The 40,524-nt window shown below is 59.9% G+C and carries 34 protein-coding genes, 3 tRNA genes and 2 pseudogenes; 18 read left to right on the top strand and 21 right to left on the bottom strand.

Features of this window, described 5'->3' with window-relative positions:
* Window positions 1-448 precede the first annotated feature (448 nt).
* Window positions 449-1,543 (bottom strand): mechanosensitive ion channel family protein, encoded by a 1,095-nt coding sequence (locus LJE91_18445; protein MCG6870630.1) that lies wholly within the window; start codon window positions 1,541-1,543, stop codon window positions 449-451.
* Window positions 1,544-2,202: 659 nt separating this feature from the next.
* Between LJE91_18445 and LJE91_18440 the strand changes: the two genes are divergently transcribed.
* The gene (locus LJE91_18440) at window positions 2,203-2,715 is read left to right on the top strand and encodes a type 1 glutamine amidotransferase (protein MCG6870629.1); all 513 of its coding nucleotides are present in this window, start codon (window positions 2,203-2,205) and stop codon (window positions 2,713-2,715) included.
* 3 nt (window positions 2,716-2,718) lie between these two features.
* Here LJE91_18440 and LJE91_18435 read toward each other — a convergent pair whose 3' ends face one another.
* Window positions 2,719-3,066, bottom strand: coding sequence for a divalent metal cation transporter (locus LJE91_18435; protein MCG6870628.1), 348 nt, complete (start codon window positions 3,064-3,066; stop codon window positions 2,719-2,721).
* 54 nt (window positions 3,067-3,120) lie between these two features.
* Entirely contained in the window at window positions 3,121-3,276 is a 156-nt protein-coding gene (locus LJE91_18430) for a hypothetical protein (GenBank protein MCG6870627.1), read from the bottom strand.
* 578 nt (window positions 3,277-3,854) lie between these two features.
* On the opposite strand from LJE91_18430, the pseudogene LJE91_18425 reads away from it, so the two are divergent.
* Window positions 3,855-3,998 (top strand): annotated as a pseudogene (locus LJE91_18425) (IS1595 family transposase).
* Between the two features lie 202 nt (window positions 3,999-4,200).
* On the opposite strand, the gene LJE91_18420 reads toward LJE91_18425, so the two are convergent.
* Window positions 4,201-5,601 (bottom strand): hypothetical protein, encoded by a 1,401-nt coding sequence (locus LJE91_18420; GenBank protein MCG6870626.1) that lies wholly within the window; start codon window positions 5,599-5,601, stop codon window positions 4,201-4,203.
* A gap of 992 nt (window positions 5,602-6,593) precedes the next feature.
* Here LJE91_18420 and LJE91_18415 point away from each other — a divergent pair.
* Together LJE91_18415 and LJE91_18410 are read left to right on the top strand one after the other, a co-directional pair.
* Window positions 6,594-6,680, top strand: a tRNA-Leu gene (locus LJE91_18415).
* An 84-nt stretch (window positions 6,681-6,764) separates the two neighbouring features.
* A pseudogene (locus tag LJE91_18410) lies at window positions 6,765-7,064 on the top strand (isochorismatase family protein).
* A 41-nt stretch (window positions 7,065-7,105) separates the two neighbouring features.
* Here the strand turns inward: LJE91_18410 and LJE91_18405 are convergent.
* Window positions 7,106-8,020 (bottom strand): aldo/keto reductase, encoded by a 915-nt coding sequence (locus LJE91_18405; GenBank protein MCG6870625.1) that lies wholly within the window; start codon window positions 8,018-8,020, stop codon window positions 7,106-7,108.
* Window positions 8,021-8,616: 596 nt separating this feature from the next.
* On the opposite strand from LJE91_18405, the gene LJE91_18400 reads away from it, so the two are divergent.
* The gene (locus LJE91_18400; GenBank protein MCG6870624.1) at window positions 8,617-10,152 is read left to right on the top strand and encodes a lipase maturation factor family protein; all 1,536 of its coding nucleotides are present in this window, start codon (window positions 8,617-8,619) and stop codon (window positions 10,150-10,152) included.
* Window positions 10,153-10,213: 61 nt separating this feature from the next.
* Here the strand turns inward: LJE91_18400 and LJE91_18395 are convergent, their stop codons facing one another.
* The 5 genes from LJE91_18395 to LJE91_18375 all read right to left on the bottom strand — a co-directional run bounded on the left by LJE91_18395 (window position 10,214) and on the right by LJE91_18375 (window position 16,408).
* Entirely contained in the window at window positions 10,214-11,443 is a 1,230-nt protein-coding gene (locus LJE91_18395; GenBank protein MCG6870623.1) for a TraB/GumN family protein, read from the bottom strand.
* A 217-nt stretch (window positions 11,444-11,660) separates the two neighbouring features.
* Window positions 11,661-12,017: a nucleotide pyrophosphohydrolase gene (locus LJE91_18390; GenBank protein MCG6870622.1), complete on the bottom strand. Its 357-nt coding sequence runs from the start codon at window positions 12,015-12,017 to the stop codon at window positions 11,661-11,663.
* Window positions 12,010-13,419 carry a YihY family inner membrane protein gene (locus LJE91_18385; protein ID MCG6870621.1) on the bottom strand — a complete coding sequence of 470 codons (1,410 nt, stop codon included), beginning with the start codon at window positions 13,417-13,419 and terminating at the stop codon, window positions 12,010-12,012. The genes LJE91_18390 and LJE91_18385 overlap by 8 nt, the downstream gene beginning before the upstream one ends.
* A gap of 55 nt (window positions 13,420-13,474) precedes the next feature.
* A complete protein-coding gene (locus LJE91_18380; GenBank protein MCG6870620.1) occupies window positions 13,475-14,080 on the bottom strand; it encodes a YdbL family protein in 606 nt (201 codons plus the stop codon).
* A gap of 258 nt (window positions 14,081-14,338) precedes the next feature.
* The gene (locus tag LJE91_18375) at window positions 14,339-16,408 is read right to left on the bottom strand and encodes a hypothetical protein (protein ID MCG6870619.1); all 2,070 of its coding nucleotides are present in this window, start codon (window positions 16,406-16,408) and stop codon (window positions 14,339-14,341) included.
* 234 nt (window positions 16,409-16,642) lie between these two features.
* Here LJE91_18375 and LJE91_18370 point away from each other — a divergent pair, with 234 nt between their 5' ends.
* Complete coding sequence (locus LJE91_18370) at window positions 16,643-16,819, top strand: hypothetical protein (protein MCG6870618.1); 177 nt, start codon at window positions 16,643-16,645, stop codon at window positions 16,817-16,819.
* Window positions 16,820-16,964: 145 nt separating this feature from the next.
* Here LJE91_18370 and LJE91_18365 read toward each other — a convergent pair whose 3' ends face one another.
* Window positions 16,965-17,180, bottom strand: a complete 216-nt coding sequence (locus LJE91_18365) for a terminase small subunit (GenBank protein MCG6870617.1) — start codon at window positions 17,178-17,180, stop codon at window positions 16,965-16,967.
* Window positions 17,181-17,647: 467 nt separating this feature from the next.
* Between LJE91_18365 and LJE91_18360 the strand changes: the two genes are divergently transcribed.
* The 4 genes from LJE91_18360 (at window position 17,648) to sohB (ending at window position 22,596) form a co-directional block, all read left to right on the top strand.
* Window positions 17,648-19,057 carry a hypothetical protein gene (locus LJE91_18360; protein ID MCG6870616.1) on the top strand — a complete coding sequence of 470 codons (1,410 nt, stop codon included), beginning with the start codon at window positions 17,648-17,650 and terminating at the stop codon, window positions 19,055-19,057.
* Entirely contained in the window at window positions 19,047-20,744 is a 1,698-nt protein-coding gene (locus tag LJE91_18355; GenBank protein ID MCG6870615.1) for an AMP-binding protein, read from the top strand. Before LJE91_18360 ends, LJE91_18355 begins: the two co-directional genes overlap by 11 nt.
* 101 nt (window positions 20,745-20,845) lie before the next feature.
* Entirely contained in the window at window positions 20,846-21,391 is a 546-nt protein-coding gene (locus LJE91_18350) for a DUF4124 domain-containing protein (GenBank protein MCG6870614.1), read from the top strand.
* Between the two features lie 170 nt (window positions 21,392-21,561).
* A complete protein-coding gene (gene sohB, locus LJE91_18345; protein ID MCG6870613.1) occupies window positions 21,562-22,596 on the top strand; it encodes a protease SohB in 1,035 nt (344 codons plus the stop codon).
* Window positions 22,597-22,684: 88 nt separating this feature from the next.
* Here sohB and folK read toward each other — a convergent pair whose 3' ends face one another.
* The gene (gene folK / locus LJE91_18340; protein MCG6870612.1) at window positions 22,685-23,215 is read right to left on the bottom strand and encodes a 2-amino-4-hydroxy-6-hydroxymethyldihydropteridine diphosphokinase; all 531 of its coding nucleotides are present in this window, start codon (window positions 23,213-23,215) and stop codon (window positions 22,685-22,687) included.
* Window positions 23,216-23,248: 33 nt separating this feature from the next.
* The gene (pcnB, locus tag LJE91_18335; GenBank protein ID MCG6870611.1) at window positions 23,249-24,553 is read right to left on the bottom strand and encodes a polynucleotide adenylyltransferase PcnB; all 1,305 of its coding nucleotides are present in this window, start codon (window positions 24,551-24,553) and stop codon (window positions 23,249-23,251) included.
* A 150-nt stretch (window positions 24,554-24,703) separates the two neighbouring features.
* On the opposite strand from pcnB, the gene LJE91_18330 reads away from it, so the two are divergent.
* A tRNA-Glu gene (locus LJE91_18330) sits at window positions 24,704-24,779 on the top strand.
* Window positions 24,780-24,827: 48 nt separating this feature from the next.
* Window positions 24,828-27,152 (top strand): hypothetical protein, encoded by a 2,325-nt coding sequence (locus tag LJE91_18325; GenBank protein ID MCG6870610.1) that lies wholly within the window; start codon window positions 24,828-24,830, stop codon window positions 27,150-27,152.
* A 487-nt stretch (window positions 27,153-27,639) separates the two neighbouring features.
* On the opposite strand, the gene LJE91_18320 is transcribed toward LJE91_18325, so the two are convergent.
* The 3 genes from LJE91_18320 to ppk2 all read right to left on the bottom strand — a co-directional run bounded on the left by LJE91_18320 (window position 27,640) and on the right by ppk2 (window position 29,709).
* Window positions 27,640-28,113, bottom strand: a complete 474-nt coding sequence (locus LJE91_18320; GenBank protein MCG6870609.1) for a hypothetical protein — start codon at window positions 28,111-28,113, stop codon at window positions 27,640-27,642.
* 199 nt (window positions 28,114-28,312) lie between these two features.
* Window positions 28,313-28,783 (bottom strand): DUF2269 domain-containing protein, encoded by a 471-nt coding sequence (locus tag LJE91_18315; protein ID MCG6870608.1) that lies wholly within the window; start codon window positions 28,781-28,783, stop codon window positions 28,313-28,315.
* Between the two features lie 77 nt (window positions 28,784-28,860).
* A complete protein-coding gene (gene ppk2, locus LJE91_18310; protein ID MCG6870607.1) occupies window positions 28,861-29,709 on the bottom strand; it encodes a polyphosphate kinase 2 in 849 nt (282 codons plus the stop codon).
* A gap of 643 nt (window positions 29,710-30,352) precedes the next feature.
* Between ppk2 and LJE91_18305 the strand changes: the two genes are divergently transcribed.
* A complete protein-coding gene (locus LJE91_18305) occupies window positions 30,353-30,652 on the top strand; it encodes a hypothetical protein (GenBank protein MCG6870606.1) in 300 nt (99 codons plus the stop codon).
* 76 nt (window positions 30,653-30,728) lie between these two features.
* On the opposite strand, the gene LJE91_18300 is transcribed toward LJE91_18305, so the two are convergent.
* Entirely contained in the window at window positions 30,729-31,631 is a 903-nt protein-coding gene (locus LJE91_18300) for a 5'-nucleotidase (protein ID MCG6870605.1), read from the bottom strand.
* Window positions 31,632-31,824: 193 nt separating this feature from the next.
* Between LJE91_18300 and LJE91_18295 the strand changes: the two genes are divergently transcribed.
* The 3 genes from LJE91_18295 to LJE91_18285 all read left to right on the top strand — a co-directional run bounded on the left by LJE91_18295 (window position 31,825) and on the right by LJE91_18285 (window position 36,117).
* Window positions 31,825-32,046 carry a hypothetical protein gene (locus tag LJE91_18295; GenBank protein ID MCG6870604.1) on the top strand — a complete coding sequence of 74 codons (222 nt, stop codon included), beginning with the start codon at window positions 31,825-31,827 and terminating at the stop codon, window positions 32,044-32,046.
* Window positions 32,047-32,766: 720 nt separating this feature from the next.
* Complete coding sequence (locus LJE91_18290; protein ID MCG6870603.1) at window positions 32,767-34,749, top strand: SLC13 family permease; 1,983 nt, start codon at window positions 32,767-32,769, stop codon at window positions 34,747-34,749.
* Window positions 34,750-34,761: 12 nt separating this feature from the next.
* On the top strand, window positions 34,762-36,117 hold the full coding sequence (locus tag LJE91_18285; GenBank protein MCG6870602.1) for an ArsB/NhaD family transporter: 1,356 nt from the start codon (window positions 34,762-34,764) through the stop codon (window positions 36,115-36,117).
* A 946-nt stretch (window positions 36,118-37,063) separates the two neighbouring features.
* On the opposite strand, the gene LJE91_18280 is transcribed toward LJE91_18285, so the two are convergent.
* Both LJE91_18280 and LJE91_18275 read right to left on the bottom strand, forming a co-directional pair.
* Window positions 37,064-37,462 carry an SCP-2 sterol transfer family protein gene (locus tag LJE91_18280; GenBank protein ID MCG6870601.1) on the bottom strand — a complete coding sequence of 133 codons (399 nt, stop codon included), beginning with the start codon at window positions 37,460-37,462 and terminating at the stop codon, window positions 37,064-37,066.
* A gap of 176 nt (window positions 37,463-37,638) precedes the next feature.
* Window positions 37,639-37,726, bottom strand: a tRNA-Ser gene (locus LJE91_18275).
* Window positions 37,727-37,877: 151 nt separating this feature from the next.
* Here LJE91_18275 and LJE91_18270 point away from each other — a divergent pair.
* Window positions 37,878-38,555, top strand: coding sequence for a Bax inhibitor-1/YccA family protein (locus tag LJE91_18270; GenBank protein MCG6870600.1), 678 nt, complete (start codon window positions 37,878-37,880; stop codon window positions 38,553-38,555).
* A 106-nt stretch (window positions 38,556-38,661) separates the two neighbouring features.
* Window positions 38,662-39,513, top strand: a complete 852-nt coding sequence (locus LJE91_18265; GenBank protein ID MCG6870599.1) for a class I SAM-dependent methyltransferase — start codon at window positions 38,662-38,664, stop codon at window positions 39,511-39,513.
* A 15-nt stretch (window positions 39,514-39,528) separates the two neighbouring features.
* On the opposite strand, the gene LJE91_18260 is transcribed toward LJE91_18265, so the two are convergent.
* Together LJE91_18260 and LJE91_18255 are read right to left on the bottom strand one after the other, a co-directional pair.
* Entirely contained in the window at window positions 39,529-40,011 is a 483-nt protein-coding gene (locus tag LJE91_18260; GenBank protein MCG6870598.1) for a YajQ family cyclic di-GMP-binding protein, read from the bottom strand.
* A gap of 258 nt (window positions 40,012-40,269) precedes the next feature.
* Entirely contained in the window at window positions 40,270-40,455 is a 186-nt protein-coding gene (locus LJE91_18255; protein MCG6870597.1) for a hypothetical protein, read from the bottom strand.
* Between the last annotated feature and the right edge of the window lie 69 nt (window positions 40,456-40,524).

Genomic DNA, 40,524 nt, shown 5'->3' with positions numbered 1-40,524 from the left:
ATGCTTTGCGCGCCGTCCTCGGCTTTTTGGTAGTCTTGCTCATGGAAAGGGTGACTCCTCAGATTGATAAATTCAGCTCTTAACTTACTGAGGAGTTTACCTTTTCCTTTTCGCTGTGTCCCGCGCTTACAAGATTTAGGTGCACAAATCAACCACTTTTTATCTCACAACTTCCCAGCATATCCATAGACAAACAGTGGTATTTGGGGAGACATTCGGGGGTATCTGAACAGAATCCCCTTAGAGATGCCCCCGAACAGAGGTTGAGATCCCCCCATGAAGTTGACCGCATTGTCGGGAAAGGAAGCCAGGTCCGGCACCAGACAACGCAAGCTCTCGGATGGCGAAGGCATGTATCTTTTGATCACCCCTACAAAGGGCAGAAATATTTCCGATTGAAGTACTGGCACCTCGGTAAGGACCACATACTTTCGTATCGCTTATTTCACTATATCCCCGCACCAAGCTGACTCGATGTTGTCTCGATAAACAGCGTTTGTGTAGGATAAGCGAACTCTATGCCTTCCCTTTCGAAAAGTTCATGAATGCGTAGGTTGATGGCCTCCTGAATATCCATATATAGCGTGTAATCCGGACTTGGGACGTAATAAACAGTCTCGAAGGTTAAAGCGAAGTCCCCATAGCCTTTAAAGTGCGATCGATCGAAACGGACCTTATCAAGTTCATCGATGGCCTCGCGAATCAGACCTGGGATGAGTCTAAGCTTGCCGCGATGCGTTTGATAGGTAACTCCAATATTGAAAACGACTCGACGTTCGTACATGCGGCCATAGTTGCGGATTCTGCTGCCTAACAAGTCCGCGTTAGAGAAAACTAGCTGCTCTCCGGATAGACTGCGTAGTCGCGTAGTCTTTAGACCGACATGCTCGACACTGCCCAATAAATCATCGACTATAAGAAAGTCTCCAACCGCAAAGGGCTTATCAAGAACGATTGACAATGACGCAAAAAGGTCGCCAAGGATGTTCTGGACCGCGAGCGCTACCGCCACCCCACCAATACCAAGGCCCGCGACCAACGCGGTGACGTCAACACCAAGGTTCTCCAGCATGAGAAGTGCGACTACCGACCAAAGTACAAGTCGCCCGACGAAAGCTGCGGCAGTTACCGTGGCCACGCTCGCTGGGTCTTTCTCCTTGCGATGGACAAGATCGCGCTTCAACCAGAATACAATAAAGTTGTTCAGCCAGATTCCTGTCTGCACGACGAGAGCTATGGCTGCTGCGGTGAATAGGCCTCGCCGTAGCGTATCCGGAATGGCTAGCATGAGCGACCCGATGAACAGAGCAACGACGATTAAGAACAGGAAGTGAGTCCGCGCAAGAAGCTCAACCAACGAGTCGTCCCAATAAGCTGCTGTACGTGAGGCTAGGCGGGATAGGCGCGTCATAGCCACTCTTCTGAAGGCGTAGAAAAGCACCAACACTCCAGAAGTCGCGGCAAATGCGGCAAGCCAGTTTGCAAGCGGGTTGCCGAGCAGATTGAAAGTTAGCAAATCTTCCATAGTCGCGTTCAGTGCCATCTCAATTATCGTTTGAAGCCATCATACCCATGTCCCCGATTGCGCGATACCATAGTTAGAGGCCACTACCCGCCGGACACTGCCGACGGATCGCGTTGATGGGCTACTCCCTTCAGCAAGGTGTGATTTCGCGGTTTTTCTGTTCTCTCAGAGCTGCGTAACGAAGTGATCCCGGTCCGGTCAAGGAAACTCTCAATTATAGAGGTCTTGCGTTGATTGGGCGCAGCAGTCCGGTATCCGATTTCGTACGGACGGTTAGGGTTTACCCTGAAAACGTCGACAACGTGTAGTCATTGCTTGTCGGTGCTTTACCCACCGAAATCGAGGTAAATCGCGAGAGCGCTCGACATAGGTTGGTAGATAAGCACAGCTTGTGGAAGTGGATGTTGAGACTATTGCGGGCTGTCCCTACCCCTCGCCCTACGGGTGAGCCTGCAGCCGTTCAAAATCGCTCTCGGCGATTTTGTCAAGGCGCTACCGTATCGTTGGGTAGAGATGACCGCGCCGGTGCGAAGACGCATAGCAGATGAGTCTAGACTACGTATGCGCGGTCGTCGAAGCTCCCTGTGAGGTGCGCGACTAGACCGCCATGACCATCTCTTCCCATTGAGCGAAATGTGTCAGCCGATCCCATGACTAACTAATCCGAGGTGTGAAGCATGAAACAAATTCTGGCATTCGTCGATGATGTCTATGAGGACTTGGAACTCTGGTACCCGAAGATCAGGCTGGAAGAAGAAGGCTGGGATGTGGCGGTCGCCGGGCCGGAGGCGGGCAGGACCTATCATGGTAAGCACGGCTACCCATGTAAGGCCGATCTCACTATCGGTGACACGGACTCAGGGGCTTTCGATGCGCTCTTAATACCCGGCGGCTTTGCGCCTGACAAATTGCGGCGGAAATCAAAGGTGCTTTCACTGACTCGTGAGTTCAACGAACAGGAAAAGCCCATCGCCTTTATCTGCCACGCGGGCTGGATCTGTATCTCAGCGGACATACTCCGTGGCAAGAAGACCACCAGCACGGTGGGGATCCGGGACGACATGCGCAACGCCGGCGCGGAATGGATCGACGAGCCTTTGGTCATCGACGGTCACCTTATCAGCTCCCGAACCCCAAAGGACCTGCCCGTGTTCGCCAGGGCATTGGTTGAGAAGTTGAAGGGAGGATAGCGGCTACCCGACAATGCCCGTGATGCGGGAGAGTTGAGTGATGGCAAGGCCGGTTACGAAGAGAATGATCGCGACTCCAATGATGTTGCCAAGCCAGCGGTTTAGGTACGTGCCCAGGATGTCCCTCCGATTCATGACAACGAGCATGAATACAGCGACGACGTGCAACAGCAGGCCATTTGCGGCCTGCGCGAGGACGATGGCAGTCGCAGGGCGCGTGTCGAGTACAGCGAACAGCGTGCCGATGTGAATGATCGCCGCCCACACGGACTGGAAACACCGATCGCGAAGGCCTCGCCGCCATCCAAGGATACCGGCCATGGTATAGGCGGCAGCCAGCGGTGCCGTCACCGTGGTGCCAATGACCGCGATGATTGTCAGCAGGGAGTCCGCCGGAATGGATGGCTACAACAGGCCCCGAAACAGGGCCCGGATATCGGGTTTGACGATCATCATGGTGAGCAAGAAAACGGCGCTCATCACGGCCACCAGGATGATGAGGGTCCGCAAGATTTGGGAGCGCCAAAGTACCAGCCCGCCGGATATCCCGATACGTGTCATCGTTTCCCTCGAGGGTTCACGATGGAACAGAAATACTCTCTGTATGGTCAATTAACCCGGCCTGTCCAACTTGTGCCGAAGACGTGTACCGGTCGTCGTCGTACCGCAGGGTCGGCAGGTTCTGTCGTGCGCATCGCCATATTCCGGTCCCTTCGCAAAATCACGGACCAAACAGCGGCTCCACCCTGACACGCAGCTGCTGGTCGGGGAAAAACCATTGCGGGCAGGCAATCCTCTGCATGGCTATACAGCGAGGGAATTCATCCTGTCAGGACAGACCGACGCGGATTCTGGATCAAGTGAAGGAGTCGTTGTGTAACATGGGTCCTTCTGTAAAGGCTGGTTTTTCCTACTTCGCATCCGTCTTCGGCAGATGAATCGTCCGGTGTCAGTCGGATAGCTGCCACTCAATGCCTTGGTCCCAACGGCGGGTTTGGGCTGTTTCGGCGTTTTGGCGCCTTTTAATAGTAGCGCTGGCTAAGCTTCTGGATTCGGCTGGAGTCAGCCAGTAATTGCCATTTAGCGGGTACTTATGAATTATTCATATGGGATATCCACTTGACGCAAGTTCCCTCTACTATCTCGACGAATACACGTTTCGGTTTAACGGTCGTACTTCTGGCTCCCGAGGGCTCCTTTTTTACCGCCTAATGCAGCAGGCTGTGGTGACGAATCCAGTTTCCTACCGCCAGATTGTCAGTAATCGTGACCACAATATGTAGTGCTGGCTTGTGTTAAATGGATAGCCCGCTTATTCATTAATACAAGCTGCTCGATGGCGGTTAATAGAGCATGTCGCAATGACGAAACGTCCGTTGATCTTGATCACTGCGTTCCTGACCCTCCCTCGTCGCCAGGGGGGGGCGTGTTGACGAGGATCTACATGGCAGAGTCCGGCTAGCGCAGCATGCCCGGTCGGTCTGTTCAGTTGAGGAGATCCTTTGCGGGCTTTGTCGGCGTGCGCAGCGAGCGCAGGAAGGCGATCACCTTGGCTTGGTTCTGGACGGAGAGCGCCGCGAAGGCGTTGCGCGCCGGCAGCGCCTCGCCACCGTGCAGCAGGATCGCCTCGGTCAGCGTTGTTGCCCGCCCATCGTGTAGATAGGGGGCAGTGTCGGCCACGCCCCAAAGCCGAGCCGTTGTAAACTCCCAGTTACGCTGTGCATCAACCTGAGCGAAGCTCTCTGACAGTTCCGCTCCCATGTCGTGGCGCTTCAGATCGGCGAACAGGGGAACGTAGATCCCTCCCGTGCCGTTGGATCGGAAACTCACCGGCGGCCGGGTCAGATCCACTGTCGCGTAGATCCCGGTAGTGTGATCGAGCGGGTCCGAGGGGAAACGTAACGGCAGCGTCTGACCCTGGGTCTGTATCACAGGCACGTGGCAGGAGGCGCAGCCGATCTGTATAAAGCGTTGGAAGCCGCTCGCCCCGCTCGCGATCGCCTTCTCGGCTTCGGGCCTCTCGAGCGTCACCTCGAAGGTGTTTAGCGCCGAGAGGTCACCGGGGCGGATCTCGTCGACCACGCCGTCGGCGTCGGCATCGAAGCCGGTGCCGACCACCTCGGAAGGCTGCATCCCAAAGTGGAACTGCATCGCCTCGGTGTCGAAGTCACGCACTGTGGCGAACTCGCCCTTGCGCCCGAACGGTTTGACCACGAGGTCCGCATCGACCCCTTCGATCCCGGAGAAATCGAGATTGCCGTTGGCATCCGCGACAATTTTGCCGAAATCTACGCCGTGCGTCGTCAGCGGAATGACTACCCCCGGGTGGGCCAACGCCTGATTAAGCAGCTCTTGCAGCTCCTCGGTCATCTCGAGACCCAGAAGCTCAACGCCGCCGCTGCCGAAGATGAACGGTGGGTTAGCGAAGCGTCCGTTGAAACCGGCGTTCTTGTCTAAATCCAGGTCCGCGGGGTCCATCGCCGTCGGCTTAATGATGGCATTGGTCACGGAACCGCCCACGCCGCCGATTCCCAAGCGGGGCGGGACCGTCGCCGCGCTGAGCAGCGAGTGACACTCCAGGCAGGTCTGACCGTCGAGGCCGTTGACACGCAGCAGCGTGCCGTTTCCCTGCAAGGTCGGCCGACCTCCTGAGTCACCGTCACCGTATCCGTCGATCTTGTTGAACGGTGTGGTGAAGACTCGAAGCCCTGCGAGGCGGATTTCCCGCAGAGTCAACTCGCCATTGACGATCTGCCCCTGTGTGACCCGGCCCTGAAAATTCGGCTCCTCGCCCTGGGCGGTTTGAACGCTGGCACCGACTATGACGAATAGGATTAGAAGACAGGCCGCTTGTGCTAGGCGCACCGCCTGTTTGCAGTCATACATGTTGTTTCTCCTCGAAAACAGCGTTTGTGTCTCCGTGAAACGAGAGGGCAGCATTACCATTGTCGAGTAGCCCAAGCAGGTGTCGCGCCAACAAGGGGGGATCGAATCAAACTTCTACAACTGATTGATTTAATTTAGGAATAATTTATTCTTGTTTGCTGCGAAACAATCCGTGCGGTCGCAGCCCTGTTTCAAGGTTGGGGGGGCGAGCAACATCTTGGTTGAAAGGGTTCGCTGGTAGCAAACACACTCCGCAAAGCTCAATGATCTGGCCATATAAGCCACAGCTGAATGGCGGAAACGGGTCGTTTCCTGTCTGTCATACTTCCGCAGTATTAAGAAAGGCCTAAACGTCCGAGCTGGGTCGATCTCGACCGTCCGATATCCGATAAGTAGCTGTCAGCTCAATTCTGAGGTCCTTTCCCCTCAAGCTGCACCCGGTATCCTGCCATCTGTATGTGCCAGTCGCCGCAACCTGGGTGTTCTTGTGGGCCTCCAGGGCCTTCCTGGCGGCATCGCGGATCGAAGTCGGTGATGCATCACCCGCGGCGACCAGCTCGGCAAACTCCTTCCAGCGAGAGAACCCGGCATCCAGGTCGCGGCATCGATCTCCCGCTTGATCAGGGCGCTCAGGCGCTCTACCGTCTCGAGCGGGATACGTTTGGCGGCTGGATATGAACGATGGGAATGCAACAGCTCACTTTCCACCTTTTCGTTGGAATCCATGGACAGAATCATTTTCCCGGCAGGGCGATTAATGCGTCCGGCGCGTTGGATGAGAGTGCGGCGAAGGGTTGCTGCGCAATCAACTCCTAAGGCAAATCGAACCTGAACTCGCTCCTTCGCATGGCGCGCGATGGTATTAGGATCCGGATGAAGCATGACTGGTCGCAACCGGGCCTGAAAGCGGCCGGAAGTCAACCGGAAAACCTGCAAGGGCCCAATCTCGTGCTTGCGGGCGTGGCGGGATTCGATACACTGTCGCCTCTCCTGCCGGGGTGGCGGAACTGGTAGACGCGCCAGACTCAAAATCTGGTAATGGAAACATTGTGCGGGTTCGATTCCCGCCCCCGGTACCAATCGACAAGTGCAGACCTACACTGTGAAAGCCCCTCGAATTCATAAGCTTGCAGTAGCGACGGCACCCTTCTCTTTCGTCCTCGAGGGTCTTTGGTAACGATCTCATCCTCCAATTGCGCAAGCGCGGCATCGACAAAGTGATCCTCGCCGGCATATCGGCCAACCTGTGCGTCGAGGCCCACCTGCGTGAATTTCTAGAGCAGGGTTTCGAAGTCGCAGTCGCGAAGGACGCGACGGCGGCAGCCAAGGTCGAGGAAGGCGATGGCTACGAGGCCGCGATGACCAACTTCCGTTTCATGGCGCATGCGGTATGGACGACCGACGAGGTGGTCGACACCATCCAGCATACGCAGAAAGCGGCACAGGCCGATACGCTGTCCTGATCGATCAGGCCGCGCCATACGGGGGCGGCCTGTTTCTTTCGTTACGACAAGCCCGCGAAATAGCCGATCATTTCCAGTCGCGCGTCCTGGTCAGGAAGCCGGCCGAGACAGGCACCCATGTTTTCCCGCATGTGATCGACGCGCGACGTTGCCGGAATCGCACAGGTGACCGCGGGATGCGAGACGATGAACTTGAGAAAAAACTGCGCCCAGTTCCCGCAATCGATTTCCACTGCCCAGGTCGGTAACGGCTTCCCGCGCATCTGGTCGAACAGCGCGCCACGCCGGAACGGGCGGTTGACGATCACGGCGATGCCTCGTTCTCGCGCAAGCGGCAACAGGCGTTGCTCGGCCTCACGATCGACGATGTTGTAGGTGAACTGCACGAAGTCGAAGGGCTCCGTTTCCATGACTTTCATCAGCTTATCGTGCCTTCGGCCGTGCGAAGTCGTTATGCCGATATAGCGGATGCGGCCTTCCGCCTTCCAGGCCTTGAGTGTCTCCAGATGTTTGCGCCAGTCGAGCATGTTGTGGATCTGCATCAGGTCGAACCGATCGACGTCCCAGAGTTCTTGTGACGAGTTCATCTGGGAGATGCCGAATCGTCGGCCGAGGGTCCACACCTTGGTCGCGGTAAATAACCTGTCCTTGTTGTTCAGACGTTCCAGACAGTAGCCAATGACTTCCTCAGACGATCCGTACATCGGCGAGGAATCGATCACTGCGCCGCCCTGCTCAAAGAAGGTTCGAAGCACTTCGACGCGCGTCTGCAGAGCTTCCCGGTCATCGCCGACATCAAAGGTCAACCACGAGCCCATGCCGATCACAGGCAGGCGCTCACCGGTAGCGGGTATCGGTCTGGAGATCTCGCACCCCCCGGAAGGTGCTATTTCCACCTTAGGGAGGAGTGGCAATACCGATACACTCACAAGAAAATCTCGCCGACTGGTCATCATCACTTTTCCGGATCAGTGCTGCACCTGCCGGCTTTTACGGCCGAAAATAGCACCGCCTTTTGACCAGTGAGATCGCCCCGATACGCGGAAAGTCCTGGTCCGTCGATGCGTGCATAGCATTTCCCCAGAGCACCGTCCTTCACGAGAATGCGTGACCCTATCGGCATTGGAGCACTCGGAGGCCTTCTCGTTCCGGCGAATGCGCCTGCCCCAGCGATCCGCGCAGAGCGCCTATCGATTCTTATACACAACCAATCGGGTCCCGGACAACTTTGACGGACCGATCGAGGATCGGTTCGGAACCGGCCGTGAGACATCACTCGAATGTCGTACACGGATTTCGCGAGGCATTCCCTTCTGCCTGCCCAAAACCGCCTTCCTGGCCCATAGCCTCGATATCAGTACCCCGGTGCTGTTGTTCGACTGGCCGGGCAACCCGGGGTCTTTGTTGCGTGGCTTCGGAACCGACTTGATCATCTCCGGTGTTTTCGGATAGCGTGAGCGTCGGCGAATTGCATCTGAACGACACCCATTTGGTGACCCGACGACGAGTAGGAAGCGGGTCGAATTCGGCGATTTATTCTTCAGGAGCCTGAGTGAACGTATCCCGTTTCCGTCCGGCTAACTTGTGGAAACGTTCGCTGGATCCCGATGATTATCGGTTGATCGTCTGGCTGTTCCCCCGTCTCCTTGGCCTGGTTTACCTGGCTGCATTTGCTTCCCTCGGACTACAGATCGTCGGGCTGGTCGGTGAACAGGGAATCCTGCCCCTGCAGGAGAAACTCGATTTGCTGTCGGACCGGTCGGCGCTGGACCGGTTCCTCACGCTGCCGACGTTGTTCTGGATCGATTCCGGAGATGGCGCGCTGCGTGCGGCCTGCGTGGCAGGCTGCGTATTCGCCCTCATGCTGGTCTTCGGGCTCTGGGTCAGGATCTCGCTGATCGCCTTGTTCGTCCTGTTCCTGTCCGTCTTTCACGCAGGACAGATCTTTCTCAACTTCCAATGGGACTACCTGCTCCTCGAGACCGGCTTCCTCGCCATCTTTCTCCAGAACGGCTCTCGCGCGGTGATCTGGATGTACCGCTGGCTGTTGTTTCGCCTGCGGTTTCTCTCCGGGCTGTCCAAAATCCTGTCCGGCGACGATACCTGGGCGGATCTGACGGCACTCAACTACTATTTCGAGGTCCAGCCCCTCCCGCATTCGCTGTCCTGGTACGCGCACCAGTTGCCGGACGGCCTGCTGAAGTTCGCTACCGGCTCGGTGTTGTTCGTCGAGATCATCGTGCCTTTCATGATGCTGCTGCCACGCGGTCCCCGCCTCGTCGCCGCCTGGCTCACCCTGGCTCATCAGGGCCTGATCCTGCTGACCAGCAACCACAGCTACGTCAACCCGCTGGTGATCCTGCTGTGTCTGTTCCTGTTCGACGACCGCGCCGTTCGCCGGATCGTCCCGGGTTTCGCCCTGCGACGCATCGAATCGAGCAACCGGTTTCGCGCCGAGCCGGGGAAGTGGAATCACACCTTCGCAGGCGCGTTGTCCCTGTGGATATTCTTCATCTCCACCGCCCAGTCCTGGGAGATGATCTACGGGCGCCGCAACCCGGAACCGATCGCCTGGCTCACCGAACACGTCAGGCCGTTTCGGGTGACCAGCCTTTACCACGTCTTCCCCACCATGAAGACTGAACGGATCGAGATCCTGATCGAGGGATCGTTCGACGGCGAGACGTGGCGGCCCTACCGGTTTCGCTACAAGCCTCAAGATCCGGATCGCGCTCCGCGGTTCATCGTGCCCCATCAGCCGAGGCTCGACTGGATGATGTGGTTCCTGCCCATGCACCCGATCTTCCTGCAGTGGTTCGAACCGTTCGTTCGCCGGTTGCAGGAGAACTCAACCGAGGTGCTCGACCTGCTGGAGGAGAACCCGTTTCCCGAAACCGGTCCGCGCTACCTTCGTATCAAAGCCTTTCGCTACCGCTTTACCGATCCGCAAACCCGCAAGCGTACGGGGAACTGGTGGGTACGCGAGGATCTCGGTCCGTTCTGGATGATGCCGTGGTACGAGGCGCCGGCCGATGCTGGCAGCGAGAAGAAAAGGCAGGAAAGCGCTACCCGGAGATACAGCCGTTGAGGATTCCGACCCGAACGATGAGGACAAGGCACATCTACCCAGCAGCCGGTCGGGCAGCGCCCTACCCCCCGGTCAACCTGCCGAAGATCCGGAAACCCGCGACGTAGGTCCCTATCGCGGACCCCAGGGTACTGAGCAGGAACACCAGGAGAGTTCGGGCAACGCGGTTCTTTCGCCAGCCCGCGAAGTGCGCGGTGTCCTCGCGCAACCGCGCGAAGTCCCCCACCTGCGGCTTGCGCAGGTAGATCTCGGTAGCGGTCGTGACCATACCGGCGCCGATGGTGGGATTCAGGGAGGTCAGGGGCGCGGCCAGAAACGCCGTCACCACGGTCAGCGGATGGGCGGCGGCGACCAGCGCACCCAGCGCCGACAGGCCCCCGTTGATCAGCACCCAGTCGAGCACCAGGCGCCAGCCGAGATCCGGGCTCCGTGAGAACCCGATCCCGAAGCCGACGAATACCAGGGCGACAATCACCCAGGGAATGTATCGCGGCCAGTGCGCGCCGGTCGGCACCCTGTCCAGAGACTCGATGACCGCACGGGGGTCTTTCAACCCGCGTTCGAGTTCCGCCTTCATTCCCTTCAAGTGGCCCGCACCGACCACCGCGAGGATTCTATGTCCCTGTTTGTCGCGCAGGGCTGCTTCCAGACCGGCCGCCATATACCGGTCCCGCTCGGCGATCAGGGGATCGTACAGTTCCCGGGCCTGGTCGGCGAACTGTCCAAAGGTGGTTTCCAGGATGTCGCCTTCCTTGAGGCGCTCGATCTCCTCCTCGCTCACCTCTTCGTGTGAGATGACGCTGGCCAGCAATCCGGACAACAGGGCGAAGCGACGCCACCAGGGAACGTTCCGATAGACGCGTTTCAGCGTCACGCCAATCTCCCGGTCGATCAGCAGGACCGGGAGCCCGGCCTTGTTGGCGAGCTCGATCGCCACCCGCATCTCCTCCCCGGGGCGGATCCCGAACTGCTCGGCCAGCCGCTGCTGGTAGGCCCCCAGCGCCAGACTCGCCGTGACCATCATCGCCCTCCCCTCGCGAAACACCTTGAACAGGTCCATGCGCGCGAGGGCATCCGGATCGATCACTGCGTTGTAGCGGCTCGGGCAGAGTTCCACCGCCACTGAATCGAACTTCCCGCTCGCCAGGAGCTCGCGAACCTTGTCCGCACTGGCACGCGAGACATGGGCCGTTCCCAGCAGGGTGATGAGGCCACCGGCGTGCCTCACCTCCACGGTCGGCTGACTTGCCTCACCTCCGTTGCTCGCGTTCGGATCAGGGGTGTCATTCATCTCGCTGTTCGGTTCCGTTTCGCTGATTGGGCCCTCTGGCCCGGCTCCCGTTACATCTAAGACAGGGACTTGCATGGTGAGTCGGGAGCACCCACCTGCCCCGAATGCGACTGGCGATGGACAGGTGATAAGGTTAGGCGTGCCGGTCATTCCGGGATTGCCGCCGTGGCGACGGCCTCCGGGCAGCGCGTTCAGGGCCAGATCCTGTTACCGCCCGTCAATACCGGCTGTACTTGCGCGCGCTGCCCCTGACCTTCTCGGCCGGATACTTCTCGATGTTGATCCGCATCTTCTCCGACACCGCCTGCATCAGATCCACATCGAGACGGTCGGCGAGTCGAACCAGGTAAACCAGCACGTCCGCGAGTTCATGGGTCACCTCGCGCCGGGTTTCCGTGTCGAGATTCTCGGATTCCGCGCCATCGAGCCACTGGAAGTGCTCGGCGAGCTCGGCCGCCTCGACCATCAGCGCCATGGACAGATTCTTGGGTGTATGGAACCGTCCCCATTCCCGCTCGCGGACGAACGCGCGAAGCGCCATGCGCAGTTCTTCGATTGTCCTGTACTCAGTCATCATTCCGCTGCCCCGCCTCGCGCCCTTCCTTGTCACCCTGGGACTCGGCCAGCAAAGTCACCTCGTTCGGCGTGGGTTCGGTCATTGCCATCTCCTTGACCGTGAGACCGTCCAGTGATTGGTCCACGGCCGCATCGATCTTTGTGATGACCGTGTCGACAACCGCCGCGTCCGGTTCGTCCACGACTCTCCCCGCCACGTTCTCGTTCGCGCTGCGCACCGCTTCGAGGACGTCCTTCACCCTGGTCTCTTCCAGGGGCTGCCCGGGCACATAGGTCGTCGGATACCGGTCCGTTCGCACCAGCAGCCCCCGGTCCTCAAGGGCATCGAGCAGGCCCGACACGGCCTGGGCAGAGATGTTCAGTTGCTGGGCGAGCGTATCCAGCGTCCAGCCCGGACCGTTCGAGTAGAATTCGCGGGTAATCAGGACCATCAAACGCAGGCCGAAACGCTCCCTGAGCCGGATACTGAGATCGGTTTGATGACTTCCCGCCACCAGGTATTCCGGGTGCTGCTGGTAGAAGGCGACGCTGGCGCCGACCAGCATGATGAGCCAGCTCAAATAGACCCAGATCATGAACAGCAGCACGATCGCGAAACCGGAATAGATCGCCGTGTACTTGGCGGACTGGACCATGAAGGTAGCGAAGAGCTTGCCCGTGACGTTCCACAGGATTCCGGCCGTGAGTCCGCCGGTGAGCGCCGCCGACGGTTTGACCTTAGTGTTGGGGATCAGGGTGTAGGTGATGGTAAAGGCGACACCGACCAGCAGGTAGGGAATGGCCAGCGTCGCCGCACGATAGATGTAGCCGAAGGGCTCGATCGCCACCATGGTTTTCACCACATCGGAGTCCATCAGCGACGCCGTGACGCCGATCGCGGTAAAGACCAGCACCGGTCCGACCAGGATGACCGTCAGATAGTTGCTGAGCCGCGACGTGAACGAGCGGTTTTGGCGCACGCGCCAGGTGTAGTTGAAGGCAGACTCCACCTTCTGGACCAGGGAGATGACCGTGAAGAAAAGCAGCCCGATGCCCACCGAGCCGAGGACGCCGACCTTGATGTTGTCGACGAATCCGATGATGTCGCTGGTGAACTTCACGCCCTGAGCGCCGAGCGGCTCCAGCATGCTCAGCAGCAGGGGCTCGACCTGGTTGTGGGCACCGAAGGCCTTGAGTACCGAAAAGCTCACCGCGATCAGCGGAACGAAAGAGATCAGCGTCGTATAGACCAGGCTCATGGCGCGCAGCGACAGCTGGCCGTCGGTCAGGTCGCGGACTATCTCGTACACGGCGCGGGCCACCCACACCAGGGAGGCCTTCCACCAGGGGAGCCTGGTGATGTCCTGATGCCAGATGGCCGCGTTCAGGGAATCGAGCGGCTGCTGGATTCTCGGATTCATGCCGGCGATTCTGCCCGAGGCACCGGTCAACGGCAATTTGAATGCCAGACGCGCACTATTTCCGCGTCCAGGCGCCTTTGGCGTTCTGATACCAGGTTCCGGCAGGGGACTCCTGCACCCAGACCCGCGCAAACGTATTGCGGATGTCTTTCTCCCACTCCGGGTGGCCATTGGCGCTGGCGATCTCGCGGTAGAGCGCGTTGCGATCGTTGTTCTCGTCGGCGACGAGTTTGCGCACCGCGTTGCGGTCCTTCAGCGGGACCGCACCCTGATCTCGAACGGCGACCAACCCGTCTTGGGTCAGACCGACCGCGCCGCTGCGCATGTAGGGGTTGAGGCGGGACTGGCGCTGTCTCAGGCTGGAGCGGATCGCGGCGATGGCCGGGGTGTTGATCTTGAGATCGGCCTCGGCCCGCGCCGGTGACACGACCAGGTCGAGTACCCGAACCCCGGCGTTGCGCAGCGTCCAGCCCAGGTTCGCCCCGCCTTCACGCTTTCCGGTCTCACCGCCCTCGGTGGGTGGTGTTTCCCCCAGCACGTCGCGCACGATGGTCTTGGCGGCCGTATCCGCCGCCGCGGCCGGGAAGTACACATTGATGGTGACGCAGGAGGCCGTCACCACTCCCATCAACATCGCGCTCAGTACTCTCGTGTATGGCATGGCGTTTATCCTTGTCGGGGGAATGCGGCAGTTTAGGCGATTGCCGGAAAACGACATCCCAGAATGTGCCGGATTTTCGTTCGTAGTCAAGGCGTGCCGGCCGGCGCATAGCAGGCTATGTAACGGCTGTCACAACGCAGAAGACGGACGAAAAGACAAGCAGGCTGGTATGTCATTTGACAGAAATCGCCGTATAGCAACTTCACAGACTCTAGCAGAGATGCGCCGACGGGTCGCATCGGGACAGGGGAAACCGCCCTACTCGATGACGGGCCGGTTCTGGAGATTCAGGTTGACCAGCCGGTCCACGAGTTCCTGCCAATCGACCTCGTGGGAATGGCCGATTACGTCGATCCTCGGCAGCCATTTGCCCCTGACGATGTAGTAACCGCCACCCTTGGCCGGCGCCACCCCACCCACGGTGCACACGCCATTACGCAGGCGACAGTTCAAGCCGATCCGGTCATACGCGAAGCTCTTGAACAGACTGAGAAATCCACTCGACAGCACACCGGTCGCGCCGCCGCCGATACTGGCAATGCTGTCGACGGCCTTCTGACTGATCCGGTGTCGCGATCGGTCGTCGACGGGGGTCCCGATCCAGGCATCGAACCTCGTAGCCACCCAGTTCGACATCTTCAGTCCCAGGACGTGCCCATCCACTCGCCCCGACATACGACCGAAGGAGAAACGCCGGGTCAGCGCGTCCAGATCGACGTTGTCCAGACGTGCATCGGCCGCGAGGTGTGGCGCCACCTCGAACGGGTTGCGCAGCACCAGGTTGCTGATCGAGATGGTGCCGTCGAAGAGCCGCACCAACAAGGCACCGCCAAGCGTCAGGGTTCCTTCGGTATAGCGCACGTCCGGCACCATCCCGGAGAGCTTGCCCGACATGATCGGCCAGCCGATCGCATCGGTGACCCGCTCCATGGAAACCGGGGTCAGTGCACCATCGAACCGCCAACCCGACAGGGGATCCGAAACGTCTTCGAGCGCGAACGCCTCGACCAGCAGTTCGCCGTCGAGCACCGGGATGCGTGTCGGGGCCGAAAGCTCGAGGGACCTGCCGGTCGCGTCCAGGGTCATCTCACCCGGCCCGATGGCGAATCGGTAGATCTCCCCGGAGGAAAAGGCGAGCTGGGATTGTACCGGACGGTTGTCGTCACGCCACTGAATCCGGCCGTTGAGCCCGTCGAGCGCAAACCGCCCCAGCGTGTCGGTTGCCGACAGTCCACGCGGTCTGAGTGTGAGGGATCTGACCGCTCCGTTGTCGTAGCGTGCCGTCCCTGCGAGCAATCCACCCGTTTCCAGGCTATCCAGAGCTGTACCGATCAGCAGGGGCTGAAGGTAGGTCTGGTAGATGCCGGGGAATACCGCTTCATCCAGGGTGATCCGCAGGGACCGCGGTTCGGGCGTGCTGGATGCATCCACAACCCCGCTGAGCCTCGCATGCAAGACACCCGGATGTGAGAAATCGACCCGGTCGAGGTGAATCTCGTTGTCCCGCCGGTCCCATCTCCCCCGCCCCCCCACCCGGATTCCCCCGGTGGGGGCCTCGACAAAGATCGGGTCCAGATACAACTGTCCGCGCTCCAAGGCGAGTGTTCCTTCGCCAGCCCAGGACGAATCCCGGCGTTCCGCTCGCAGGTCGACACGTGTCGTCACGCCCTCTCCCGCGGCGGTACTGTCCCGGTTGCTGAACCCCAGTCCCTCAGCCACACCCTCCAACCGCACCAGGCGCGGACCGGCGGCGTCTCCCTCCGCCAGCAATAGGGCGTCGATCACGCCGTCGAGCGTCAGTGCACCATCGGGAAGCCAGCGCCGGAAACCGTCCATCCCAAGCCGCGTCGTCTGGACAAAGACACTCCACGAACCGTCTTCGTAAGTCACGCGCCCGGAGATCTCCCCGACCCTGGCCGGCAGGTCGGTGAATGAGACGAACGCATCTCCGCCACGCGTCAGATCAAACCGGGTTCGAAAGGCAATGGACCGCAGGGCGGGGTGTTCGAGCTTGAGCAAGGCGGAACCGCAGGAAATCCCGGCGCTGGAAATCTCGAAGCGATCACAGTCGAACCGCAGGTTCCGGATCGTCTCTCCGGCTTGTGGCAGATCGATCGCGTCGATGGAGACCGCGAGCGCCATCCCCCCGGACGGGTTCAGTCTCCATTGCGTTGTCAGCCCCGAAATCCGCCATCCCGCCGCCTCGGCGCTCCGTACCACGACCCCCAGATCTACCGGCAGATCCCCCGATGCATCGCGGGACACCGACACGGTGGCAAGGAACAACACACCGCCAAACAAGGTGAATACCGCCCTCAAGGCGCCCATTACAGTGTCTCATGGGAAGTGGTAATTCCGCAGCTGATGCGTTTGCATCAGCTTGCATCTTGGGGCAGATGACTCCACTTATCAAACAGGGGCGTTGTCCAGGGGCGCCGCGACCAAGGCGGTCATCGATCGGTAGGGGGTGACCATACACACTTATCCCGGATGGGGGGCATGGGAATTGGCACATTGGAATGTTCTTATATTATAATGGCCTCGCTTTCGTCGAGTACCACTATGTTGAACATGGCTAAGGAAACCGAATCGATGCGCAGCGCCTCCTGCAATTGCCCCTTCAAGTCACCGGGAAAACGACTGGCGGTGCTGCTGGCTGCTAGCGCACTCGTCCTGACCCTCAACGCGTACATCGTCGTATCGGGTCTGGGATCCTCGCTCGTATCGACGTTGAATTGAGTAACCTGCGAACGTCCCAGCGCGGTTGATGGAACGTTCGCGTATGGGACCACGGAAACGGAACTCGAGCTGGCGGGTATTCCCGGTGGGGTGCGCGCCGGGTCCCGGCCACCCCAAGGTTGAGTCTCTCGATCCGGTCGTCGAGCTAGGTCAGCTCGGCATCCTCGCTCACGACCGACATCCTCCACTCGATCACCTCGGCGGTGTCGAATACCCAATCCCGCTGTTTGAACAGCACGCCCGTGTCGTTTCCGGGTTTGCTGACATAGGGCATGCCCTGTTTCAGCCAGACGTCGATCATTACGGCATCCACTCCGAAGATATGGGCCAGATCGAATTTGCTTACACGTATTCCTGCCATTTTGCGTTTTCCTGTCGCTTGTCTTGCCGGGTTCAGGACAATGTCCGGGTTCGGACGTTCGAACAATCCCAGAGGATGGTAGTCGGGACTCACCCGTATACCGACAATCCTCTATTGCTGAAACTCCGATGGATTGACTATTCATCCAGCGCTTGATTCCCACCGGTTTTCGGGCTTTACTGATTGCCCGATTACCGGCCGCGCCGCCAGGGACCCGTTTCCCGCCTGACGCAGTCGGATAGTTCGCGCGCCACAGGCACAACTGCGCCCGGAGACCACGAACGAATCGCTTCGTGCTTTTACCCACCCGACGAATCGTATTGGGGTGTGTCGGGTCCGCTTCCGTTGCGACTATTCTTCTGAAATTGCGCCACCGATACAGCTCTATTTCGACGGATGAGCAGGTTATACGGATGAGTGGGCCGACCCGCGCGGCGCGGCTGAACGGTTCAGCGGGGCACTAATCGATGCTCCCGGCACGGCTTCTGCTTGTACTGACGTTCCTGACACCGACACATCTCGCTGCGCTCGGACTCGGCGATCTGACGGTTTCGAGTCACCTGGACGAACCCCTGGTCGCGGAGATTCGCTTGCTGGCGGTGAATCCCGCCGAGTTGCAGACGCTGCGAACACGGATTGCTCCGCCCGAGGAATTTGCCTGGGAAGGCGTAGAGAGAACGGCCTTCGTCGCGCGACTGGAGACCCGGGCGGAGCTCAACGCCGCGGGCGAGCCGGTGCTGCGAATTACCTCATCCGAACCACTGGTCGAGCCTAGACTCGATCTGCTCGTCGAGGTCGAGGACGGCAGTGGCCGTCTGTTAAGGGAGGTGAATATCGTACTTGGGCCGGCGTTGCCGGAGACCCGGCGCGATGTAACGGACGCCCCCGGCGTTGGGCACCGCAAAACGATGCAGGATTTGCCGGTCACCCCCGTTGATGAGAATCCGATCCCCGCGAGATCAGCAGCTTCGAAGACGTACAGAATTCAGCGCATTGCTGCACCGCTAGCGGACGAACGCTACGTCACGCGTCCCGGCGACACACTGTCCGGTATCGTTAGCAGGTATCGCCCTGGATCCAGGGCGGCGGCAGAGCGGCTGACGCGCGAAATTTTCGATTCGAACCCCGATGCCTTCATCGGTGGAAATATTGATCTGTTGATGGCGGACGCCGTCTTGACGATCCCCGGAGCGAACGGATCGGGCGTGGAGGACATCCCCGGATTCCCACACCCGGCCGGGATCGAAGCGCCGGTCGTGCACGCCGCGCCCCCGGCAATTGCGCCGGCCGTTCCTGTCGCCGAAGTCCATTCAGTCGTTGGTGAGGCCGTTTCCGACGCGGACGCGGCGATCGAAGGCCGTGATACGGCAGACACGGGCGATCCACCAGTCGAGTCGCCACCACCCGATACCATGATCGGTGAGAATCGCGAGGTGTCCCCGGATGCACGCCTTGCGATCATGTCGGGCGATGGCGAGAAAGTCGAGGCCGGTGCATACACGATCGCCTCTTCCCAGTATGTCGCCAATCTCGAGCAGACGGTGACGCTGGCCAGGGAGCTGGCGGAGTCCCGCGGTCGCCAGGTGGAAACATTGCAGGCGCAGCAGGACCGCAAGGACGGCGTCATCGACAAGCAGCAACGCCTGATCGACCTTCAGGCCGAAAAGATCGCCGACCTGCAGGAGAGTCTGGCGCGTTCGCTGGCGACGGAGGAGCGCCCCTTCGGGACGTTGATGGCCGTCACTGTCCTGCTGGCCGTCACCCTCCTCGTGCTGATCGCCGCGGGGTTATTCCTGCTTCGCAGCGCGAAGCGCAAGGGGGCTTCCGAACCGGCGAACCCGGACGTTGCCGGACATGCCCTCACGGATGCCGCCTGAGCGCGGGAGAAACCACTTGGACAAGATCTGGCTCGATCACTACCCGAAGGGCGTTCCACCAAACATCGACCCGTCGCAGTACAAATCGGTCATCGAGGTGTTTGCCGAGACCTGCAAGCGGTATCACGACCGGCCCGCCTTTTCGAACATGGGTGTCACCATCGACTACGCGCGTCTCGACACCCTGAGTCTGCGATTCGCGGCGTATCTGCAGAACCGCCTGGGACTTGTGCCCGGGGAGCGGGTGGCGCTGATGATGCCCAATCTGCTGCAGTATCCGGTCTGTCTGTTCGGCATCCTGAAGGCGGGCCTGATCGCCGTCCCCGTCAATCCCCTGTATACGGCGAGTGAACTGCGCCACCAGTTGCTGGACGCCGGAACTACGGCGATCGTGGTGCTCGAGAACCACGCGGCCGTTCTCGAAGAGTCCCTGCCGCAGACCCCGGTGCGGCACGTCATCGTCTCACGAATCGGCGACTTGCTCGGTTTTCCAAAGGGGTTCGTGACCGACCTGGTCGTCCGGCACGTAAAGAAACTGGTCCGCGATTTCAGCTTGCCCGGCGCCGTCGGTCTGCGACGCGCGCTTTCCGAAGGTCGGGGGCTCCCGTTTGAGGCACCGGAGATTGGCCGCGACGATCTTTGCTTCCTGCAGTACACCGGGGGTACGACAGGGGTCGCCAAGGGCGCGATGCTCACACATGGCAACATGGTCGCCAACATATTGCAGGTCAGGACGTGGTTCAACCGGTTCATGATCCCCGGCGAGGAGATCGTCGTGAGCCCCCTGCCGCTTTACCACATCTTCTGTCTGTCAGTGAACTGCCTAAGCTACCTGAGTCTCGGCGGGCTGAATGTGCTGATCACCAATCCCAGGGATGTCGCCCACTTCGTCGCTGAACTTTCGAAGTGGAAGTTTACAGCCATTACCGGCGTCAACACGCTTTACAACCTGCTACTACATAACGACGAATTCGAACACCTCGACTTCTCCCGGTTGAAACTTGCCGTCTGCGGCGGTATGGCCGTACAGAAATCGGTTGCTGAGCGCTGGCAGGCAGTCACTGGTGTGGCCGTCCTCGAGGGCTATGGCCTCACGGAGACTTCACCGGTCGTGACGGCCAACCCTCCCGACATCGCCGAGTTCAGCGGCACGATAGGATTGCCGCTTCCCTCGACGGAGATTTCCGTAAGGGACGAGAACGGAACCGAGGTCCCCCGGGGCGACCCCGGTGAACTCTGGGTACGCGGGCCGCAGGTCATGAAGGGCTACTGGAAGAGGGAAGCGGAAAACAAAAACGCATTTGCCAATGGCGGCTGGTTTCGCACCGGCGATGTCGCCACGGTGGACGATACCGGCCGTGTTCGCATCGTGGACCGGATCAAGGACATGATACTCGTCTCCGGGTTCAACGTCTATCCAAATGAGATCGAGGAGACGCTGACCGCGCACCCCGCCGTGCTGGAGTCGGCGTGCGTCGGTGTCGCGGACGAGAAATCCGGAGAAGCGGTGCGCGTCTTTATCGTGCTGCGGCCCGGGCAGGATGCCAGCGAGGAGACCCTGAGAACGCACTGCCGGAAAACTCTGGCGACCTATAAGATTCCGCGCGATTTCGTGTTCCGCGAGGCACTGCCGAAAACGAACGTCGGCAAGATATTGCGTCGGGGACTGCGCGACGGAGGTGTCTGACCCGATCTTCACTTGGACCTCGAACCCGATTCCACCGGTGGTCCGATTGGCATGACCGGCGGTATTGCGAGTTAGCGGTTTAGCACCTATGCTCCTGTTCCATGAACAGATTTCTTCTCCAAGGGCTCCTGCTCCTCTCGCTCCCGCTTGCCGCGCAGCAGATCTATCGCTATGTCGACGAACAGGGTAATGTCACGTTTACCAGTGACCCCCCCCCCGGCGTAAACGCCCACCCGGTCAGCGTGTCTCCTGTCAACGCGATCGGGTCCGACATTATCGCACCGCCTCCGGCGACGTCGGCGAAGGCCGAAGTAGGGGCGGAAATCACCGAGAAGCCGGGACCCGAGACGGGATACCAGACATTCGCGATTACGTCTCCCGAAGAAGGCTCCTCCGTACGTTCCAACGATGGCGACATCACGATATCGCTGACGCTGGATCCCGCCCTGCGCGAGTCCGACACGATCTATCTCTACATGGATGGCGCGAAGATCGCCGAGGGCGACTACGTCAGCTTCTTCCTGCAGAACGTCAACCGCGGCACGCACCTGGTCCACGCAGAGGTTCGGGACCGGAGTTCGGGTACGACGCTCAAGAAAACCCGGCCGGTCACCATTACCGTTCAACGCGTTCACGTCGGCGGCTGATCGCCCCCCGTTCCGGGATCCGCTGAGTCCCCTACCCAAAAGCTCTCCGAATTCCCTCGGACCGGGCGAACCGGTTGCGCAAACACCGTCCCGATGCGCGCCTGGCAAGCAACGCCTTTCGCGTGGCATCATGGTTCCCCCAATCCATCCGACGCCGGGCACGATGCTTCATGTCTGAACTCCTGTTTCAATATGGTCTCTTCCTTCTTAAGGCGGCCACCGTAGTCGCGGCTTTCGTTTTTCTCATCGCGATCGGATTCAGCATCTCCAAACGGACGCGGGCCAGTGACCAGCTCAAAGTCAACAACCTGAACGACAAGTACGACAACATGGCCAGTGTCATGCAGCACGCCGTGCTGCCGAAAAAGGCGTTCAAGAAGGCGGCCAAGAAGGAAAAGGCAAGAAAGAAGCAGCGACGCGAGCTTGCGGTCGAGCCCGATCACCCGAGACGCAGACTGTTCGTCATCAACTTTCACGGCGATATCAAGGCAACCGCGGTGTCGGCGCTGCGCGAGGAGATCACCGCGGTCCTGACCATGGCCACGGAGAACGACGAGGTTCTGGTGCGGCTGGAGAACTACGGGGGGCTGGTGCATGAACACGGTCTCGCCGCTTCGCAGTTAAAACGGTTCCGGGATCGGAACATTCCACTCACCGTGTCTGTGGACAAGGTCGCCGCCAGTGGCGGATACCTGATGGCGTGCGTAGCCGACCGGATCATCGCCGCCCCCTTTGCGGTCATCGGCTCGATTGGCGTGCTCGCGCAGCTCCCCAATTTTCATCGGATGCTCGATCGCCACGGCATCGAGTTCGAGCAGATCAAGGCCGGTGATCTCAAGCGCACCCTGACGATGTTCGGGGTTAACACCGAGGAGGACCGGGAACACTTCAGCCGGCAACTGGAGGACACTCACCAGTTATTCAAACAGTTCGTCGCGGATCATCGCGCCACGGTCGACATCGACGCAGTGTCCACCGGCGAACACTGGTACGGTAGCCGGGCCCTGGAGATGAATCTGATCGACGGGATCCGCACCAGCGACGATCATCTCATCCGGGCGGCTCGCGACGCCGACCTCTTCGAGGTGATCTACACGCCCGGGAAGACCGTCAGTGAGAAACTGGCTTCCGTGATCCAGGGTGCAGTGGAGCGCGTGTTTGTATCGTGGATCGACAGGAGCCGGCAGGACAAATATCTGGTGTGACGGCGATCGGAACCGGGTGGTCACAGCGTGGAAATCCGCGCGCATTCGGATCCCGGTCTCGCATCCAACCCGGACCCTTACGCTGAGATTACCCGGATTGCGGGCGAAACTCCGGACGATCTCGCGCATCTGCGTCGAGGCGAACCACGCCGCCGCAGTCGCAGCGCGTCAACATTTCCCCGACAGTCCCGTGTCCCAGGATCCTGATTTCCTTTCCCAAATCCGCCAGGGGACGCAACACGAAGCACCGCTCATGGGCCCCCGGATGGGGCAGGACCAGTTCCGGGGTATCGAGCCGAATCTCGCCGAACACCAGCAGATCGAGATCTAGCGTACGAGGTCCCCAGCGCAGGGAATCGCGGACGCGGCCATACCGGCGCTCTATCGCCTGCAGTCGACCGAGCAGTTCCGTTGGTTCGAGGGAGGTCTCGACGAGGGCCACCGCATTGACATAGTCTGGCTGGTCCTTTGGCCCCATCGCGGCACTCGCGTAGAGCGCCGAACGCTTGACGAGGCGGCATCGTGGAATCGCCCCCAGCTCGTCGATCGCCGCGAGAACCTGCTCTAGCGGATCCCCCAGATTACTCCCGATACCGATGTAGGCGTGATCCGTTGCCAAAACAGACGACCTCGACGGGCAGTACACGGGGGATCAGGCGGTGACGTTTTTGGCCCTGGGCCTGCGTCCCCGACGTCGCTTGCGCGTTGGCCGGACCTTCGCGGCTTGCTCCGCCGGGGCGAGTTGCTGGATCTTCGTCCACCACTCACAGCAACTTTCGAGGTCCTCACCTGCGGCCTCTCTCAGACACATGAAATCGTAGGCCGCACGGAACCTGGGATGGGCGAGCAGGCGCATCGACCGTTTGCCTGTGCGTGCGCGAAAACGCGGTTGCAGTTGCCAGATCTCCCGCATTGGGATGGAAAACCGCTTGGGGATCGAGGTGCGCGTCAGCTGTCGGGAAAGGACCTCCCGCCCGGCAGCCTGCAAGGCCTCAGCCTCGTCCATGTCCTGTTCCTGATACCGCCGCGCGAGGTGTCTGACCGGTTCCCACAGCAGGGCCGCATACAAAAACGCCGGAGTCACAGGTTTACCCTCACGGATCCGCTTGTCCGTGTTCTGCAGGGCGCGTGACACGAACGTGATAGGAAAACCCTCCTCCTCGCGGGAAAGGCTTACCTCGGTGTCCGGAAAGAGCCTTTCGAAGAGTCCGTAGTGGCGAAGCGCTTCGAAGGTAGCCAGCGCGAAGCCACCCTGAAAGAGTTTCAGCACCTCGTCGAACAACCTCGCCGGGGCGATGTCGTCGAGAAGCGGGGCGAGTTCGCGTAAGGGTCGCTCGGAATCGGGTTCGATACGGAACCCCAGTTTCGCGGCAAATCGTACCGCTCTCAACATGCGTACGGGGTCCTCGCGGTAACGCGTATCCGGATCTCCAATCAGACGGATAAGACCATGCTTCAGATCCTCGCCGCCGCCGGCATAGTCGAGGACGCTGTTGTCGCGGATGTTGTAATACAGTGCGTTGATGGTGAAGTCGCGCCGCTGGAAGTCCTCATCGATCGTACCGTAGGCATTGTCGCGGATGATGCGCCCTTCCCGCAGCAACGACTCGCCCGCATCGGAACCGGGGGCCGCGCGAAATGTGGCGACCTCGACGATATTCCGACCGAAGTAGACATGGGCGAGACGAAAGCGCCGGCCGATCAGCCGGCTATTGCGGAACAGCCTGCGTACCTGCTCGGGCCTTGCGTCGGTGACGACATCGAAATCCTTGGGTTCGCGCCCGAGCAGCAGGTCCCTGACACCGCCGCCGACAAGGTAGGCTTCATAGCCGGCACCGTTCAGTCCCTGTAGGACTTTCAGCGACTGCTCACTGATGCTGGCACGTGCGATTCCGTGCTCCGACTGGGAAGTCGCGATAACCTCGTTGCTTCCCGCTGATTGCTGTGCGCCTTCCACTATCGATATTGGTGATTGATATTCGGCTCGCTATAATACCAGCCTCCGCACCGGTATGTTGCCCGGCATCGGATTAACGGTCACCATGTTATGTGCGCATAAGCATATTTAATCGTGTCAACCTGGTTTTTCTCTAGAATCCAGACCATTGCTCCCTTCGTCTAGTGGCCCAGGACACCGGCCTCTCACGCCGGTAACAGGGGTTCGATTCCCCTAGGGAGCGCCATTTCCACCGCGCAGCCATACCCGAATTCCGCAACCCAGGAGCAGTCACATGGCAACCAAAGCAGAGCTCGAGTCGCGAGAAGCGGAATGCAATTCCGTCACTGACTTCATCAACCTGGCCAAGGAGGCTATGGCGGATCCGGCGGACGCGGACTACGCCAAGGAACTCCTGCAGAAGGCGGAGACGCAGTGTCAGATGCCGCTCGACTACGTCACCGCCGGAGATGCGGCGGCTGCCATGGGAGACAAGGACTACGCCCGCGAGCTCTACGCGCAGGCCGAGGACATGTTGTTCGAGGTGCCGGAGTTCATGGCATACGCGCACAGCCTGGCGGCAAACCTGGGTGACAAGGACAAGGCTCGCGAGTTTCTCGAGAAGGCCGCCGACGAGGCCAGTAAGGTCGAGGAGTTTCTCTCCATTTCACGGGTCGCGGGTGAGGATCTCGGTGACGGGGAACTCGCCAAGTCACTGCTGTCGAAGGTCGAGGAGAAGGCCAATGGCTTCGACGACTTCGTGGACCTGGCCGAAAAGGTCAAGGAGTCGGGTGACGAGACCACGGCCCGGACCTTGCTGGACAAGGCCGCGCGATTCTGCGATGAAATCCCGGACACCGTGAATTTCGCCGGCCGTTACATCTCGCTGTTCGGCGACAGGGACAAGGCGCGTAGCCTGCTCGACGAGGCCGAAACCGATTGTCAGTTCACCAAGCAGTTCGTGCAACTGGCGAAGGGCTACAAGGACCTTCTCGAGGACGAGGACAAGGTCGGGGAACTGATGGATCAGGCCGCGGAATTCTGTATGAGTGGCGAGGAACACATCGACCTCGCAGAGGGCTACTGGACGCTCCGAGGGGACAAGGACAAGGCCTCGCAGTGTTACGAGCAGGCACTTGGAGAGATCACCGACAAGGACCAGTTGCTCGGACTCGCGGCAAAGGCCGCGAATGATCTCGAGGATGCGGCCCTCGCCAAGACGATCTACGGCAAGGCTGAGGGCCGCATGTCCTCGGCCTCGGACCTGGCCAAACTGGCGCAGGCGGTGCTGTCCGATCTAAAGGACAACGCCTACGCGGCCGAGGTCTACCAGCGCGCGTCGGAAAAACTCGTTGCTTCCAACGACCTGATCAATCTGGCCGGCGAGATCTTCACACGGCTCGGCGACAGCGCGCGCTCGGGAGAGGTCTATCGCAAGGCGCTCGAAAATGCGGAAGACTACAAGCAGCTACTCAAGCTGCTCGGTCAGTCGCACGAGCAACTGAAAGACGACAGCTTCTCCGCCTCGGTGCTCGAGAAGGCCGAGGAACTCTCCCGGGCGTCCCCCGAGATGGTGGAGGTTGCACTGAAAGCCCTCGGAACCACGGGCGATCGGGGATTCGCAACCCGCCTGCTGCAGGCCGCCGAAGAACGTGTCACGAGCCTCAGCGAACTGAAGGCCGTCGCCGACGCGGTGAAGACGAATTTCTCCGACGATGAAAAATGGATCGCGCGCATCGACGAGAAGCTGGCAAAGCGCGAGGCCAACCAGGCGAAATACGAGGAATTCCAGAAAAAGGAGAACAAGGCATCCACGTTCCTGGACAACCTGCGTATCGCCGACGAGGTCATGGAAGAACTGGACGACAAGTTCTATGCCCGCAAGCTGCTCACATCGGCCGAGCAGCAATACCGGGATTCCGGAGGAGACCTCAACCAGGCCCGGATGTTGCTCAAGGCGGTGGATACACACCTCGGCGACCAGGACTGGATCAAACGCCTCCTCGACGACGCCGCCGAGAACGCGAGAAATTTCGTCGGCCTGAACAGCGTGGTACGCACGGCGGTCCGGGAACTGACCAACAAGAAGACATTTGCGAAAGGCTACCTGAAGGCTTGGGAAAAACGACTTGGTGGGGAGGCAAGCGATAAGGCCGCCTACGAATACGCCAAACTGGCGAAGGTCGTGGCGGAGGACATCGACGACAAGAAATGGGCTGCCAGGATCCTCAACAAGGCAGCCAAGGCCGGAGGGGACCACTACCTCTTCGCCAAACTAGGTGCCGTCGCGGCCGCCATGGAAGACGGTGAAAAGGCCGGCGAAATGTACAAGCGTGCCGTCGAGGTGTGCGACGATCCCACCAAGTTGCGCCAGCTCGCGATGCGCCTGAAGCAGCAGGGCGTCGACGAGGAGACCTTGCGCGGTCTGTACGCGGCGGCAAAGCCCGGAGCGGAGGAGACACGCGGACGACTCGACTGGGCCGCGGGTATCGTCGATATCTTTCGTGACAACGATTGGGCCTCCCGGGAGTACGATGAACTTGCCGGGTCGTTACAGGGAGACGATGCGGCGCGATTCCGGGCCAGCCGGCAGTCCAGGCTTCGCCAGGGATTGTGGTAGCACCGCGGGCTCCGGACGGCTCGCCCGGCACCGCCGTTACGATGCTCCTGCCTTACGACGCACCCCCTTCTCTTGCGTGAACCGTTCATGGACGGGGCGGGTCGCTGTCGTAACCCCGACGCCGCAGCGGCGAGGCTGAGCGGGTCGCGACGACGGTCTGTCCGGGCCCGCCTTGCAACCGGTCGCCGTAATTAAAAGGAAATCGACCTTGCCACCTCCCATCCAGAATTTGTCCAACAGTTGGATGAGGCGGTTTTCGAACCCGATATGGAATCGTCCGTCGAGCTTGTCAAGCCATTACCCGAAGGGTGGGGAAACAGCTTTGCGTCCCTGATCCGCGACACGGCTTTGACGGTCGCGGGCAGTCAGAAACCCTCAAATCGACGACCATGGCCTCTCACCCATCTTTGTCGCACCGCCTTGTCACCACGGCGCCACGACAAAGATGGGCTAAATACACCCGATCTGACGGCCTACCTGGATCGATCTACGGCCTGTTTACCGTCAGTACGTAGCGATAGGACTTGCCGGTTTCGCTGTTCCGCTGTCCGTTGAAGCGAATTTCGCCGCTGATACCGGACCAGCGTCCCGAACCGCCGACCACCATCGCCCTTGCGCCATCACCTGTGTCGGATCCCTTCAGGTCCAGGGTACTCTCGCCCTCCTTCTCCCGGAAGGTGCAATAGAAGTCGGAACGACTTTTGTGCTGATCGCCCACCAGCCCCATGGCGAAACAGACCGTATCGAAGACGATCTGCGGTTCGGTATCCAGCGTCGCCTCGCCGTCACTCCGTGCAACGACAACCTTGTCACCATTGGAGAGATTCATCACCATCTCCTGTCCCTGACTATGCCCCTCACCCTGATAGACGACCGATTCAGCGCCCGCGACGCGGGCGGTCAGGAGGGAGCAGACAGCAAGGAGGAAGGTGGTACACCGAGGCCGCGGCCGGTCTGTCATGACATGGTCTCCCGCCTTCACGCGGTTGCTTTGGATGAGTATCTTCACCGGTTGGCGTTACAGCGAAATGTACGTCGATTGACGTGAGCGATCCGGGCGTTGAGGCGGCAGCATGGCGCACATGATATGTATCAAGAGCGCGAATGACGCCCGATTCAGATACGTATGCAGCATCGGGATTGCCGATGCGGCATCGATTTCAGACGGGCTTCGCCACCATAATATACAGGTTCGCCATTGGCAGCAGGGTCGCGATGATACCGAACGCCCCCCAGATGCGCCCGAGCGTCCAGTAGCGGGCTGGAATCGCGCCACCCTGGGAGAATTGCTCGGCCATGCGGGATTGCACGATCTGCAGCGGAATCAAAATGAACACCCAGATCGCGCCGGAGCCAATCAGCAGATACCATCCCCACCGAATCCAGTCGATGTCGGCGATGGGCCCGAAACGGGTCGCCATGAAATGCCCCGTGACCACGAGTATGGCAGCTCCGGTGACGGTGAAGACATAGTCGGTCATCGAAATCAGGCGCTGACCGAAGGCCACAACTACCGGTTCTCGAGTCCGGTTGGCCATCAGTTTCCACACCGCCGAGACGATGATGTTTCCTAGAAACAGCATCGCGCCGAAGATGTGCACCACCTTCAGCAGTATAAAATTTTCATCCATTCTTCAGAAATCCCGTCCTTGTCAGATTGCGCGCGGCGCCGTCCCGATGCGGGTCTTTCACGCCCATAGGAACCCAGTCAGGCATCAGACAGATGTATCTCCGGATCGAATGGATGTTCGTCCTTTTCGTAGATGCGCGATGCGGGTCCGACGATCTTCGGGTCAGGCTTGCCGATGAGGCTTACGTCCTTGTCTGAATAATCCAATTTATTAAGAAAATATCTCATACAATTGATTCTAGCACGTTTTTTATCGTCAGACTTTATCACTGTCCAGGGTGCATCGGCAGTGTCCGTATAGAAAAACATGGACTCCTTCGCCTTAGTATAGTCTTCCCACTTGGCCAGCGATTCGATGTCGATCGGGCTGAGTTTCCATTGCTTGAGGGGATCGAGTTTTCTGGAATGGAACCGCCTTAGCTGCTCGTACCGGCTGACTGAGAACCAGAACTTGAATAGGGTGATCCCGCTGTTCACCAACATTCTCTCGATTTGTGGCGTCTGCCGCAGGAACTCGAGATACTCGGTGGGCGAACAAAATCCCATCACACGTTCAACTCCCGTGCGGTTGTACCAGGAACGGTCGAAGAACACGATCTCTCCCCGCGTCGGGAGGTTCTGGATGTAGCGCTGAAAATACCACTGCCCCTGTTCCCGTTCATTGGGTTTCTCGAGTGCAACGACGTGGGCGGCACGAGGGTTCAAGTGCTCCATGAATCGCTTGATCGTGCCGCCCTTTCCAGCGGCATCCCGGCCTTCGAAGATACCGACGATCCGCTGACCGGACATCTTCACCCAGTTCTGGACCTTCAGCAGCTCGGCCTGCAGCTCGACCTTGATCGCCATGTACTCAGTGGTGCGCATCTTGGACGGATACGGGTAGTCTCCGTTGTCGTAACTGGTCCTCAGAGAATCGGAATTGGACATTACCCGGTCGGTGCTCATTAACTCATGAGGATCCAGGAGCTTTTCTGCGGATTTCGGGCGCCTCGCCGCCTTACCCGTCGCCTTAGACTTCGCTTTTCCGGTGCGGGACCGTGCTTTCGGGTCCCCGTCGTCCTCCCGGGTTCCCTGAACAGACTCATCGCCGGGGTCCTGGGTCGCCCCGGTGGGTTGCTTTTGCTCTGCAATCGTTTCCACTGCGGCTCTCCCGCTAGTCAGTTCCGCCGACCGAATCGTTGCTCCGGCCAGCAATCGCGCGATTCGATCATATCCTTGGCGGGCAATCTACCCCGCGTCAGGACGCGAATCAACAATACCCTGCCTCTCTGCCGGCCATTCCAGTGGCATGTTTCCTCGACCCGAAAGATAACATGTCGCTGATTCAGGTCAGATTATCGGGAATGTGAACCCGTTCCGCGGGGGCATGTCATACTTTCGGCCTTCGCTCAAGAAAAACGATTCATGCCTCCAGACGCCCCGGGGCAGGATCTTCCGACTGACACCGGTGCTGGCACTGCATATGGCGACCGGCTGCGTGACTGTGCCCGAAGAGATGTCAGTTCGTACTGAATCCGACGGGGTCCACCTACAGGCTACCGGTGCGCGGGGATGTCTCACCTGGGATTCGATGGGACACCCAACGGCGGAACCCGGCTCCGGCAAGCAAAAGCAAGATTCCCTTGGGGCGCAGTTCACCCTGATCGATTGGAACATGCGCAAGGGGCGAAGGGGCGGCTGGGCCGACGACCTGGTCACCCACCGTGGCAGCGGCGACCTGATCGTGCTCCAGGGGAGCGTACCTCACCGACGAACTGCGAGAACTGCTGGTACGCGAAAACTACCGCTGGAAACTCGCCACGGCGTTTCGCCTGAGGGAGATCGACGCCGTGGCGCCCGGTACCTGCAGGGTCTCGAATATGTAGGGTGAGATCCAGAAGATGCCCTCGTCCTCACTCGATGTCGTAAAGCGGCTGATCTCCGCAATTGAACGGTTGCGCCGGGTGCTATTCGTTGGCCACGCCGTGAGGCACGTGGCCGGTTGCGACGTGGTTGGCGGCAGACTCGCAGTGCTTGCGCTGGTCATCAAAGAAGATGTCAGCGCCGAAGGCCGCCAGGAATTCTCCTTTCGGCAGACCGCCCAGAAAAAACGCCTCGTCGATACGAATCTGCCACGCGCGCAATGTTTTGATGGCCCGTTCGTGAGCGGGGGCGGCACGCGCCGTCACCAATGCGGTCCGTATCGGAGAGGCATCCGGGGGATACTCAGACTGGATTCTGTGCAACGCCGCCAGCAGCTCGCGGAACGGGCCGCCAGGAAGGGGGTCGTTGGCGGCGAAACGTTCCCTGTGCGCGAAAGCCTCCAGCCCCTGCTCCTGGTAAACCCGCTCCGAATCGTCCGAGAACAGGACCGCGTCGCCGTCGAAGGCGATCTTAAGGGTATCCGACGGATTGGTGGTGGTCCTGGAGGGGATGATGGTCGCCGCGGCGTAACCCGCCTCCAGCGCCGCTCGCACGTCCCCGGCGTCGGCAGATAGAAACAGGTGCGCGGCGAAGGCACGGATATAGCGGTAAGGGCGCTCCCCGGAGGTAAACGCGGCGCGTGTCACCTCGATCCCGTGGTGCTGGATGGAATTGAACACGCGCAGTCCCGTATCGGCGCTGTTCCGGGACAGCAGTATGACCTCGACCAGCGGTTCCCCTGTGGTCTGGTGCCTCAGTGACAGCAGTTTCCTGACCAGGCCATAGGCGACCCCGGGCTGGAGCGCCGAGTCCTCGTGCTCGATCTGGTATCGGGAATAGGCATCGACCCCTTGAGTAGCGTACACGGCATGGCTTTGCTCGAGGTCGAAAAGCGCCCGTGAGGAGATCGCAACGACGAGTTTCTCGTCAAAATTGACGTGCGTCATCCCTTAATTCCTATATGTCGCAGCCACTTTGGGATAGTAGACGAAACTCACGGCTGACGCCTCATGGGTCGACGGTTCCCGGCAACACTGGGTTCCCCAATTCCCACACAAACCCTGCCTTGTATATTGCAACCCCTGGACTAGAGTCAGGTGTGTGAAAACGTTCCCCACCCAAATTCCGGAGGAATCCCTCATGTTGCACCGCATTTCCACATGCGATCCGATCACGGGACAAGAAATCGACGATCTTGAAGGAAAGCCCTACATCGTGGAATCCGGTAGTTCCGAGGATCTGGTGATTTACTTCGAGTCCGACGCCACAAAGCGGGAGTTTATGAATATCCCCGTTGAGCACCCGATCGACCACCACGTCAATCTGGACAATCCGACCGACATCATGTTCGACGAGGGATAGGTCTTCGGCCGGCCCCGACCCTAGGAGCCTGTCGGGTTTAGGAACAATCTACTGCGCTGATGGGAGAGCGGCCAAAAAATCCCCGATTCCTCGTTGCGTAGGCCCACTATGCGCCTCGAAATCGTGAACTTTTTGTCTCGCTCTCCCACCATGCTCGCTATGATCGCCTAAATCCGACAGGCTCCTAGATGGCTATCGTTGGAGGCCACCCACAGGCCTCCATCGTCCATGGGATTCACGCGGGTCCGCGTGGCCAGTGGTGAAGCCGGCAGGCACCTGTCCATGCGAGAAGGCTGTGCTGGATTCAGGTCCGAAGCCCCGGGCAGCCCCGCACGATTGACCAGCATACCGCGGCGCGCAGGTCGACCAACCGGCGAATCGCGCTGATCCACGACGACGCAGGTAACCTCCACAAGGAGCCCGAATCGCGTTCCACCGGATTCGAATCGGCGAGAATCTGTTAGACGACAACGCCGACCACAGGTCGATATACAATACTCATTCGCCTTTTCGGTCGCATCCCAGGATAATGCCGTCGTACTTGCTTTCACGGACGAGGCCTCCACCGGGCGACGTTCCCGGGTCCACGTGCCTCTGGTGCCAGTCGAGGACCGCTACCCCGCGGGCCCCACCAGACGCCACACCGCCTGACAAGGGCCTCCGTTGAATCGCCGTCGTCCGGGGATCCCGGACGACGAATGGCACCTATCGAGTGGAAGAATGAACACATTTGCAGACGAGGACCAGACTATCGCAAATCCGGGAATCGTGACCCGCAAACAGATTATCGCGGCGGTCATATTTGCCGCAATGGCCCTGTTCCTTTCCCGCGTCGTCCCCACGATCGAGATCGCCTGGGTGAGCGCGTTTCTCATGCTGACGATCTATCTGTTTGCGTTCGAGGTCGTTGGCGTCGACGTCGCGGCGATCACCGTCATGGTGCTTCTGGGGCTGACCTCGCTGTTCGCGCCCCTGATGGGTCTGGAGCACGGGCTCGTCGACAACCGCCACCTGTTCGACGGCTTCGGCTCAAACGCCGTGATCTCGATCATCGCGGTCATGATCATCGGCGCCGGCCTCGACAAGACCGGCATCATGAGCCAGGTCGCCACGTTCATCCTGAAGGTCGGCGGTACCACGGAAGCGCGGATCATTCCGATCATCTCCGTCACCGTGGGTTTCATTTCGTCCTTCATGCAGAACGTCGGGGCCGCGGCACTGTTCCTGCCAGTGGTGTCCAGGATCTCCGCCCGCTCCGGCCTGCCCATGTCGCGCCTGCTGATGCCGATGGGTTTCACCGCCATTCTGGGCGGTACCATGACCATGGTCGGGTCGAGCCCGCTCATCCTGTTGAACGACCTGATCCTGACCTCCAACAAGGCCCTGTCCGCCGACCAGCAGATGGATACCTGGGGGCTGTTCTCCGTGACCCCGGTCGGTGTCGTGTTGGTGACCGCGGGCATCGTCTACTTCGTGCTCGCCGGCCGCTTCGTGCTGCCCACCACCCGCATGGAGGGTGCCGAAGGGATCACCACCGAGCAGTATCTGCAGGAAACCTACGGCCTGCACTACTGCATGCAGGAAATGATTGTCCCGAAGGAAAGTGACCTGGTGGGCAAACCGCTGAACGACGTTGAACACAGTGACCACGTGCGCATCGTGGCACTGCAGCGGGGAGACGACCTTCGCATCGGCCGCGACAGCCTGGCGCGCGATGTCCCCATCGAGGCGAACAGCGCGGTCGGTATCGTCGCCACACCGGACCAATGCAGGGAATTTGGGCGCCGCTACGACCTTGAGGTCCACGAGGATTTCCAGGTCTTCGGCGACGCCCTCGCCCCCACGAAGTCCGGCATCGCGGAGGTCGTTGTTCCACCGGGATCGGACCTGATCGGAAAGAGCGCCCGCGACGTATGGATGCGCAAGACCTACGGACTGACCATGCTGGCGCTGCATCGCGGCGGCGAGACCATGCACAGGGGTGAAGACATCCGCAATCTCCCCCTGCAGGCCGGTGACACCATTGTAGGACACACGACATGGCTTTCGCTTTCCCGGCTCGCCATGGACCGGAAGTTCGTCGTGGTCACGACCGAGTATCCCCGCGAGGAGGGGCTGCGCCCCCACAAGGTGATCCCCGCCGCGGTATTTTTCGCCATCGCCCTTTTTCTGGTGCTGTTTACCGACATCCGTCTCTCGGTAGCCCTGCTGACGGGCGCGACCGGCATGGTGCTGTCGGGCGTGCTGAACATCGAGGAGGCCTACCAGGCGGTCAGCTGGAAAACGGTATTCCTGCTCGCCTCGCTCATCCCGCTGGGACTCGCGGTCGAGACGACCGGCACCGCGAAGTGGATCGCCGAACAGGTCCTGTTCGTCGTCGGGGACATGCCGGTCTGGGTGATCCAGTCGGCAGTTGCCCTGCTGGCCACCTTCTTCACCCTGGTCATGTCCAACGTGGGCGCGACGGTTCTGCTGGTCCCGCTGGCGGTGAACATCGCCATCGGCGCCGGTGCCAGTCCGGCCGTGTTCGCGCTGACCGTGGCAATCGCGACCTCGAATTCCTTCCTGATCCCCACCCACCAGGTCAACGCCCTGATCATGGGACCGGCCGGTTACCGGGTCCCGGACTTCATGCGGGCCGGCGGCATCATGACCGTTCTGTTTCTTGTCGTGATGATGATCATGATGAATCTGGTGTTCTGAAGAGAACGCACAATGCAAACACACCTTGTAACGGAAACGCTGACCTGGAACACCTCGATGGCGGTGTCCGCGGTCATCCTGATCGCCACCTTCTTCGGCATTTTCACCGAAGGGGTACATGGCTTTCACCGCACCAAGTTCGCCATGGGCGGCGCCGGGTTGATGGTGCTGGCCGGCCAGTATTTCGGCTTCTACAACCCGCAACTCGCGTTGGAGGCCATAGACTGGAATGTAGTATTCCTGCTCGGCGGAATGATGACCATCGTGGCCATCATGATCCCCACCGGCGGCTTCCAGTCCTTGGCCTACCGGATCGCCGATCTGAGCCGCGGCCGCCTGTACCTGCTGCTGGCCATGTTGGGTACGGCGGTGACGGTGATCTCACTGCTGCTGGACAATGTCACTACGGTGGTTATATTCGGTCCCCTGATCGTGCTCATCAGCCAAGCGCTCAAGGTCAGTCCTGTGCCCTTCCTGCTGGCCGCGGCCCTGCTTTCGGATACCGGCGGCGTGGCCACCCTGGTGGGTGACCCGCCCAACCTGATGATCGGCTCGGCTGCCGGCATCGACTTCAATACCTTCCTGATTCACATGGGGGGGATCGTCCTGGCGGCCTGGGTCGCAATTCTCATCGCCCAGAAGTGGTTGTTCCGCAAAGAACTGGCCAAGACCCCAGAGAAACAGGACTTCTCCGGCCGGGGCAAGATTAAGGATCGGCATACCTGGTACGCAGCGGTTGTGGTACTGGGGATCATGGTGGTGCTGTTCATCCTCCACCGCACCCTGGATTGGGAGCCCTGGTTCGTAACCGCTATCGGCCTGACCCTATTGGTGTTTCTTGCCCGTCAAACGGAGCTGGACAAGTCCTTCGAGGACGTGGAGATAAGCCTGCTGATGTTCTTTATCTCCCTGTTCGTGGTGGTCGGCGGCGTGGAGCAGAGCCACTTCCTGGAGTATATCGGCCAGTACATCCGCCCGTTCGTGGAGTCCGACCTCCTGCTGGCGTCAATCGCCCTGATGTGGATGGCGGCGATACTCTCCGCCTTGATCGACAACATCCCGTTCACCGCCGCCATGGTTCCGATCATACTTGGCATGGAGCAGCAGGGTATCAATGTCACGCCGCTGTGGTGGTCGCTGGCGATCGGCGTGGGCATGGGCGGCAACGGCACCCACCTGGGCTCAACCGCCAACGTTTTCATCGTGACCCTGTCCGAACGCCTGGCCAGGGACACGGGCGACGAAACGTTGCGCATCACTCCCGGGTTGTGGTTTCGGAAGGGCACGCCCGCCATGCTGATCACACTGGCGACATCAACCATCATTATGTGGCTGTTCTTCGATTTCTTTGCAACACCCCTACCTTGACAGGAGGACCGTCCTGCCATCCACCACTTACGACCACTGGGATCCTCCGCTTGCGGCTTTTTTGTTTCTGTCCCGCAGCCTTTTTCAGGTGTCTACAGACTTCGACTCGACGGCAACCACCTTCGTGCGGTCGTTCGGGGGTCATGCCAAATAGCGCCGGCAGGGAATGAAATCGCTAAAGTCGGGCGGCTACCATGCCGTTGAGGACCGCCCGGTATTCCACCGGCAGGTTGGAGGCCATTTCCAGCGCTGACGGTCCATAACAGCACGCCTGGAAGGGTGTACCGCACAAGGGGTAGTCGGTGTCGGTGGAAGATGCAGAACTCGCTGACTCCCGTTTCGTTCATCACGGAAGCACTGGCGGCACATTGATCCGGGAACCCAACCCCTCCGTAATGCTTAGGCGATTGCCGGAAAATGGCATACCAGATCGCGCCGGATTTTCGTTCGTCATCAAGGCGCGACATCAGGCGCATAGTCGAACTATGTCACTGCTGTCGCAACACAGAGGACGGACGAATAGACAAGCAGGATGGTATGTCATTTGACAGAAATCGCCTTAGTGGAATCACCGGTATCCGTGCCTGCAGGTCGGAATACTCGATACGGATCACGGTAGGCCCAAATAAATAGCGACAAAATGAATGTTTAGGGGTTAACGCCGATGGAGGGCTATGCCTATGGACGCGCAGCGAAACAGAATCATCGCGATGGTGGTGGCATTGATGGTCGCGATAGCGTTGGTGGCAATCTAGAACTACCCGCCCGGGCCCAATCAGCCGTTGTCTACCGCAGACACCGATTACCGGACCCGATGGGAGTGTCAACTCACCACCGACAACAGTATCTGTCACATCACAATCTGAATTACCAACAGCGATTCAGGGGCGGCTTCGGTGCCCGGCGCATTGCGCGCGCGGGCGCCGATTTCATGCGTCAACCACAATCAGGCGGCCTTTGCCATTGCGGAAAAACTCTTGATGAAGGGCCCCGCCATCCTGGGGTCCTTGATCATGGCGGTATAATCACCGACTTTGAACTTCAGCTTACGTGACGTATAGGCCATGCCCAGTGCCACCATCCCAGGTGGCTTGGTGATCCACTTCTCCCACTGCCCCTGACCGGCGCGAAGGTCCCAGTTCACCGCTCCACCGGAGTAGGAACCGGCTTCCACACCGCGACCGTTTTCCACCTTGATATAGCCCCTGGGCTCCTCTTCGTCATCCATGCCATACGCAATGACGGAACTGAACGAGATCTTTTCCAGCGCCCCGGTCAGCTCGGTATCGCCGTTCCACGCATTCATGAAGCTCTTCATCCAGTCTTCGGAAAACAATTCTGCCATTTCTGCTTTCTCCTGTCCTCTTTTAATTAGCGACTGTTATCAGAATTCCCGGTGGGAGTCGGTGATTCCCGTTCCGGCAGGTCGCCCCCCCAGGTTACCGGGCACAACAACGATTGACGTGGCAATCCACGCGGGTCTTGCAGATGATATGAGCCCCCTTTCGCCACCACTCCGAATGGCGGAGAGGGAGGGATTCGAACCCCCGGACGGTTGCCCGTCAACGGTTTTCAAGACCGCCGCTTTCGACCACTCAGCCACCTCTCCAATCAGGTCACCGACGCGCAAGGATACCGCAAGGCAGAAACCAAAAACAGCCCGGAAACCTTATCCGTACCGCGCTGTCCAAACTGGCCAAACACCGGCCATTCGGCTATCGTTACGCCTTTCGGGATCACATGGAGAACCCTTGATGAAAATGCAGCGCATAGACACCGCCCGAGTGGCGGCCGCACCGGCTATCCTGACTACGGAAGTTACCAACAAGGTCGTACGCAACACCTACCTGCTGCTGACGCTGACCCTCATCACCAGCGCCGTGGCGGCCGGCTTTGCCATGGTGACCGGGGCCCAACCCGTACACTGGCTCCTGATGCTGGCCGTGTTCATCGGCATGCCGTTCGTCATCAGCGCCGTCCGAAACACCGTCTGGGCCTTGCCGCTGACATTTCTCTTCACCGGCTTCATGGGCTACGTCCTGGGTCCGATCCTGACCCTTTATCTCGGTCTACCGAATGGCGGCCAGATCGTGCTTGCGGCGTTTGGAACCACCGCACTCATGTTTCTTGGGCTTTCGGCCTACGCGATCACGACCCGGAGGGACTTCAGCTTCATGGGCGGTTTCCTGATGGTCGGGATGATCGTCGTTCTGATCGCGATCGTCGCCAACATCTTTATGGAGATCCCCGCGCTGTCGCTGACCATCTCCGCGGCGGCCGTCATCCTGATGTCCGGTATGATCCTGTTCGATACCAGCCGCATGATCAACGGTGGAGAAACCAACTACGTCATGATGACGGTATCGCTGTTTGCCGACATCTACGTCATGTTCGTTCATCTGCTCAACCTGTTCGCGTTCCTGAGCGGCGAGAACTAGCGGAACGGGCGCGGGCCCCCGGCCGGCGGCCCGCGATGCGCATTCCTAAGCGAGAGCACCTTTCAGGCCCCGCACATGCGGGGCTTTTTCGCCCCGCGGTTCATACTTGGGCTGGGAGCTGAACGCCAGGAACATGGAATCGTCGGACACCCCGACAATCGCGGTCTGCGCCGAAGAAGAAGACTGTATCGATTCTGCAGAAAGTCTCGCCAACCGACTGCACCTGCCCTGCGTTCCCCGTGGCACCGGGACGTTCGACCTCTTTCTTCGTGTCGCGCCGGACACCCTGGCGCTGGAAAGTTGTCGGGAAAAGCCCCGGGTACAAGTGGTCGTGGACTTTGTTTCGGGAAGCGCCGGTTACCGCATCACTCGCGCGTTCGAGTCCCGCCAACCGCTGGCGCGGGCGCTCGGTTACCGCAGACAGGACCCTTACAACGTGGTCGATGCCACCGCCGGACTCGGCCGTGATGCGATGCTACTGGCCACGCTCGGTTGTCGCGTCACCATGCTGGAGCGGTCACCCGTTGTCTGCGCGCTGCTGGAGGACGGACTGCGGCGCGCAGCGAACAGCAATCTACTGAACCGGGTACTGCAAGAACGTGTCAGTCTACACTGCACCAATGCCCTAGGGTGGCTTACCGAGCGACGAGAATTAGGCCAGCGGGCGGATGCCATCTATCTCGACCCGATGTTTCCCGAGCGGACGAAGTCTTCCCTGGTCAGGAAGGAGATGCGAATTCTGAAAACCCTGCTGGGTGACGAACGGGGATCCGAAGCGCTGTTACGGGGGGCCCTGGACTGCGCCAGGGAGAGGGTGGTGGTAAAACGTCCCCCCGGTGCACCTCCCCTCGACGCGATGCCTCCCGATATCAGCTACTCCGGCAAACGGACGCGGTTCGATGTCTATCTCGTGCGTGGCTCCGTGCCTGCCACTCCCGGAAAAGAGGCAGGTGGTTGATGGATCCTCACACGTTCAATCCCTGAAGTTCTCGTACTGAAGCGGCAGTTCCACATCCTCCTCGCGCAGCATCGCGATGACCCGCTGCAGATCGTCGCGCTTCTTTCCGGAAACACGCAACTTCTCACCCTGGATCGCCGTCTGTACCTTGATCTTGGTGTCCTTGATCTTCCGGACCAGTTTGCCGGCCGTGTCCCGATCGATACCCTGACGCACGGTAACCCGCTGGCGTGCCGATTTGGAGACCTGCTCTACCGGTCCCTCCTCGAGACACTGTACATCCACACCCCTGGCCGCCAGCTTCCTGAGCAGCAGATCCATGACCTGTCTGATCTGAAACTCCGCTTCCGCCTTCAGGGTGAGCGTCTCGCCCTCGACCGAGACTTCCGCGCCGGTTCCCTTCAGATCGTAGCGGTTGGTGATCTCCCGGTTGGCCTGGTCGACGGCATTGTTCACTTCATGCATGTCGACTTCGGAAACAACATCAAACGATGGCATCGCTGGCACCTCACGGTGGGGATTCAAAAGTTCAAGACCAGGTGGATTCACGACGAACGAAACCACATGGCGTGGATTTCAGGCACAGGATATCCGCAAGCCATCACTACGGAAAGGGCGGATCGGGTGGTAGTCGGCAGACCAACCTGCCGACCCCTCACCGTTACCTCTGCGATTCGTTGGAGATAAACTCCAGAATCCTGTCAGTTGAAACCGGTCCTACCTGGAGCGCTAGCAGCTTTCCACCGGGTGAGAAAATCAGGAAAGTCGGCGTCCCGATGAGCGCCCGTCCGGTGAGACGTGCGTAGAGGGCCACCACAGATTCCGGCTCTCCGAGAGATGGCGATCGATGAACTCGAGGGCCTCGGCCCTCTTTTCCCGTCCATCCAGTGAGATGCCAAGTACGATGGCATTGTTGTCCGCGTGCTCGTCGTGAAACAACATTGCATACCGGGCAATCCGAAGCCCAGATCATGACCACGGTCCATCTCCCGTGACCGATGTAGTCTTCGA

The sequence above is a fragment of the Gammaproteobacteria bacterium genome, assembly GCA_022340215.1.
Taxonomy (GTDB): domain Bacteria; phylum Pseudomonadota; class Gammaproteobacteria; order JAJDOJ01; family JAJDOJ01; genus JAJDOJ01.
This window is presented reverse-complemented; position numbering and strand designations above follow the sequence as displayed.

Coding starts and splice junctions, on each gene's coding strand:
- sohB (MCG6870613.1), top strand. CDS start 21,562: ATGTCTGAACTCCTGTTTCAATATGGTCTCTTCCTTCTTAAGGCGGCC.
- LJE91_18405 (MCG6870625.1), bottom strand. CDS start 8,020: ATGATGACCAGTCGGCGAGATTTTCTTGTGAGTGTATCGGTATTGCCA.
- LJE91_18325 (MCG6870610.1), top strand. CDS start 24,828: ATGGCAACCAAAGCAGAGCTCGAGTCGCGAGAAGCGGAATGCAATTCC.
- LJE91_18285 (MCG6870602.1), top strand. CDS start 34,762: ATGCAAACACACCTTGTAACGGAAACGCTGACCTGGAACACCTCGATG.
- LJE91_18255 (MCG6870597.1), bottom strand. CDS start 40,455: ATGTTGTTTCACGACGAGCACGCGGACAACAATGCCATCGTACTTGGC.
- LJE91_18295 (MCG6870604.1), top strand. CDS start 31,825: ATGTTGCACCGCATTTCCACATGCGATCCGATCACGGGACAAGAAATC.
- ppk2 (MCG6870607.1), bottom strand. CDS start 29,709: ATGTCCAATTCCGATTCTCTGAGGACCAGTTACGACAACGGAGACTAC.
- LJE91_18365 (MCG6870617.1), bottom strand. CDS start 17,180: ATGGCAGGAATACGTGTAAGCAAATTCGATCTGGCCCATATCTTCGGA.
- LJE91_18380 (MCG6870620.1), bottom strand. CDS start 14,080: ATGCCATACACGAGAGTACTGAGCGCGATGTTGATGGGAGTGGTGACG.
- LJE91_18290 (MCG6870603.1), top strand. CDS start 32,767: ATGAACACATTTGCAGACGAGGACCAGACTATCGCAAATCCGGGAATC.
- LJE91_18420 (MCG6870626.1), bottom strand. CDS start 5,601: ATGTATGACTGCAAACAGGCGGTGCGCCTAGCACAAGCGGCCTGTCTT.
- LJE91_18360 (MCG6870616.1), top strand. CDS start 17,648: ATGCTCCCGGCACGGCTTCTGCTTGTACTGACGTTCCTGACACCGACA.
- LJE91_18445 (MCG6870630.1), bottom strand. CDS start 1,543: ATGGCACTGAACGCGACTATGGAAGATTTGCTAACTTTCAATCTGCTC.
- LJE91_18390 (MCG6870622.1), bottom strand. CDS start 12,017: ATGACTGAGTACAGGACAATCGAAGAACTGCGCATGGCGCTTCGCGCG.
- LJE91_18280 (MCG6870601.1), bottom strand. CDS start 37,462: ATGGCAGAATTGTTTTCCGAAGACTGGATGAAGAGCTTCATGAATGCG.
- LJE91_18350 (MCG6870614.1), top strand. CDS start 20,846: ATGAACAGATTTCTTCTCCAAGGGCTCCTGCTCCTCTCGCTCCCGCTT.
- LJE91_18305 (MCG6870606.1), top strand. CDS start 30,353: ATGGGACACCCAACGGCGGAACCCGGCTCCGGCAAGCAAAAGCAAGAT.
- LJE91_18355 (MCG6870615.1), top strand. CDS start 19,047: ATGCCGCCTGAGCGCGGGAGAAACCACTTGGACAAGATCTGGCTCGAT.
- LJE91_18270 (MCG6870600.1), top strand. CDS start 37,878: ATGCAGCGCATAGACACCGCCCGAGTGGCGGCCGCACCGGCTATCCTG.
- LJE91_18300 (MCG6870605.1), bottom strand. CDS start 31,631: ATGACGCACGTCAATTTTGACGAGAAACTCGTCGTTGCGATCTCCTCA.
- LJE91_18440 (MCG6870629.1), top strand. CDS start 2,203: ATGAAACAAATTCTGGCATTCGTCGATGATGTCTATGAGGACTTGGAA.
- LJE91_18260 (MCG6870598.1), bottom strand. CDS start 40,011: ATGCCATCGTTTGATGTTGTTTCCGAAGTCGACATGCATGAAGTGAAC.
- LJE91_18370 (MCG6870618.1), top strand. CDS start 16,643: ATGTTGAACATGGCTAAGGAAACCGAATCGATGCGCAGCGCCTCCTGC.
- LJE91_18375 (MCG6870619.1), bottom strand. CDS start 16,408: ATGGGCGCCTTGAGGGCGGTATTCACCTTGTTTGGCGGTGTGTTGTTC.
- LJE91_18315 (MCG6870608.1), bottom strand. CDS start 28,783: ATGGATGAAAATTTTATACTGCTGAAGGTGGTGCACATCTTCGGCGCG.
- LJE91_18385 (MCG6870621.1), bottom strand. CDS start 13,419: ATGAATCCGAGAATCCAGCAGCCGCTCGATTCCCTGAACGCGGCCATC.
- LJE91_18320 (MCG6870609.1), bottom strand. CDS start 28,113: ATGACAGACCGGCCGCGGCCTCGGTGTACCACCTTCCTCCTTGCTGTC.
- LJE91_18395 (MCG6870623.1), bottom strand. CDS start 11,443: ATGAATGACACCCCTGATCCGAACGCGAGCAACGGAGGTGAGGCAAGT.
- LJE91_18430 (MCG6870627.1), bottom strand. CDS start 3,276: ATGACACGTATCGGGATATCCGGCGGGCTGGTACTTTGGCGCTCCCAA.